The organism is Schinkia azotoformans, assembly GCF_035811335.1.
Lineage (GTDB): Bacteria > Bacillota > Bacilli > Bacillales > Bacillaceae_J > Schinkia > Schinkia azotoformans.
In genome coordinates, this window is sequence record NZ_JARSMD010000029.1 from 1 (window position 1) to 57,671 (window position 57,671).

Below are 57,671 nucleotides of genomic sequence, written 5' to 3' on the forward strand. Positions count from 1 at the left end.
AATGAATAGTAAATGGAATAATGCATTCTTCCTAAGTATTAAACTAATTCCTTCTTACTGGCTCTATCTAAACAAAGCATATGGATATACCAAGGAACAATATTTGACCGACATGACTAGAAAAGCCAAAAGGAATTTAAAGAACAAAATTAGTCGAACAAAAGCAAAAGGCGAGGAATACTACACTCCTCACCGACTCCAAAAGATGCAAAATGCTTGGAATGCATCCTCTTGATAAACATTATAACATATGGGTAAGCCGTATGCCTTAATAGGGCACGTACGGTTTGATAAGGGGGAAGCCTTGAAAGAGGTTTCCCTACTTTATGCTATTGTGATAGCATGCCTTTCCGCAGGTGTTGACGTTGTTGGGGAGAAAAAAATAAAAATATCATTTCTTTTGAATCTGATATAATAAATTCATCCTAAGTTGAAAATTTTGTAGAGGTAACGACAGTGAAACTTAAAATAACCACAACACTAATTCTTTTTATCATTATCGGTTTAATATTCACATCATATATTACTCCAAGTAAATCAACTGAAAATGTAGCAAAGCATGGGATTCTAAATCTGCAAGAATACGATTTTGCTCAAAATGGTCCAGTTAGGCTCGACGGAGAGTGGGAATTTGTGCCTGGGAAGTTAGTTGATTCGAGTTATTTTTTAGAAAGAAAAGCTTCGGCCTATGTTCAAGTGCCTTCACTTTGGACAAAGTACCACATAGATAATCAGTCTGTTCCGAAATTTACAAATGCAACCTATCGGCTACTTGTCAAACTACCCGCAGATGAAAATTTACTAGGTATAAAAACATCTAATATTCGTATGTCAAATGCCCTTTATGTGAATGGAGAGAAAATTGGCGGAAGTGGAATGCCTGGAGAAAGCCCATCATATAGGCCAGCCAATACTCCGTATGTTTCCTTTTTTGAAAACACGAAAGGTTATATTGAAATTATAGTGCATGTCACCAATTATCATTACGCATATGGGGGAGGAATCATTAGCTCATTATATCTGGGAGATGAGCAAAACATTCTTGAACTGCGCCAGAATGCTTTGATGTATGATTGGGTCACGATTGCCGCCTTTTTTATGGTAGGTATTTATTTTTTAGGATTTTATTTGCATTTTCGCAGAGATAAGAGTTTGTTATATTTTTCACTTTTTTGTTTTTCTGTTGTTTTATATTCATTAACCCATGGGGAGAAGGTTTTACATAGCTTATTTCCAATGATCCCATATGAAATTTTTGTAAAATTGCAATGCTCTTCAAATTTAATTAGCTTATTTTTATTGGCTTATTTTCATACCATACTTCGTTCACATTCTAATAAAAAATTCGCACAAGTATTAGCCATCATAGGGATGATATGTAGTTTATTGGTTTTGTTACCAGTTCAAATTAATTCGCAATTCCAATCGCTTTATTCTCTGTATTTTTTAGCTGTGATTCTTTATGTTTTATATGTGCAGATCAAAGCGATTTTTGCCAAAACAACAGGTGCTTTCTACTTATTTATTGGCTCAGTTACACTTATCATGTATTTTATTGTTGGGACGTTAAATGTGATGGGGAATATTGCCCTTGATATTTTGCCTCCAATTTTACCGTTCACCTATCTCTTAATGCTATCTTTGTTTATGGCACACCGGTTTGCGGATACCTATCGGAAAAATGAGGAATTATCTGAACAGCTGCTTCAGGTAGATAAATTTAAGGATGAGTTTCTTGCGAAAACATCACATGAATTTAAGACTCCTCTTCATGGAATGATTGCAATCTTACAATCTATACTAAATCCAACTAATTCTAACCTTACAACCCAACAGCAGGAAAAAATTAACTTTGTTATAGATAAAGCGAAACGTCTTTCAAGCCTGGTGAATGATGTATTGGATTTAACAAAATTAAAAAGGAAAGAATTAAATTTAGAGATCAAACCTGTTGATTTGTACTCTACTATTTTTGTAGTAATGGAGGTATTTTCCTATATGCTGCAAAAAGATATTAAGATCATAAACTCAATATCACGAGATATTTCATTTGTTCAGGCGGATGAAAATCGTTTAAGGCAAATATTATATAATTTAATTGATAACGCGATTAAATACACTGACCAGGGCACGATAGAATTAGCGGCACAGGAAAGTAATGGTAAAATTATCATATCGATTAGAGACACAGGGAGAGGAATTGCCTCCGCGGATATTAACAAAGTCTTTCATGCTTTTGAGCAGGTGGGGGATTCAAATACAGAATACCAGAGTGTTGGGCTTGGTTTAAGTATTACAAAACAACTTGTAGAACTTCAAGGGGGGCAGATTTGGGTTAGATCCACTATAGGGGAAGGATCAACGTTCAGCTTTAGCCTGCCTGCTGTAGAAAGAAATATTGAAGCGGTTAGTACTATTGAAGAATGGCACTATAAAGGACTTGAGGGTATGCAAAAATTTACAGTTCCGTATATTATTGGTGATCCCGAAGGTAAAAAAATAATGATTGTAGATGATAATCATTCAAACCTAAGAGTCTTAATAGAGGCTCTTAATTCTGAAAATTATTATATTATCGCAGTTGACAATGGAAAAGATGCATTCACTCAATTAGAACAGCACCCTGATATCGATTTAATTCTCCTAGATATTATGATGCCTGGATTAAATGGGTTTGAAGTATGCAAAAAAATAAGGGAGAAGTATTCTTTGACTGAATTACCGGTGTTAATGCTAACAGCAGCTATTTTGGCAGAAGACATGGTTGCTGGATTTCAAGCTGGCGCCAATGATTTTTTACACAAACCAATTGAATTAAATGAGCTAAAAACGAGAATGAAAAACTTAATTTTAATGAAGGATACAGCTTTGGCAGCAACAGCGATAGAAATGGCCTATTTGCAAGCACAAATTAAACCACATTTTATCTATAATGTTTTAAATTCTATTTTGTCATTGAGTTATTTGGACATCCAGAAGGCAAGAGCATTAATAACAAATTTTGCCACTTTTTTGCGGGGGAGTTTTGTTTTTACCAACACAAAGAGTCTTATCCCCATCCACAATGAAATTTCATTGGTAAAATCTTACGTCGAAATTGAGAAGGCCAGATTTCCGGAAAAATTCGACTTTGTGATCGATAGGAACATTGATTTTGATTGTTTAATACCGCCACTATTGATACAGCCCCTTGTCGAAAATGCGATTAGGCATGGCATAGGTGGAAGAAGAAATGGTGGGCAAGTCTCCTTATATATTAGAAAAAACAAAGATACCGTTACGATAAAGGTGACAGATAACGGTATAGGAATAGGCCAAGAAAAAATAAATCAAATCCTTACCCAAAAGCAAAATGAAAACAGTGGAGTAGGTTTATTAAATATTGTAAATAGAATTAAGAAATATAGCGGTGCAACTTTTTCAATTGAAAGTGAAGAACATAAAGGAACCACTGTTATGGTTATTATTCCTTATATGACAGCGACTGAAAAGGAAGATGTAAATGTTAAGAGTACTCATAATAGATGACGAAATATTAGCGATTACATTATTAGAAAAATTTATTGAAGAAATAGACGGTGTCCAAATCATTGGGAAGTATACTTGGTTTGAAGAAGGCTTAGAAAGTTTTAAGGATCTGAAACCTGACGTTGTTTTTTTAGATATTGAAATGCCAAGTCTAAATGGTATAGAGATTGCTGAACGAATTGCAATAATTGACGACTCGATCGATATTGTATTTGTTACGGCCTATGATCATTATGCCCTTGAAGCTTTTCGTGTTCATGCAGTTGACTATTTATTAAAACCAACAGATAAAGAAAGATTAAAGAGAACCTTGCATAAAATAATGAAAAGAAGAAAAATTGATTTACCTGAATTACAGGAAAACCCGACATTACATGCACAGCTCATTGGGAATTTTATATTATATGATAACAATGGACAAGTAATTAAATGGAGGACAAAGAAGGTAAAGGAATTATGTGCTTATTTATTACATCATGGGAATCCAATTCATCGAATGCAAATTATTGAAGACTTATGGCCGGATGTTCCGCTTGAAAAGGCTGGTGCACTATTACACACCACGGTCTATCAATTGCGGAAAATATTAAAATCTCATGCCTATAAGAATCCAATTTCATTTGTGGATGAACGGTATTCCATGAACATTAATATTTTGAATGATCTGGAATCCCTTATTCAAATCATTGAGAAAAAATCATTCGATGATAGAACTCTTTTGGATATTTTAGAAGTTGTTAAAAAAGGGTTTCTTGGATATGAGGATTATCAATGGTCATTTGCTCGAAAGCAGCAAATAGATCAAGAATGTAAGCAATTTTTAGAACATTATGTAAATAAGTATAATGAAGAGAAGATTAAGCCTAAACAATGGGGTGATGCTCTAGAAGCTCTTATTGAACTTGAACCTTTTGTGGAAAAGTATTATCAAGAATTAATCAAATTTTTTATAAATGATAATGAGATAAAAAAAGCTGTAGGCTTATATAAAGATTTGCAGGAGATACTGTGGAGTGAGTTAGGGGAAATACCGAATAACGAAACAAAAAGACTCGTTCAAAAATACTTGAAATAATTATTTGGATAAATCCGATCTAGGTAGTAGGTTGGATTTTTTTGTTTTTTTAATCTAAAAGTTCAGAAAATGTTCAGTAATAAGATGTATTATATTATTTAAACTGCAAAATGGATTGATTGAAAAGGAGAAATGAGAGTGAGAAAGAATAAGTTTGCTAGTTTGTTTATGATTATTGTAATGATAGTTATTTCGATCAATTTTCCTATGAATGCAAGTGCTGCATCACCTGCTTGGCAGAATAAAGCAAGTATGAATGTGGCACGCCAACTCTTAGCTTCCGCCCCGTTAGATGATCATAGGATCTTCATTACTGGCGGAAATGATGGTATGAATCATCACGCTTCTACTACGATTTATAACCTAACTACAAATACATGGAGCGCGGCAGCCAGTATGAATAAGGCACGCTTTTCCCATGCGGCTGTTAGGCTATCAGACGGAAAGATTTTAGTGATAGGGGGTAACTCTTTCGATGTCGGTGTCTTAAACTCAACCGAGACTTATAATCCTGAAACCAACACATGGGTGCAAAGTGCAGCAATGTCTGTACATCGGGCTAGTCATGCAGCTGTTACCTTGCCAAGCGGTAAGGTTATCGTGGCCGGAGGTGGGAATGATGATGGCGATTTGAACTCAACCGAGATTTATGATCCAATAACTAACACTTGGTCATCCGGTCCGGACATGGGAGCAACCAGAAAGGAACATAGCGCCGTGTTATTGGATGACGGGAGAGTGATGGTGATCGGCGGAATGGTAAATGGGGGCATGTCTAAAAGTACCGAGATCTATGATCCTGCTCTCAATAGTTGGTCAGCAGGGCCTAGTTTGCCTACATTTAGATATGTCATGGCTGCGGCTACAGCGGAGGATGGAAGAGTTTATGTAACAGGCGGATTTGACCCTAACTATATGCCACTTACTTCTGTAGCTGTTTATGATTCGGAAACGAATAGTTGGACTTTGGACAGCTCATCCACGAAAAACGGTCGACTTGGCCATACATCCTCAGCTTTCCTAAATGGAAAGACCATACTTATTGCAGGTGGTGCAGGAAATTATGGTCCTATGAATAGTACAGAAGTGCTCGAACCGAGTCTACGTACCTATCGACCTCAGGCAAGTATACCTGGAGGTGATGTACCAAAGGGAACGATGCTCACTTTGGCTTCAAAGTCGCAGGGGGCCATTATTTACTACACAACGGATGGGAGTATACCGACGACAAGCAGCACTGTTTATAGTGGACCAATCCAGATTAACCAAACAATGACTGTGAAAGCAATCGCGAAAAAGGAAGGTTGGATCGAAAGCCGCGTATGGAGTGAAAGCTACACGGCTACGGCTGCACCACCAAGTATTGACACCCAACCGACGGACCAAACGATGACAGCTTGGGAAAATGCAACTTTCACAGTAGTGGCAACTGGAGATGCACCGTTAAGCTATCAGTGGAAAAAGAATGGAAATGACCTAATAGACGGTGGTAATATTAGCGGAGCAACGACTGCAACGTTGAACATCAGAAATGTACAAGCAGAGGATGCTGGAGGCTATACAGTGGTGGTGACTAATGAGGCAGGAAATACAACATCGAATATAGCTACGCTAACGGTCAATCCTGTTGCGTATCTATTTGGAGATGGCAACGGTGATGGTCTGATTACACCTGCGGATGCATTAATAGTATATCAAGATATAGCCGGAAAAAGTCAATTAACACCTATGCAACAGGCTGCATTAGATGTAAATCTAGATGGTATAGTAGATGATAAAGATGCTCAGTTAATAATAAAAAAATATATAGGCTATATTGTATCTTTACCAGTAACCCAGTAAGCAAGTAGGGAAAACCGAAAATATATGTTTGATAGAATATGAGGCCAGCAGAAATGCTGGCTTTTTACAGGAGAATTGTTCAGAATTTGTTCAGAAGATAGTTATATAGTATAGAAGTAGTGTGGTTAGGAGAGGAAGAATGGGAAAATTAGCATTTTGTACGGTTATTACTCAAAATTATGTACCGCAAGCAATGACTTTGTATAAATCCTTAATAAAGCACAATCATGTTGCACCGTTTTATGCACTTATTATTGATGGAGAACGTTCAAATCCATTTTATGCGCAAATGCCGTTTACATGTTTATTTTTAGATGAACTTAATATAAATAATATAGAACATATGGTTATTTACTACAATGCTTTTGAGATGTGCAATGCAGTGCGGCCATCCTTAATAAAACATTTAATGACCCAATATCCTGAACAAAAGGTAATTTACTTAGATGCTGACATATTTGTGACAGGATCTTTTGAAAAAGTGGAGCAATTACTTGATGAGTGTTTGTTTAGTTTTACACCTCATATTACAGAACCTCTCCCTTTAGATGGAGGTCAGCCGGATGATTTACAGTTTCTTCAAGTTGGTCTTTATAATAGTGGGTTTTGGATGTTTAGGCATCATGAACGATCATTATCCATGCTAGGCTGGTTAATTAGTCGTTTTGAAATCTATTGTTTTGACAATTTAGAAAGACGAATGTTTTGTGATCAGAAGCTGCTACCAATGCTTATTCAGCTCAATTTAGCTGATTTCAAAAGCTTGAATGATCCAGAATTTAATATTGCTCATTGGAATTTATTTCAAAGGGACGTTTCATACTACCAAAATCGTTACTGGGTAAATGATATTCCAGTGGTCTTTTTTCATTTGAGCGGTTTTGACCCTAAAGTTCCTAATCAATTAACACATCATCTTCATAGAATGACAGATGAAAAGTTGGAATTGATGCAGCCGTTATTTCAACAATATATTCAACTACTGAATGAACATGCTTATTATAAAAATGACGCTCCATATAAGTATGCTTATGACCAAAGGACAGAACTTGAATTAACAAGTTTTCGCCGTCGTTACTATTTCGATCACCACTCATTTGATGGGGTAGAGAAAATAGAAAGGTTAAACAAAATAAAAAGTATTATTAAAGGCATTTTGAAAAGATAATTTGAATTTAGGAGAAACAGTACATTATGGAAAAAATATTATTAATTTCTCCTGTTATTCCGGATGCTAATGGTGGCGGCCGAGAAAAAAGGGCACATCAATGGGTACATAAACTTTCTAAACAATATGAAGTTAGTATTTTAATAATAAAAGAAAAAGAACTAGAGATTGAGGAAAAAGAATTATTATTAAATGGTGCGAATAATATCAATTTCGTAAAAATCCCATCTCGTTCTAAATTTATGTTGGTAAACCAGGATATTAAAAAGCTGTTAGCATTAAAGTTTGGCTGCTTTCCACTTTTTAGAGAAACTAAGAATCAGCTTGAAGAAATATATCGAGAGCAGCAATTCGATTTGATTTTATGTTTTCGCTTATATTTAAAGGAATACGCATTATTCTTAAAAAAAATAATGAATACAAAAACAATCCACCTTGATATAGATGATATCGAATCAACTACTCGTTTAAAAATTGCTAAGCTATTTTTTAAAAAATCCCAATATAAAAAAGCAATCATTCATTTCATTTCAAGTCTTTTTTTCAAAGTAGAGGAAATACGTCTTGAGACATACACTAAGCATGTATACATCTGTTCCAATGAGGACCAAAGAGTTTTGTCTAAGCAATTCCCTTCCCTCATTGTCGAAAAGCTGCCCAATCGATTATATGGAGTTCCTAATATTTTGGAAACCCCTAAGAATCCATTTCAACTATTATTTGTGGGTACACTCAGTTATTTTCCAAACGAAGAAGCTGTTTTATGGTTTATTGACAAAGTTCTCCCGAGATTAAGAAAATTGGATTCTCGGTGGGTGTTGCATGTTGTTGGTTATGGTGCGAGTGAAAGATTAAAAAAGGCTTTACTAAAACAAAAGGGTGTTATTTTTTATGGATATATAAGTTCGTTAGAAACGGTCTATAACGAGGCTGCTATTGTGATTTCACCACTGCATGCTGGTGGTGGAACAAAGCTAAAGGTTATAGAAGCAATGTGGTATGGACGGCCGATAGTTGCAACAAATGAATCTGTTCATGGGCTTGGTTTAACACCATATGTTCACTTTCTTCCAGCCGAAACAGCTGATGAATTTATCTTAGCATGCCACCAATTAACCCAAGAACCCATTCTAGTAAAAAAACTAGTTAACGCTTCCTTATCAATGATGAATGAAGAATACACATATGTTTAACAGTTTCATATTAGGTTTGCAAAGGTTGTGAGACTTCTGGAGATTTTAGCAAAATTAAAGGTTCTTTTTGATCATAAGGATAAAAAGAAATTTGGCTTATTACTTTTTTTAATGATAATTGCAGGTGTACTTGAAACCATTGGAATTGGATTTATAGTTCCTTTCATCGGAGCAGTAACAACACCTGAAATTATTACAGAAAATGTAATATTAAATTATTTATATAGGGTGCTGCAACTTACTTCAACTACCTCATTTATTATTGTATTTGCCATTGTTTTAGCGATTGTTTATTTACTAAAGAATATTTATCTTATTTTATTTTATTCGTTCCAATATAAGCTTTTATATGACAATCAAGTGAAGATGTCTCGTCATTTATTTGAGACATATTTAAAGAAGCCTTATTCATTTCAGCTACAAACAAATTCTTCTGAAATGCTAAGAAATATAAATATTGATGTTGAACGGTTATTCAACGGTGTTCTCACTCCAGTTTTTTTATTAATTTCTGAATCTATTATTTCGTGTGGAATTATTTGTTTACTATTATTCATTGCTCCACTGCCAACATTATCCTTGGCTATACTTTTAACTATAAGTATAACTCTTTTTTTAAGAGTATTTAGAAAGAAAATGGAGCTAAAAGGAAGAGTAGTTCAGCAAGCAACCGGACAGATGATTAAATGGATTAACCAAGGTTTAGGTGCAATCAAAGATGTAAAGGTAAATGGCAAAGAGCGATATTTTCTTGATCAATTCACTCTTCATAGTACTTTATTCGTGAAAGAGTCCAGGTATATTCGGGTTCTAAATCATATCCCGAGAATGTTTATTGAAACGATAGTGGTTGTCATTATTTTGTTAGTAATCGTAATGTTGCTCCTCATGAATGGGCAGAATATGTATGCACTTTTAACTACAATGGCGTTATTTGCGATGGCAGCATTCCGCCTAATGCCATCTGCTAATAAAATAGTGGGAGCTCTCTCTTCGATTCGTTATCATTATTCCGCTTTAGAAGCCATCTATCAAGATTTGAACAGTACAGTTGAAAGGTGTTTAACTGGAGATTCAACAGAAATAAACTCATTTCATGAAAAATGGTTTTCTCAAGAAATAAACTTAGAAAATATTTCTTTTTCTTACATTCAAACTGGTATTCCTTGTATTAATGGAATTTCTTTGACCATTCCTGTTGGTCAGTCCATTGCTATCATTGGAAAATCAGGTTCCGGTAAAACGACTCTCGTTGATTTGATGCTAGGTCTGTACCAGCCTGATCAAGGAAATATATATATCGACGGGAAAAGTCTCAAGGATGTACTTCCAATTTGGAAAAGGAAGGTTGGTTATATTCCACAAACTATTTATCTATCAGATGATACAATTTTACGAAATGTAGCATTCGGAATAGAGGATCGATTCATTGATCGCGAACAAGTATGGAAGGTTCTCGAGGTTGCGCAATTAAAAGAATTTGTTCAACAGTTACCTGATCAGCTTGAGACTAGTATTGGTGAGCAAGGTGTACGACTTTCTGGTGGACAACGGCAGCGTATTGGGATAGCGCGTGCCCTGTACCATAACCCTGAAATACTTTTTATGGATGAGGCTACTTCTGCATTGGATAACGAAACTGAAAAAGAAATAATAACAGCAGTTGATCAATTAAAAGGTGAAAAAACATTAATAATCATAGCTCATCGTCTTACGACAATAGAAAATTGTGATATCGTCATCGAAATTGAAGAAGGAAGGGTAAAAAAGGTATCAAGAAGGAAAATGACGGAGAATGTAATATGAAAATCCCCATTTATTTTAATGCTAGATTTTTAACACAAGCTGTAACTGGAGTACAAAGATATGCAGAGGAGTTCGTGTATGCACTCGATTCATTAATTGAAAATAAAGTTATAAACACAGAAGAGTATCAACTTATTATGCTTTCGCCAAAAAATATTAAAAGAGAAATAAACGTAAAGCATATTCAGCTTCAAATTGTAGGGAAGCTTTCAGGTCATCTATGGGAACAGCTTGAACTTCCGTTTTATTCTGCTAAAGGACTGCTGGTTAATTTGTGCAATACAGGACCAGTTCTAAATTGGAGACAAGTTGTTGCTATACATGATCTAGCAATTAAACGGCATCCTGAAGCATTCTCAAGCTTATTCCGTATTTGGTATTTGGTATTATTTAATATTTTGACGAGAAGTTCGAAGCTAGTCATTACAAACTCTAATTTTTCAAAACAAGAACTTATGGAGGTTTTTCCACTAAGACAGGAAAAAGTGAAAGTAAGTTATTTAGGGTGTGAACATGTATTAAGAGTAAATAGTAATGAGGATATTATCAGTAAGTTAAATCTAGATAACAAACAATATATTTTGTCTGTAAGTACGCTTAATCCATTGAAGAATTTTCAATTAACGATCTCGGCATTAGATGTTCTAAAGGACCAAAATGTTTACTTGGTTATAGCCGGTGGCGTAAATGACAATATCTTTGAACCTGCCAAGTTAGAAATCAATCGTAACATTATTTATGCAGGATATGTTGATGAACCAGAATTAAGGGCCCTTTATGAAAAGGCAATCTGCTTTGTCTATCCTTCCATTTATGAAGGTTTTGGTCTGCCGCCACTCGAAGCGATGAGCTTGGGATGTCCAGTTATTACATCTACAGCTGCATCGTTACCAGAAATATGTGGAGATAGTGCTCTCTATTGTGACCCGAGTGATTACTATAGCTTAGCCGATCAAATTAAGAGAGTAATGAGCGACGAGAAGTTGAGAAATACCTTAATTGATAAGGGGAAAGAGCGGGCTAGGGCTTTTCGTTGGCAGGCTTGTGTGAAACAAATTTTTGATGCAGTTAAGAAGGTGCTAGATGATGAGAATCGCAATCGTTCATGATTGGTTAACAATTAATTCTGGGTCTGAACGTGTTTTAGAACAATTACTAATGATGTTTCCTCAAGCTGATATCTATACGGTAGTCGATTTCATGGAAGAAAAAGAAAGAGGCTTCTTAGCAGGACATTCCATTTACACAACTTTTTTACAAGACCTTCCGTTTGCAAAAAAGTCTTATAGAAATTATTTGCCATTGATGCCAATCGCAGTAGAACAATTGGATTTGTCAACTTATGATCTCGTTTTGTCTAGTTCTCATGCAGTTGCAAAAGGTGTTATTACTGGACCAGACCAGCTGCATATTTCATATATTCATTCGCCCATTCGATATGCATGGGATCTCCAACATCAATATTTAATACAGTCTGGACTTCACAAAGGAATAAAAGGAATCTTCACAAAATGGCTGCTTCATTATATAAGAATGTGGGATGTACGAACAGCAAACGGAGTAGATCATTTTGTTGCCAATTCAGAATATATAAGCAGGAGAATTAACAAGGTATATAATCGTACATCAGATGTTATTTATCCGCCGGTGTCTATCGAAAAATGTGAATTCAATCCTAAGAAAGAAGATTTCTATTTAACGGTTTCCCGATTTGTTCCTTATAAGAGGATGGACTTAATTGTAGAAGCGTTTACCGAAATGAATGAAAAGAAACTAATCGTAATTGGAGATGGACCTACTTATAAGAAAGTAAGGGAGAAAGCCGGGGGAAATGTTGAGTTTTTAGGCTATCAGCCGAATAGCATTGTACAAACTTATATGCAACGGGCGAAGGCGTTTGTCTTTGCTGCAGAAGAGGATTTTGGGATTACTCTTGTGGAGGCGCAAGCTTGTGGAACACCCGTTATTGCATTTGGAAAAGGTGGAGCCCTAGAGACAGTTAATGGGATCAATGCCGAAAGAATAACGGGGCTTTTTTATTATAAACAGACAAAAGAAGCCCTAATTGAGGCTGTACGACAGTTTGAGGGGATTTATAGGACCTTCAACCCCTATTTGATACGTGAACATGTGTCAAGGTTTTCAGCAGAAAGATTTCGGTCGGAAATGAAACAATTTATCGAACAAAAATTAGTAGAGTTTAATAAATAGTAGAGGAGAGACCACTTTATGCAGGTAGTCTTACTTTCTGGAGGTTCAGGGAAACGCTTATGGCCCTTGTCCAATGAGACTCGTTCTAAACAATTTTTAAAGGTGCTCCAAGATTCAGAAGGAAAAAATATTTCAATGGTGCAAAGGGTGTGGGGGCAGTTAATTAATGTAGGTCTTGCTTCTCAAACGATTATTGCCACAAGTAAATCGCAGGTTGATATCTTACAAAATCAATTGTCGGTAGGACCTAATTCATTAGTTATTGAACCTTCACGCCGAGATACATTTGCCGCAATCGCTCTTGCGTCTACCTATTTATATTCAGTGAAAGGAATCTGTCCAGATGAGGTAGTCATAGTTCTACCCGTTGATGCGTTTGTAGAAAATAGTTTTTTTGAGAGAATGAAAGAATTGGAAGACATTATACTGCATTCAAATGCTAACTTGGCATTATTGGGAGTAAAGCCGACCTACTCTTCAACCAAATACGGATATATTATTCCTGAAAAAGTTTTTCATAATGATTCTGCGATTCCTTTTCTAGCTTCTGAATTTATAGAGAAACCAAATGAGTCTACTGCAGAAAGATTAATTGAGAAAGGTGCATTATGGAATTGTGGTGTCTTTGCTTTTAAGTTAAGTTATCTTCAATCTATTTTACAAGAAAACAATTTACCTATTCATTACAATGAACTATTAAAACAATATAATGAAATACCTTGTACTAGTTTTGATTATGCAGTGGTGGAAAAAGAGAATAAAATTGCCACTCTTCCGTACGAAGAAGATTGGAAGGACATTGGCACCTGGAATACCTTAACAGAGGAAATGAATTCAAAGATTATTGGCAAAGGAAATGTATCCCAGGATTCAGTTAATACCCATTTAATAAATGAGTTGGATATTCCAATAGCTATATTAGGTATAACGGATGCAATAGTAGCAGCGAGTCCAGATGGGATCTTAGTTTCAAGTAAAGCAAAAAGTTCAAATATTAAATCAATGACAGAGTGCTTTGATGATCGTCCAATGTATGAAGAACGGCGTTGGGGATGGTATAAGGTGCTAGATTATGTCAAGTTTGATGATGGAAATGAAGTTATAACGAAACGGCTTTGTATTGCGAAGGGAAAAAATATTAGCTATCAGATTCACTTGAAACGGAGTGAGGTTTGGACTGTTGTAAAAGGAACAGGAGAATTCATCAAAGATGACGAGCTTATGATCGTAGGGAATGGCGATGTATTAGTAATCCCAATTGGGACTAAACACGGAATAAAAGCCATTACGGATTTAGAAATTATTGAGGTTCAGTCTGGATCTGAATTAAGCGAGGACGATATTGTTCGTTACTGCGAAACATGGGATGAGATTAAAGCTCACTATAATGAGTTGCACGAAGTTTCATATGTTCGAGTAGAATAAGAGTTGGTTTCTAATGACAGGTGATTCATATGATAAGAGGAAATGAAAAATTTATAATAAAAATATTCAATTGTTGTGATTTTATTGCCATTCAAATTGCTTTTCTTTGTACATGGTGGCTAAAATTTATGGCTTTTAATGTTGGCGATAGAGGTCACATTTCGTTTGAAATATATCTATTTTGGAGTATTGTCTACGGTATTTTCTCTGTTTTTGTTTCTTATTTCATGACGCTTTATTCATCGCAAAGTAGAAGGTTATCCTTTTTAAAAGAATTTTCTACAATCTTTAAAGTACATTTTGTAAGTATTGTTTGTCTACAAAGCTTTTTGTTTGTTTTTAGGGTTATTGATTTTTCACGAAGCTTTCTCTTCCTTTATTTTATAAATATTATTCTAGTCGTTACATTGTATCGTTTTTTACTTAAGTTAACATTGAAGTATTTTCGTGCAAGAGGGTACAATAAGCGGTTTATATTAATTATTGGAGCAGGAGAGCTAGCGATAAAATATTATCATCAAGTTAGGAATCATCCGCAAATAGGTTTAGAGGTAATAGGCTTTCTTGATGACTTCAAGCAGGAACATGAAAAGGATCATAGAGGTATGACTGAAATAATAGGAAAAATCAATGACCTTTCTCTGATCTTAGAGGAGCGGATCGTTGATGAAGTTGTCGTTGCCCTTCCATTACATGCATATGAGAAATATGAGTATATTGTTCAGATTTGTGAAAAAAATGGAGTGAGGTTATTCATTATTCCAGGCTTACATACGATATTTCCGGCTCGTCCCCATGTTGAAATGCTCGGAGATATTCCACTTGTTACCATTCGGGATATCCCGTTAGACGAATTAAGGAATAGTATTCTGAAACGATTATTCGATATATTATTTTCAATATTCGCAATAGTAGGGACATTCCCCCTCATGGCTATCATTGCAGTCATTATTAAATTAACCTCAAGGGGTCCACTAATTTTTAAACAAGAGCGGATAGGGAAGAATCGTCGTCCTTTTATGATGTATAAGTTCCGGTCAATGAAACAACAGACCTCGGAAGCATCAAATACAGAATGGACAACTAAGGATGATCCACGTAAGACAAAATTTGGAGCGTTTTTACGAAAGACGAGCCTAGACGAGCTCCCTCAATTTTTTAATGTACTAAAAGGAGATATGAGCATTGTTGGACCTAGGCCGGAACGACCGTATTTTGTTGAACAATTTAAGGAACAAATACCAAAGTATATGGTGAAGCACCATGTCCGACCTGGTATTACAGGTTGGGCCCAAGTCAATGGCCTACGTGGAGATACCTCTATTAGCAAGCGAATTATCTATGATATTTTTTACATTGAAAATTGGACGTTTGTATTTGATTTGAAGATCATTATTAAAACCTTTATAAATGGATTAATAAGTAAAAATGCCTATTAATCTATTAAAATTATTCCTAGGTGGGTTCATGTGTCTGAAAAAATATTTTTATCGATCATTGTTGCAACTATTGGTAGGGAAGTTGAGTTAGAAAATTTCTTGAATTCCGTTGAAAAAATAGATGATAAAGACGCTATAGAAGTAATTATTGTAGATCAAAACGAAGATATGCGACTAGTGCCGATTGTCAATCGGTTTCAAAACCAGCTGAATATAAAGCATCTTAAATATAACGAAAAGCATGCCAATAAAGCAAGAAATTATGGAGCTAGCTGTGCCTTAGGGGAATGGTTTGGATTTGCAGATGATGATTGTGCCTATCATCTACACACTATTTCGGAGTTAAAAAAAACAATTAGTGAACAGCAGCCCCAAATTATATTAGGCGCTGTTGTTGATATAGAGGGGCAATTATTTGGGAGGTCGGCCAAAAAACAGGCGACTCTTACAAAATGGACAATTCTTGGCAAGGTATTTGAAACGAATATGTATATTGAAAAAGACATATTTAATCAAATTGGGGGTTTTAGTAATAAATTTGGGCCTGGTTCCCCCTATTTCTCTGAAGAAGGCTTAGAACTAATACTAAGAGCTGGATTATCTGGATTTAGCCGCAAGAAGGTAAAAATCTATTATAACGAGGTAATTGCTGTTACCCATCCACGTTCCAATGGAAATAGGAATATCATTTCAGAAAAAATATATCACTATTCAATTGGAACAGGAGCAGTTTTAGCTAAATACTTGAGTATCTGGTCACTAATCATGTTGATTGGATTTGCAATTGTACACATAAAGAAACGTATCTTATATAAAGGTTTCGAAAAGGAATTAGCGGTAATTAGGTTTAGAGGAATTATGATGGGCTTTACGACTTATTTAAAGAGGAAGAGAAAGTTATGAGTTTTTCGATTAAATACATTGGATTTGATGAATCGACTGGATACGGAGTGTCTGCAGCTAATTTTGTAAAAGCACTTCAAAAGGAAAATATTGATGTCACTTTTTTGAAAATTATTCCAGGTAATGTTGAACATGGTGGCAATTATGGAAATGGACTGCCACAGAATGATAAAAACTATCAACTGGTGATTATTCATCTAGTACCTGAATATTATCCATATTCGTTTAAGCATGAAAAAGCTAATGATGCCAATTGCAAAGTATGGGGATATACAACATGGGAGACAGATAAAATCCCCGGTCATTGGCCTGAACTCCTTAATCAAATGGATGGTATTTTTGTTCCAAGTCATTGGAATAAAAATATTTTTCGGAAATGTGGAGTGAAAACTAGGATTGAAGTTCTTCCGCATATCTCTGAATTTGAAGGGAATTGCTCAACAAACATTTCAAACAAGGAGCTTCAATCTGTTCTAGATGAAGTAGGTAATCGTTTTCTGTTTTACAGCATTGGGGTTTGGAGTGAAAGGAAAGCCCCATGGTTATTATTACAGGCTTTTACAGAGGAATTTACAGAAAAGGATCATGTGGCTCTAATTTTAAAGACTGGTAAGGAAGATTGGGTGAATTATCGAAGGAGATGGCAACGATTATTTCGAAAAGAGGTAGGTTCTGCATCAGTAGCCTTTCAAAGGACTGTTCATTCCAATCAGCCACATGGAAATATTTATCATATCGACAATAAGTTAAACGAAGATGATATGGCTAATCTTCATAAAAGAGGAGATTGCTTTATTTCATTTACCCGCGGAGAAGGCTGGGGAATGGGTTCTTATGAAGCGGCTTGGTTCGGAAAAGCAGTCGCCATCACTCCATACGGTGGTGTAATTGATTATTTACCAAAGGAATATGCCTATTTGTTCGATTATCGTCTTATTCCTGTCAACTGTAACTATGGAAAGGCCTCCTATAGCGCTGACCAAAATTGGGCAGACGTAATACTGGAGGATGCCAAAAGGAAAATGCGCTATTTATTTGAAAATAGCCAGGAGCGTAAAAACAAAGGGGGATTATTAAGAGATTATATGATGCGAAATTACAATTCAACCCATATTGTCAAACAGTTTATGGAGGTATTTACAAATGGCTAAGGTGCCTAATATTTTTCATTTTGTATTTGGTTTGCGTCCCCAAAAGGAACCCTTTCATTTTGCGTATTACATGTGCTTAGTATCTTGTCTAGTAGTCAACAAACCTGAAAAAATATATTTCCATTACAAGCATTTGCCATATGGAAAATGGTGGGATCGAATCCGTCCTTATTTAAACTTAAATCAAATAGAAGAGGATTCTTTTATTGGCTCCTATCAATATAAAAATAAAGAGCTTGAAAAATATCGCTATGCCCATCTTTCTGATATTACAAGGTTGGAAATTCTTTTGGAATATGGTGGCGTTTATGCCGATATAGATACATTATTTGTAAATAAGCTTCCTGCTGAATTTTTTGATAAATCCTTCATAATGGGAAAGGAAAGAGTTAATTGGAGTGAAAAGTCTGCGGAAAAAGCAGGAGGATCATTATGTAATGCTTGGATTTTGTCAGAGAAAAATTCAAGCTTTGCGAGAAGATGGCTTGATCAGATTTATGAAGCGTTTGATGGATCATGGAGCAATCACTCCACTTTTTTGCCTTATTTTCTAAGCCAACAGTATCCAAATGAAATTCAAGTCGAACCGGAGCGATCATTTTTTCATTTTGACTGGAGCAAGCAAGGAATTACAAATATATTTCTAAAGCAACAAAAAGATTTATCGCAAATTTACAGCATTCATCTTTGGAGCCATTTATGGTGGGAGAAAGATAGAATCGATAATACTTATTTTCATAATGAAAGATTAACCCCAAATTATGTTGCTTTTGCAAAAACAACATACGCTGATATAGCTAAGCCATTTTTACCAGCTGATATTCAAATTGATAAAATGAAGTTTTATTTGGAAACCATAAAATGGTCTATTGAAAATAAAATGCTATTAGCAGGAAATTTAGGAAAGAGGCTTATTCAGAAAGTATAGGGAAGGGGGATTTTTTTCTTGAAATTGTTAGTAGATCCCGAAATATTTTTCTATGGCAGATGTGGCATGGTGCGTTATTATAGTATGCTGGCTCAGCAGCTTAGAGAGGCAGGAATAGAAGTGACCATTCCGCTTTACCTTTCTAATAGTGATTTTATTGATGGACGTTTTCAGAAACTCTATCATTGTATTTTTAATAGGTCAAGAAATTTTATAGTAAATAGAGTTAATAGACTATCAAAGAAATGGTATTACAAATGTATCGAAGAAAATGACTATGATGTTCTGATGATCACCTCTCCTGTTTTTGAAGACGTTTTTTTGGAGTATCTTCATTCGAACAAGCCGTTCATTATGGTTGTTCACGATACAATGAGATGTGTACTTGGTCCAGATGGTTTATATGATCCATCTGGTGCGAATGCTGATCGACTTGCTTATTTAGCTAGAAGAGCGACGAAAGTGATTTGTATTTCAAATAAAACGAAAGCAGATTTAATAAAACTTACACCTATCGATTCAGAAAAGTTAGTAGTGATTCATACTGGTAATCTATTAAATTCGTCAATGGAGGCTATTTCTCCAAAAGTATTACCAGAAAGGTATTTATTGTTTGTAGGAGATCGAACGGGGAGAAAAAATTTTCGGTTCTTTATCCGTGCGATTAGTGGTTGGTTAGAAAAACAAGAAAAGCTGGTTATGGTTTGTACGGGAAGTAGTACGAAATGGGAGCAGGATTTACTAAAAAGCCTACATATAGAGGATAAAGTATTGTACGTGGAAGCGCCTGATTCTATTTTAGTTTACTTATATAAAAATGCTGTTGCATTAGTATATCCTTCACTATATGAAGGCTTTGGTTTGCCGGTACTAGAGGCAATGTCCTTAGGATGTCCGGTAGTGACTTCAGAGATGGAGGCATTAATGGAGGTTGGCGGGGATGCAGTGATGTATATAGATCCCTATAGTGAAAGTTCTATTCTTAAAGGAGTTCAATCCATAGTTGAGAATCAGGAAACAGCATTGGCGTTGAAAAGTAAAGGTCTGAGTATGGCAGAACAATTCACTATTCAGCGAATGGTGCATTCATTTAAGCAAGAAATCTTAGCGTGTGTGGAGTGAGGAGCAATTGAGGAAATTTAATATTTCAAATCAATGGCGAAGTTTAATGGTTTATGTTCTCCTTATTTCAATGTTATTCATCTTAATAACAACTTATAGACATGGAGAAAAGCAGGATGCCGGGTATTATCAGGAAAGTGCCCAATACGAGTATGCTGTCAAGCTATTATCTGAAGAAAAAGGTGAAGAAGCGGTCAAGCTTCTCAGACAATTGGTAAATGGAAGACATGGAGATAGCTACGAAGTTATATGGAAATATGGGATGGCCTGCGCAATTACTGAAGACTATCCAATGGCGATAGAACAATTATTAAAGGCACAAGAAATAAGACCTGCGCTTATTACGAATGGCTTATACATGGTTCAATTCGGAGAGGTTTTAGCGCGAAACAAAGACTACCAAAATGCTGAGTTGTATTTACAAAAAGCACTTGAATTAAATCTTCCTGAGGAACTTCGTTCAGGAGCTGAGGAACTTTTAAAACAAATTCAAAAAATCAAAAAGCAATAGATAGGGAGAAAGCAGGAATTTACTGTGAATAATCACGTATTCAATCATGATATATTTCAACAGAATAGTAAATTAGATCGAATCATTATATTAATTTTATTATCTATCTTTATCATTGTACCGTTGATTGTACGACTTCATGTAATGGATTTTGCAAGCCCTTTGATTAGTCGTTCGATCTTAAATTCAGGTACTAAAGGTGATTTTTATTCCTATTATAAATTTCTTTATTTAATGGGAGCCACTTGTTTGATCAGCTTTTTATTTGTTTTTAGAATGGCCTTTTGGAGCTATCCGGTAAAGGAAAGCTACATTAATATTCCAGTGGCAATTTTATTCGTTATCATTGGACTTTCAGCGGCACTGGCTCCATATAAAACGCTTGCCTTATTTGGTGAATATAACCGCCTCGATGGAACATTAACCTATATCGCCTGTTTGACCTTGTTTTTTATTGCAGCCAATTTGAAATATTCTAATCAATATATCTATGCTTTTATTTATGCATTATATCCGTTTACGATATTGAATGGAATCATTGGCATTGTCACTTTTTATGGTATGGATTTGCTGCAAATCGATTTTATTCATGCGCTGATATTTCCTGCAGATTTAGGAGATGTCAAAATAACAGAAGGATCAAGCTTTCAATCTACCATTAACCATCCGAACTATATAAGCGGCATTTCTGCCGTGTTGATTATGACATTTCTAACACTGGCGATGTTTGAGCCTAAGCGAATTCGGGCATTTATTCATTTTTGTATGGCGGTCATTTCGACGATGCTGTTATTTACATCGATGTCGACAAGTGGTTTTTTAACGATTGTCGTTCTATTTCCACTTTTAATGTTGGTTCTTTATTTTCAGAAAAAGAAACGTCAAGGAATTCTAGCAGTTGGATCATTTCTAATTTGTTTAGTTGTATTGTTAGTAACCATGAGTTCGCATAATTATCGTGTATGGGACAATAGTGTTGGTTTTTTTGTTTCTACTAACCCATTTAATGGTGATTCAATTAGCCTTGCAACGATTGCTTATGCGGAAACAGCAGATGAGCAGGAGCAAGGAAAAAAGGTGGACATTCCTCCTTTACCGATATTGCCAGAGTCCGGTGCTGCGCCAGGTACAGGCCGGCTGTACATTTGGGAAAAAACGGTTGAACTAATTAAAGAAAGGCCGTTCTTAGGCTATGGTATCGACACACTTGCCTATCATTTTCCACAAAATGATGTCGGGATTATCTCTGGTCTGGAAAGTAGTGATATCGTAGTCGATAAACCACATAATTTGTATATTGGACTTGCCTTTGGCTCAGGAATGATTGCATTACTGGCGTTTCTTGCATTGTTAGTCATGCATTTATGGAAATATTGTAAAGTTTTATGGAGAGTTCAATTACAAGACCAGTCATCCATATTATTAATGACTTTATTTATGGGCTGGATGGCCTATATAATCCAAGCTCTGTTTAATGATTCTATTATTGGAACTTCCCCAATCTTTTTTATTTTATTTGGAGTAGGTGTTTCCTATATTCAACAATATATAGAGAAAAGTAATCAAGTTGACGAAGATTATGAATCTTTATTTACAACTGCAGAAACAAATGAAAATGACCAGTGCCATGCCTGAAATGGTTCTGGTCATTTTTGTTCAGAAATTGTTCAGTATCATTGTATATACTAAATTTACTATGAAAATTTTAGGCATTTTGTCTTAGATAGGAAGTAATATTGGGGGGCATGTAGACTACTAGATTTCTTTTATCATTTTTTATACTTTTCCCGATAATTAATACAGAAAGTAGGATAAATGGATGGTAAAGAAAAAATTTAAATCATATATTGCTGAAAAAAATAACACCAAAACCCTTCAGTTCGTCCAAGTGATTAATGAATTACATGGAAACTATCAATCTTTATCTGATGACCAATTGCGAACTGTATTTATTCAGTTAAGAGAGAAAAAAGTGCGTGATGAAAAGTTCCGTTGTTATTTATTTGCTTTAGTGAAAGAAGTGATTTGGCGAGTTTTCCAAATTGATTTACATAATGTTCAGCTGATGGCGGGCTGGGTGCTTGCGGATGGAAAGATTGCAGAAATGGCGACGGGAGAAGGTAAAACAATTATGTCTGTTCTTCCTGCTATTTGGTACAACGTATTAGGCAAAAAGGTTCATGTGATGACAGTGAATGAATATTTGGCAAAAAGAGATTATGAACAAATGGGAAAGGTGTTTCGGTTTTTAGGAATTACGGTTGGTTTGAATTTATCTGAAATGCAGCTTTTTGAGAAAAAACAAGCCTATATGCAGGATGTGACTTATGGTGTGTGCAATGAATTTGGCTTTGATTATTTGCGCGATCATATTGCTAAAGACAGGCTGCTAATGGTACAGCCTGCTCTCCAAGTTGCCATCGTTGATGAAGTGGACAGCATTTTAATTGATGAAGCAAAGACGCCACTGATCATTTCTGAAAAGCAAAAAGCTCCGCCGGATATCTATTCCGTTTGCTCGAAGCTTGTTGCGAAAATGGAGAAGGAAAAGGACTATGAACTGGATTTAAGGACAAACCAAGTGATTTTTACACCAGCGGCGATTAGGAAGCTGGAAGCTGTATTAATGATTAATAATTTATATGATGGTGAACATGCTCCAATCTTTCATTTTTTGCTGCAAAGCTTAAAAGCCCATGTATTTTTGAAAAAAGATGAGCATTACATTGTTGATGAAGATAAAATTCAGCTGATCGATCCATTTACAGGCCGGATTTTAGAAGGCAGACAATATAATGACGGACTGCATCAAGCGATTGAGGCGAAGGAAGGTCTGATCTTAAGTGAAGAAAATCGTGTGAAAGCAACGATAACGATTCAAAAGCTATTTAGTTTATACGAAACAGTTGTTGGCATGACGGGAACGATTCAGGTGGAGGAAGGAGAAATTCATGACTTGTATGGCATTGAAATAGCGGTCATTCCAACGCACAAGCCAGTCATCCGTGAAGATGTAGACGACCAAATCTTTGCAACGAAACTAGAAAAATATGAAGCAGTTTTAGCAGAAATAAAGGCAAGCCATAAATGTGGACAACCAGTGCTGGTCGGTACGACTTCAGTCGCCCAGTCTGAGCATATTGCAGACTTGCTTACGAAAGCAGGCCTTCCTCATCAACTCCTCAATGCCAAAACAGAAAAGGAAGAAGCAGCGATGATCGCCAGAGCAGGAGAAAAAGGTATGATTACGATTGCTACCAATATGGCCGGTCGGGGAACGGATATTGTTTTAGGTGAAGGTGTTGCTGATGTAGGCGGCTTGTATGTAATCGGTACAGAAAAGCATGAAAGCAGACGAATTGACCGTCAGCTCCGTGGACGAGCAGGCAGACAAGGCGACCCGGGAAAATCAAAGTTTTTCTTGTCATGGGAAGATGAATTGATGGTCCGCTTTGCCGGAGAGAGAACTGAAAAATGGAAAAAAAGTGTCAAAAACAATGATTTATTTGAAAAGATTCAAAAAGAAGTCGAAGAGCAAAACTTTGCGATTCGCACGATTGTCTTTTTACTGGATTCCGTGATTCATGATCAACGCAATCTTTTTTACAACCATCGCCGCCAAGTGCTTGTAGGTGAGGAGTGGCTGGAAACCGCGCAAAACCACATTGCTGCTTATTTAGAAAATACGCTGCCAACTAAGGATAATCCAAAGGTGGATGAGATTATCGGTGGAGAGTATGGGGATTATTATGAACAGTTCGAGTTGGTGCAAAAAGAAAAGGAACTTTGGCGTGAACGGGTTAAAAAGCTCTCACCGCTTCAACAAAGGCAGCTCCTCCAACTATATATAGGGCTGATTGATGAAGGCTGGGCTGTCCATTTAGATACAATCCACCATTTGAAACAAAGCCTGCACTCCCGTGTCTATGAACAGCGTGACCCGATACTGATTTTTCACGATGAAGCATGGAAGCTCTATAAAGCGATGGAGGAACAAGTAAGAGAAGCGTTGTTTCATAGCTTGAAAGAATTATGGGAGGAGGGGGACGATGAAACAAACATTATGGGACCGCTTGCGTACCAAGCTATTTAAAAATGATGAAAAAATAATGGAAGAGCCTGAGGAACCGCAGCCAGAAGAAATAACCCAAACGATTGAAATCATTACTTTACAGGAGCAACTGGGGATTTTCCAGCAGGTTGATCAATATATGAAAGAATACACACCCAAGTATGCCCTTGCTTCTCATGATTATGAAAAGGGCTTTGCCATGAAAAACGACGTCTTTGTCTCAACAGCGGGAGAAGACCCGATTTCAAGATGTAATCTAGAAGTGTTCTACCAACAAGCAGGGACAACAACCAAGGCTGTAACCTATCTCGTCAGCCTAATCAAATTTGGAGGTGATGAGTGGAAAGTATTTCAGGTGAAGTAGTCATTTCTAAATAATGAATTAATTATATGGGTAGATTTAGAAGAGGGGAGAATTATAGATGAACAATAAAAATATTAGCAAGTTCCCACTTAGTAAAAAAGGGCTGATGATGATCCTTGCCACAGCAGGGGCGATGCCGATTGCAATTTCAATGCCAAGTGATGCAAGTGCAGGAGCAATATTTTCTTCAGGGACTGGTACAGTAGCAGATCCTTACATCATTACAACAGCGGAGCAGCTGGATGCTGTTCGTAATTTTCAATCAGCACATTTTAAATTGGGAAATAATATAGATTTAAGTGGATATAGTGCAGGGGAAGGTTGGTTGCCGATTGATTTTTTTGAGGGCACACTCGATGGGGCTGGTCATAAAATTAAAAATCTTAAAATTTATCGACCTAATACCCAGTTTGTGGGTTTATTCGGGGAACTAGGCAATTCCAATTTGAAAAATATATATTTAGAGAATGTTGATATTAAGGGATGGCTACATGTGGGCGGACTTGCGGGATACTCGTCTGGAAGTGTGAGCCATTGTTTTATATCGGGTACGGTAGCTGGTAAGTATCAATTTGGCGGACTTGTTGGGACTAATGAGGGATTAATCACTTCAAGTTATTCTGCGGCGAACGTAGGTCTTAATTCCGATGCCAAAAACAATTTTGGTGGAATCGTAGGAATTAATATTGGAACAATTAGTAATAGTTATGCCATAGGAAGAGTGGGTGGTGCTGCCGCTGCCGATATTACAGGTGGTATTGTAGCAGTCAATAATGTTGGTACGGTAGTAGACAGTTATTACGATCAAACTACAACAGGCCAATCTGATACTGGGAAAGGTATAGGAAAAACTACGGTAGAGATGAAGCAACAGGCGACATATGTTGGCTGGGACTTTGCTAATACATGGACGATTCAGGAAGGAGTAGGTTATCCAACACTCCGTGTTTTTAACAACAATAGCGATCAACTGCCGGTTGCATCAAACGTAGAGCTTACTGGAACAGCAGAAGTAGGTTCAACCTTAACAGCCACTTATACGTATACTGATGCCGATGGAGATCTAGAGACGGACACGACTTTTGCATTCTACAGTTATGACTCCAATGGAATATATAATAAAACATTGGTTCAACCGGCATCTGCTGTTAATACTTATGTAATCAAAGCTGCTGATGCGGGCAAAGTAATTAAAGTAGAGGTTATTCCGAAAAATGAAAAAGGAACTGGAGCTGCTGTATCAAGTGCGGCAACTGGCATCATTAAAATGTTTACTGGCACTGGCACAGTTGATGACCCTTATCTGATTACTACGGCAGATCAGCTTAATGCCTTGAATTTAAGAGAGTATAGTGACAAGAATTTTAAATTAGTGAATGATATTGATTTAAGCAGTTATTCAAATTGGCAGCCAATTAGCAGTGGATTTAAAGGAACGCTTAATGGTAATGATAAGACCATTCGTAATTTAACAATTACTGAATCTAGGTATCAAAATACGGGCCTATTTATTACCTTGCAAGATGCAACAATAAAAAATCTCACAATAGATGGAGTAAACATAAATTTAGAAAACCGATTATTTCAATCCTATTCAGTAGGTACTCTAGCGGCATCCAGTTTCAGCTCAACAATAGAAAATGTTCATGTGACAAATGGAACAGTTTCGGGAAGTAGAACGGCGGGATTTTCAGGAAATGGATCGCTAGGTGGTTTACTAGGCTATGCTTATCAAACTACTATTACGAATGCAACTTCAGCAGTATCTGTGGTTGGTGATCTGAATAATAGTAGTTTTGATGACGGTACAGGGGGATTAATAGGTGTATTAGATTCTGGGACTGTTAATAAAGTGCATTTTACAGGCGGCGTAACGGGCCATTATAATGTTGGGGGTCTTTTTGGGAAAGTAGGGTTTTCTTCTAAAGTCAACAATGCCATTGCAAATGGAACAGTAAAGGGAGTATCTAACGTTGGCGGTTTAATTGGATGCATCAATGACGCATCGAGTACGCTTGGAAATTCTTATGCTAGTGGGGAAGTTACAGGTACTTATAATCCAGGAGGGATTGTTGGATATACAACGACCTATGGTGGCCCCGACTTAACTAAAAAGCGATTTAACAATCTTTATTGGAATCAATCAACTACCAAGCAAGCTAGAGGGATATTTGACCCTTTTGATCCAACTTCAGTTGAGTATGGAAAGAGTATTGATTCTCAAACATGGTTACAAGAACTAGAGCTTACAAGTGATGGATATTTTGCATTAGCTGACATTACTATTGGTACTGAAATACCATTTAATGCATATAAAGGGCAAGAATTTGAAGTGCCTGTTTCAATAAGCAATATTCCTTCAAACATATCTTCCTATGATATGATTTTGGATTTTGCAAAAGATAAATTCCAAGTAATAAGTATTTCTCCAATAAATTTAAATGCTTTTTCAAGCTTTGATAATCAAAAAGGGTTAATTAGTGTTGGCTGGCCAGATCTAACAAGCACGCTTAATCCATTAACTGGTGTGGAGAAACAACAGTTATTCACAATCAAATTTAAAGCGAAAAATGAAGCTTACTCTGGGGACATGCCTATTATACTTAGTGCGACACAATCATCACCAATAGTGCTAAAAAATGACAACAATAAGAGAGTATTAGCCAACGTAATAGCTGGTAAAATAGCAATTAGCGAAGCTCCTTCACTTTCATATTCTAGTACAACATTTGTCGAAGCAGCTGCGAATGATGGTTCAATCAGCACGACACCGATTACGATTACCTTAACGAACGATACGTTTACCGGTACAGATGGTGAGGATTTTGCAACAAACAATAAATTAGAAGTTGAAAATCTGCCAGAAGGATTATCTTTAAGTGCTATCCGCACGACTGCTAATCAACTTGCAGTGACTTTAACAGGAAAAGCTGCTAATCATGCCAATAGCAATGATATTAGTAACATCAAATTATCATTTAAGGATACAGCATTTACAAATGGAACTACATCTATTGTACAGAATACAACAATGGATAATTTAGCCATTGACTTTGCGGATGGAACAGCAGAAATCAAAATCGGTGAGGTAGCAGCATTTGTTGGTGAAGAAATAGAGGTGCCTGTAGCTATTACTAATGTATCATCAAATATTGCCGCATATGGTATGTTTATTGATTTCGATAAAGATGCATTAGAGGTTGTTGATGTAAGTCCTGCAATACAAGATGATATAGGTTTTGCTTACAATGCCATTAATGATGAAGGGGTATTAAAAACAGCTTGGGTTGACATGAGTGGTGGAGATAATCCGATTACAACAACCCAAGATTTATTCAAAATTAAGTTTAAAGTAAAAGCTGGTGCAACAACTGGGGAAAAAGCATTAAAAATAAGTGCTGTCACAGATGATATCTCTGTGCCACTTGAGTTTACTGATATTGAAGGAAATAATATCATCGGAACTGTAACAGAAGGAGCTGTATCCGTTCGGAAATTAAATTATTCGGCTACTAAATTTACGGAGGCAGAAGCCAATAATGGCTCATTTACAACACCGATTACGATTACATTAGAGAATGATACATTTGTTGATACAGATGGAGAAGATTTTACAGCGTATTTGGACTGGGATTCAACTAAACTACCTGCTGGACTTAGTATTAGTGCTGAACGAACAAGTGCAAATCAAATTGAAGTTAGTTTAATAGGGAATGCAACAAACCATCTAGATGTGAATGATGTTACGACTGCAGACAATTTAAGAATTACCCTTAAGGACCAAGCTTTTACAAAAGGAAATACGGCTGTTGTTAAGATGACAACAAGTGATCCACTTGAAATTGACTTCAGCAATCCGACAGCTAAGATTGCTATTGGTTCTATAACAGGGTTTGCAGGGGATGTAGTAGAAATTCCTGTTTCGATAAGCAGTATTACTTCTAATGTTAAATCTTTTAATCTAAATTTAGAGTATGATCAAAATGTGCTTGATTATGTGACTTTTACTAAAAAAACAACTGTTTCGAAATATAATATTGGCATTGAGAATGATGAAGAGAATGGTAAATTATCGATTACTGGGCTTGGGAACACTGCGCTTTCTACCCTTCAAGAGTTAATTGCCATTAAATTTAAGATAAAAGAGACAGCATCTTCAGGAGATACTTCAATAACATTGGATACAGACGAGGATTACACTTCCGAGTTTACAGATAGCTTCGGGGAAAATGTAATTGTTGATGTAACAGAAGGAACTGTAACTATCACAACTGCGCCATCCTTAAGCTATTCCGGTTCTAAGTTCTATGAATCGGATTTAAATGATGGTTCAATTAGTACGACACCAATTACGATTACATTGGCGAATGATACGTTTACCGGTGTAGATGGCGAAGATTTTGCAGCAACTACGTCTGGAAAATTGCAAGTAACCAATCTACCTGCAAATCTTCAATTGCATGCAATACGAACAAGTGCCAATCAACTTGAATTATCTTTAAGCGGGACAGCTACTAAACACGAAAATATTCATGATGTAAATAACCTAACAATTGCATTTTTAAATTCAGCTTTTACAAATGGAAAAGCATCTATTGTTAATAATGCAATTAAAAATGATTTGCAAATTGACTTTTTTGATCCGGCACCAATCTTAACGTATTACGGTGATACGTTTGTGGAGACGGAAGCAAATGATGGAACCATCCAAAGAAATGTAAAGGATTTCCAGAATCCGTTAAAGATTACTTTAAAATATGATACATTTACCGGAAACGATGGCGACAATTTTACTGATAAAGTATTGATCGAAGGGGTACCAGATGGTTTACAGGCGAAAGTCATTCGTGAGAGTAGTACTTCTTTATATGTTACCTTAGAAGGGGAAGCGGATAATCATTCTGATATCGATGATACAGACAATATAACAATTTCATTTTTAGATAATTCAGCATTTACAAGTGGAAATGCTGCCAAGGTTACAAATAGTTCAAAATCAGGCGTAAAAATTGATTTTGCTGATCCACGCACTTTAACGTATTCTAGTTTGATTTTTAAAGAATCCGAAAAGAACGACGGAACAATTAGTACAACGCCAATCACGATAACAATAGCAAATGATACATTTACAGGTAACTCGGATGAGGACTTTGTTGCAACGAATAAATTAAAGGTTACAAATTTACCGGATGGTTTAACTGCAAAAGCAATACGAACAAGTGGTACTGAGCTACAAGTGACGTTGGAAGGGGCAGTTGCAAATCATCTAAATGTAAATGATGTAAACAATTTAACCTTTACATTTGATAAAACGGCTTTTACAAAAGGAGATATTTCAGAGGTTGTCAATTCGACTAAAAATGACCTTCAAATCGACTTTGCAGATGTAAGTGGCTTAACGTATTTAAGCACTGTTTTTACAGAATCAGAAATAGATGATGGTTCCATAGCAACAACAGCGATTACAATTGAATTGAGCGACGATCAGTTTACTGGAAACGATGGCGATGATTTTGTAGCATTGGAAAAATTGGAAGTTTCTAATCTACCGGACGGTTTAACAGCAGTAGCACAACGAATAAGCAATACCGTTTTGGAAGTTAAGTTGACCGGAAAAGCTAGTAAACATTTGGAATATAACAATGTCGATGATTTGACTTTTACATTTAATAATGGAGCATTTGTAAGTGGAGATGCTACGAAAGTACAAAATGCAACAAAGGACGACTTGAAGATTGAATTTATAGGTATAGCAAGCTTAACGTATGTCCCTGCAACGTTTATGGAAGCAGACAGCAATGACGGTTCAATCAGTACAACGCCGATTACGATCACATTGGATCTTGATGAGTTTAATGGAACGACAGGTGAAGACTTTGTAGCGAGTGATAAAGTTAACGTATTAAATGTTCCAGCAGGATTAACACCTGTAGCTACACTTATTAATGAAAAGCAAATTAACTTGCAGCTGACAGGAAATGCCGATAATCATGGGCTAGGGAATAATGTTAACAACATAAAAGTTGAATTCTTAGATAATGCCTTTATAAACGCACCTGCTTCAGTGGTTCAATTTGCAACGAAAGATGATATTTCAATTGAGTATTTAAATAATGAGCCAAGTATTACCCTAATAGATTCGAACGAGGATCAAATTGTAAATGCTGATGGTAAAGTTATTTTGGCAGGTACAGCAACAGATGTTAATGCTGGTCAATTTTTATCGGGATCGATAGGGCAAGATATATTGAACGTAACTGCGACAATTGATGGCAAACAAAAAACAACTCCAGTAGATGCACTTGGTAATTGGGAGTTAGAGTGGGAAGGCAGTGAGCTGTCAGAAGGAACCTATACAAATATTGATATTGTTGTAAATGACGGCAGTTCAACTACAAATGATTCAGTATCAATTACCTATACGGGAACCATTTTAGTGGATAAAGTTGCGCCGAAAATTAATAAAATCCAAAAGTCAGTATCACAAGTAACGAACCAATATGTGGCAATTGCAGTAGATGCTAGCGATGATGTATCGGGTATAGCGGAGAAAAAGTTTGCGCTTGGTACTGATGTTGATTATGCACAGGCAACTACATTTGACGGATTATTATTTAACGTTGAGCTAAATGGAACATATACAGTATGGGTTCGTGATAAGGCAGGAAATACTATTTCCGAAACAGTTGTAGTAACGGAAATTGACCCAGTGGCGGTTACGAAAGCCGCGCTAGAGATTGGTTATGCGATAGGAGATAGCGTAAATGCAGTAACGCAAGATGTCACCCTAGCGTCAACAGGAGCGGATGGAACAACGATTACGTGGAACAGTGATACTCCAAGCGTGATTGCGAACAATGGAACGGTAACTCGTCCAGCGAACAGTGCGGGGGATGCGAGTGTCACGTTGACGGCAACGATCACCAAAGGTGGCGTAACCGAGACGAAAGTGTTTGTCGTAAAAGTATTGAAGCAATCGCAAACGGATGCGGAAGCCGTATCGAATGCAAAAGTAGTGCTAGAGATCGGCTATGCAACAGGGGATAGCATCAATGCTGTTACACAGTCCGTGATGTTGCCAACAATGGGAGCAGACGGAGCAACGATTACATGGAATAGTGATACACCAAGCGTAATTGGGAACGATGGAACGGTAACTCGCCCAGCAAACAGTGCAGGAGATGCAAGCGTGACGTTGACAGCCACGATCACCAAAGGCAATGAAACTACGACGAAAGTGTTTGTCGTGAAAGTATTGAAGCAATCGCAAACTGATGTAGAGGCGGTAACGAATGCAAAAGCCGCGCTAGAGATTGGTTATGCGACAGGAGATAGCGTAAATGCAGTAACGCAAGATGTCACCCTAGCGTCAACAGGTGTAGATGGAACAACGATTACGTGGAATAGTGATACACCAAGCGTAATTGGGAACGATGGAACGGTAACACGCCCAGCGAACAGTGCAGGAGATGCAAGCGTGACGTTGACAGCGACGATCACCAAAGGTACTGAAACTACGACGAAAGTGTTTGTCGTGAAAGTGTTAAAGCAATCACAAACGGATGCGGAAGCCGTATCGAATGCGAAAGCAGCACTGGAGATTGGTTATGCGACAGGGGATAGTGTAAATGCAGTAACGCAAGATGTCACCCTAGCGTCAACAGGTGTAGACGGAGCAACGATTACGTGGAATAGTGATACTCCAAGCGTAATTGGGAACGATGGAACGGTATCACGCCCAGCGAACAGTGCGGGGGATGCAAGTGTCACGTTGACAGCGACGATCACCAAAGGTACTGAAACCACTAGCAAAGTGTTTGTCGTGAAAGTGTTAAAGCAATCGCAAACGGATGCGGAAGCCGTAACGAATGCAAAAGCCGCGCTGGAGATTGGTTATTCGACAGGAGATAGCGTAAATGCAGTAACGCAAGATGTCACCCTAGCGTCAACAGGTGTAGACGGAGCAACGATTACGTGGAATAGTGATACTCCAAGCGTAATTGGGAACGATGGAACGGTATCACGCCCAGCGAACAGTGCAGGAGATGCAAGCGTGACGTTGACAGCCACGATCACCAAAGGCGGCGTAACTGAGACGAAAGTGTTTGTCGTAAAAGTATTGAAGCAATCGCAAACCGATGTAGAAGCGGTAACAAATGCAAAAGCCGCGCTAGAGATTGGCTACGGAACAGGAGATAGCATCAATGCAGTTACACAGTCTGTGATCTTGCCAACAACAGGAGCAGATGGCACAACGATCACATGGGCAAGTGACGCCACAAATGTGATAGGAGTAGATGGAACGGTATCACGTCCAGCGAACAGTGCGGGGGATGTGAGCGTGACGTTAACAGCCACGATCACCAAAGGCGGCGTAACTGAGACGAAAGTGTTTGTCGTAAAAGTATTGAAGCAATCGCAAATCGATGTAGAAGCCGTATCGAATGCGAAAGCAGCGCTGGAGATTGGCTATGCAACAGGGGATAGCATCAATGCTGTTACACAGTCCGTGATGTTGCCAATAATGGGAGCAGACGGCACAACGATTACGTGGAATAGTGATACTCCAAGCGTAATTGCGAACGACGGAACGGTAACACGCCCAGCGAATAGTGCGGGAGATGCGAGCGTGACGTTAACAGCCACGATCACCAAAGGCACAGAAACCACAAACAAAGTGTTTGTCGTGAAAGTATTGAAGCAATCGCAAACCGATGCAGAAGCTGTTACGAATGCAAAAGCAGCCCTAGAGATAGGCTACGGAACAGGAGATAGCATTAATGCCGTTACACAGTCTGTGACCTTGCCAACAACAGGAGCAGACGGCACAACCATCACATGGGCAAGTGATGCCACAAATGTGATAGGTCTAGATGGAACGGTTATACGCCCGACGAACGGTGCGGGAGATGCGAGCGTGACATTAACAGCAACGATTACAAAAGGTGGAGTAAGCACAACCAAAGTATTTGTACTGAAAGTTTTAAAATTACATGACATAGATGCACCACAGATTTCATACACACCGCCAACAACATGGACTAATAGACCTCTACTTGTGACACCAATAATAACAGATTCAGGTAGTGGTATTGCTAGTACAAAATGGGCGGTAGATGAGAACGATGTGAATTATTTCTTATCGAATGGTACGAGCTTCTCTGATTCTTTTGAGGTCGCTATGAATGGTACTTATACGGTTTATGCACAAGATGTAGCAGGCAACCAATCTGTATACACCTTTACTGTTGGTAATATTGATACAACCCTGCCAACTCTTGATGTAAGTGTAGATAATACAGCTACAAATGATAAGGTGTTGATTGCAGTAGACGGTTCCGATCAAGATTCTGGTGTCGAAATTATCAAATGGCTTGAAGGAACAAGAATTGCAGGTGACTTTAAAGATGTGGGTTCTCTTGTTGTAGATGGTAGTTTCGCTGTAACAGAGAATGGTAATTATACAGTCTACATTCGCGATGTTGCTGGCAATGAAGTTGTTGAAACGGTAGAAGTATCCTCCATTGATAATGAACTACCAGTGATTCTAGTTGATGTACCAACTGAATGGACAACTGGTGATGTCACTATATCGGCAACAGTTAGGGAGAAAGGTGGTTCCATTGCAACGACGAGATGGGCAGTTGGGGAACAAGATGCCAGCTATTTTAGCGATGGCAGTGGTTATGAATTAACACCGTTTGGGATAGATTCAACCTTTACGAGACAAATAGCAGAAACTACTGTAGGAGAATTGAACCCTGAAGAAACTTCGCAGCAGGATTCAATTGTTGATGTAGCAGACGATGCACTGTCAGGAGGAGCACCAGAAACTCCAACGGATGAACAATCAGAAGGGGGAGCACCAGAAACTCCAACGGATGAACAATCAGAAGGGGGAGCACCAGAAACTCCAACGGATGAACAATCAGAAGAGGGAGCACCAGAAACTCCAATGGATGATCAATCAGAAGAAGGGACACCGGAAGCTCCAGCAGATGAACAATCAGAAGAGAAAGTACCAGAAACTCCAGCGGATGAGCAAATAGGAGAGGAAAACGCACCACTGGCACCGGAAGCTGTGATTGAACCAGTACTGGAAATGGAAATTCCAGAGCTAGTCCCAATGCTACGGACTATGACAAGTGATGTCATTGAATTAAACTATCAATTTACTGTTTCAGAAAATAATACGTATACGATTTATACAAAAGATGATGCAGGAAATGAACGAATTGCCCATGTAACAGTTGGTAATATAGATAATACGGCACCTGTTGTAACTGCCACTGTAGTGGACCATGACGCCATCAACTTTGAGTCAACAATTGCCGTTGATATTGATGAAAATCAAAGTGGAATCAAAGAGAAAAAATGGGCAAAAGGAACTCTCCTTCCAAGTGATTTTGCGGCTTTGGGCACAGAGCTAGTTGGTACAACGTTTAATGTCCATGAAAACGGCACGTACACGGTGTATGTCAAAGATAACGCTGGTAATGAAAGTGTAGGATATGTAATAGTTGAAACGATTACTCTTCCATCTATCCAAATTGAGCTACTACCGTTATCTACAAATGATGGAACAAAGGTTTCTGTTTCAATTGGAAATACATCAAGTCAGATTGTTGAAAAGAAATGGCTCAAAGGGAATAAGACTAAATTTGATTTTGTAAATGATGGAAATGGCTTTACTGGAAACGACTTTATTATAAGTGAAGAAGGAATCTACACAGTTTATATTAAAGATGCGTCTGGCAATGAAGTTATCAAGACATTTGTTTATCAGACCAAGCCGTACCAAATTGAAGGATCTTTAAGTAATTCAGGTGGAATTAAAGCCGCTGCAACGATTTCCTTACAGGATGATACAAATCCAACTTCAGGTACAAAGTATGTTGTCTTCCAGCTCATGAAAGGAACAACCCCAGTAAGTGTCGTAGCTATTGAGAAAACATTACAAGCAACGGAGAACGTATCAGCCTACTTTAATGTAACTGGCTCTGGCTATACTGTCATTGTCAATGTATTGGATAAAGATATAACCAATCAAACAGATGTAGGAAGAAGTTTAGCAGATTCAAAGACTCTCACCATCCAAAATTAAGTATTTTCAGCTAGAGGAGGGCGGATTTTCCCCCCTCCTATATCAAGTAAATAATAAAGTAAGTGAAAGGGGAAATTTATGGTGAGAAAACTACCATTATTGTTCTTGACCATGCTTATCTGCATAATGGTGTTCAATCCAATATCAAATGTGCAAGCAGCAGCATTAAACGTTACAGACATCACGGATAAATATCGTGGAGATCAAGTCACGATTTCTGGTACAAGTCCTTTTACAGAAGTCATTGCAAAGGTATACGATCCGAACAATGTAATTCTTTATATTGAAGTATTATCTGTCCTTGATAATGGAAACTATTCAAAGACTTTTTCCTTATCGAATGATGCCATTTATGGGACCTATAAAGTGGTCGTAGGGCAGGAGACAAACGTTGTCAATGATACATTTAACGTTATCGCTAGACCTTCTGTTGGCGGTGGAGGTGGAGGCGGAGGTGCTCCATCACAAGGCACCCAGATAACGGTTCCGGTTCAAAGCGGCACAACGGGAACAACTGTTTCGCAAACCACTATCCAAAGAACCGCTGGTTCAAATGGAACAGTTAAAGATTCAGTGGTGATGACGGAACAAAGTGCTAAAGAAACGATAGCTGCACTAAAAAATCAAGGTGAGAAGACGGCACGGATTGTCATACCGGATGCTGAAGATAAAGTGTCGGAAGTAAATGTGTCCATTCCAAAAATAGCTTTAACAGCGATAAAGTCTGGAGGAATTGACTTAGAAATTAAAACAGAAAATGCAAAGCTCACAATTCCGAACACTACTTTAGAGAAATTTAACCAAGATCTCTATTTCCGAGTGGTTCCTATTAAAGGTCAGCAAGAAAAAGACCAAATAGCTGAAAGAGCTAAACAAGAACAAATCGTTCAAGATGTAGTGCAAGGAAGAGATATTCAAGTACTAGGCAGACCGGCAGAAATTGAGACGAACCTCCAAAGCCAACCAGTTACGATTACGATGCCAATTCGTGAAGAAGACTTACCGAAAGACAAAGAGAGTAGACAAAGAATCTTAGATGATCTTGTCATTTTCATTGAACATAGTGATGGTACAAAAGAGGTAATCAAAGGTACTTTTATTACAAATGAAGATGGTACATTAGGCATTGAATTTGGAATTGATAAATTTAGTACATTCACATTAGTGTACGTGGAAGGCTCAAAGGAGTATTTTGCACAACTGGAAAAGGATAAAAAGGTAGAGGGTACTGTTCATAAAGCCTATATCTCTGGGTATCCAGATGGCACTTTTAAACCGGCTAATAGTATCAGTCGGGCAGAAATGGCTTCTTTACTCTCACGTGTCTATGACGGTGAGCTAAAAGAAAATACTTCACCAACAAGTTATGTAGATATTCCAGCAGGGCATTGGGCAATGACTTCGATAGAAAAAGCCCAACTAACCGGACTTATGAGAGGCTATTCAGATCATACATTTGGTCCGAATAAATCAATAACAAGAGCAGAAATGGCTGCTATTGTCTCTAGATGGCTCAAACTAGAAGGAACAGGCTCATCTAGCGCCAAAGATATTCAAGGCCATTGGGCCGAGCAAGCAATCATGCTTGTTGATAAAGCTAATATCATGAATGGAATGCCAGATGGTACATTCCAACCTAATAAGCCGCTATCAAGAGCAGAAGCAGTTACGATTGTTAACAGAATCCTAAAACGAGGACCACTATATGGTGATGTTAAACCAACTTTTATAGATGTACCAACAACTCATTGGGCTTATAAAGAAATCGAAGAAGCATCCAAGGATCATAAGTACTCCATTGATGAAAGTGGAAAAGAAACCGTGTTAATAAAATAAAAGTTGAAAAAATATAACTCGCTTAATTCCTATTTCAAGGTTTTAAGTGAGTTTTTTTCTCTTGCTATAGCCATACGAACATTTCTTGTAATAGAATTTGTGGTCAATCTCTTATTTCCATTCCTGCGGTGGGAGTCTATCAAAGACTCCCCAACCTAATTTGCAGTATTTTGTATCTTGTCCTTAAAATAAGAGAGAGAAGCGGTATCGTTTTTCATTTTGTCGACAAACCCAAGTGCTTTCCCAGTACCGATCACTACAGATTCAAGTGGTGAAGGGGCAAGATTTACTGGTAAATGTATTTCTTCACTTAGCCATTCCTGGACTCCTTTTAAAAGGGCCCCACCGCCAGTTAAAGTAATTCCATAATCAACAATATCCCCACTTAATTCAGGTGGACACTCTTCTAAAGTTAAACGAATCGTAGCTAAAATTTGTTCCAAAGATTCTTTCATTGCATCATGAACTTCTTTAGATGATAGTGTAATTGTATTCGGAAGCCCTGTGACCAAGTATCTGCCGCGGGCATTACAATTTATTTCATCATGATTTTTCGTTGCAAAACCAATCTCTATTTTAATTTGTTCAGCTGTTTGTTGACCAATAAGTAAATTATATTTTTTGCGAATATACTGGGTGATATCTTCATCAAATTTGTCCCCGCCAATTTTAAGCGTATGGCAAGCAACAACACCACCGTAGGAAATGATCGCAACTTCTGTTGTGCCACCACCGATATCAACAATCATACTTGCAATGGGTTCATCAACCTTTAGCTCGGAGCCAATTGCAGCTGATATTGTGTTTTCAATAATATGAACCTGCTTTGCACCGCAATTTTTAACGGCATCGATCATGGCACGCTTTTCTACTGGGGTTGATTTTGTTGGTGCTGCAATTACGACATTTGGTTTTCTAAATGATGATAAGCTGCTCCCATTTGTTACTTTTTTCATTAGTATTTTAAGTATTTGAGCTGTCCGATTGTAATCAGAAATAACGCCATTTTTAATAGGGTTTATTACCTCTACATTTTTGGGAGTTTTTCCAACCATATTTTTGGCTTCATTACCTATTGCCACAACTTCATTTGTTTCAACATTAATGGCGATAACAGAAGGTTCCTGAAAGATGATCCCTTTTCCTTTTTGGTGCAATAAAATATTTGTTGATCCTAAATCGATCCCAATTCCAATATTATGAGTAAAAAACATATAGTTCATCCATTCTGTGTCAAATTCATTCTTTGCTAATTAAATAATTCTACGTTAAAACATGTTTTTTGGGGGTAGCAGTATAAATTACTCGAAGTTTGAGGAAAATACATTTTGTGACTTCACTAGGAAAGGATGTATTTTTATGGAACAAACATTATATGAAAAAGTTGGCGGGGAAGCAGCAATAGGAAAGGTTGTCGACTATTTTTATGATGAGTTGGTGCTGAAGGATCCTACTGTAAACCACTTTTTTGAGGATACCGATATGGATAAACAACGCGAACATCAAACCAAGTTTATTAGCTTTGCATTGGGAGGTCCTAATCAATATTCCGGCCAATCCATGGCGAAAGCGCATGAAGGAATGAATTTGCAACCCAATCATTTTGATGCGATTGTAAAGCATTTGCATGACTCGCTTGCACATTTTGGAGTAGAGGAGAGGGATATTGACCAAGCTTTAACTAGAGTAGAGGCCCTTAGGGATGATATTTTATATCAATAGAAATTTAATATAAAAAATAGAAGGGGCTGTCCCAAAAGTCAGTGGAAGCTGATTTTTTGGAGCCCCTTATTCAAATTCTTTTTAGTTAAATATCTTTCGCATAATTTTCATTAGGAATTTTATTTAACGCAACATAAAGACTTAATGGGCTTGTGCCGCTATTTTTAAATGCCATTTTTTCATCACTGCCGCAATGGACCACATCGTTAGCTGTAACAGCAATTTCTTTTCCATCGATAATGAATGTGCCATCGCCATCGAGTACAAGCAGGTATACTTCTGTGCCAGGGTGTGTATGCTCAGGGAGCTGTTGACCAGGCATAAAATTTAATATGAATACAGTGCTGCCACCTTTATTATAAATGATTCTTTTCGTGAATTTTTCATCACTATATTCTTTGTATGTTTGAAGGGATTGTTTTTCCATAATTAATCAGTCTCCTTATTGTTTTGATAATAATAGTTTCTCATAAAACCCTCGAAAAGAATTTGACTGAAATCAAAATTCCCAAGGATCCTAAATTCGTATTCTAAATACTTATATATCAGAAGATGATGAATGGGTTAGCTCCAGATCCGAAGGTATTTCTTTTTCATTACGTTCCTGTACAATGATGACAGCGGCAATGACCATCAGAATGCCTAAATACTGCCATACTTCGAGCCTTTCGTTAAAGACGAGAAAGCCGGAAAGTGCAGCTATAACCGGTTCAATTGTCGCGATAATCGATGCTCGGCTTGATTCAACTGCGCTAAGTCCTTTTGTATATAATGTAAAAGCGAATACGGTTGAGACAATACCAAGACCGATTATGCACAGTACCGCCTTTATATTTAAAATCAGAGGAATTACTGAGCTCAATCCGCTGAAGGGAGCAATCGCAACGGCTCCAAATATAAATGTAAAAATTGTAACCGTTATTGAGTCATACTTCATCAGTGCGAATTTACCGAAAATGCTATACAGGGCGTAAAAAAGCCCTGCTCCTATGCCGAGAATCAATCCATAAGTTGAAATTGAATCACTGGTACTTGGAAACACGCCGATAACAAAAGCGCAGCCGATAAACGTTACGAATAAAGCCGATAGCTTTCTAGCAGTTAATGGCTCCTTAAAAAATAACCTCGATAAAATAGTGACAAAGGCTGGTGCAGTGTAGAGTAAAATCGCAGCAATCGCAATCGTTGTTTCCTGAAGTGCATTAAATAAACACCAATTAAAAAACACCAAACTTACGATACCGGTTCCGATAAAATATTTACTATCGGATAGTTTAATTTTAAGGAGGTGCCGATTCGTAAAATAAACATAAAGAAAAAGAACAAAGGCAGCCGTAATTAATCTAATCGCAACAACCTGTGTTGGATTAAAGCCTAATTCATAAAGGTAAGAAATAAAAATCCCGATAATTCCCCAACAAAATGCCGCAGTTGCAATATATAAGTAAGCTAATCTTCTACTCATGCTTTATGTCCCCTAAAATTTCTAATATTTTACTTAATCATAGCAACTGCGGAATAAAAGTAAAATGGTTTATTCAAACCCATTCGTAATATTTTTGCCGTAGAAAATTTCATCCATTTCGATTTTCAGTTTTCTTTCAATCGTAAGCTGCTCTTGTGATGACAATTTTTCTTTTGTATATCCGAACAAATAATTGTCCAAATCGAATTGTTTAAGCTTACATTTGGTATGGAAAATATGTTCTTGGTAGATGTTAACATCGATCATTTGATATAAAGCTTGCACTTCATCGGGGATGTAATTTTGAATCGAGTTTATTTCATGGTCAATAAATAATTTGTGACCAGAAATATCTCTAGTAAACCCACGAACACGATAATCAATAGTCATAACATCGGTTTCAAACGAATGGATTAAATAGTTTAAGGCTTTAAGTGGTGAAATTTCACCACAGGTTGATACATCGACATCTGCTCGAAACGTGCTGATTCCTTCATCAGGGTGAGATTCAGGATATGTATGAACGGTTATATGACTTTTATCCATTTGGGCAACGATAGATCCTGGAATTGGTCCGGGAGATTCCTCAAACGCCTCTTCCGCCGACTCATCAACAGGCCCCTCCGAAATTAATACGGTAACACTGGCACCTTGTGGTACGTAATCTTGTTTGGCAACATTTAATATATTTGCTCCGATTATTTCGGTAACATTAGTCAAAATTTTGGTAAGTCTGTCTGCATTGTATTGTTCATCGATATAATTTATATAAGCCTCACGCTCTTCCTTTGTTTTTGTATAGCAAATATCAAACATGTTAAAGCTTAAGGATTTAGTAAGATTATTAAAACCGTGTAATTCTACTACTTGCTTTGGTGTAAGCCTCATTCCATAATCTCCTTTTTCCTTCTATGTTCTTAATATAGGTTTGTATAATTACATCAATAATATACTTAATTAAAAAGGACAATTCCTGAATAAATTATATTTTTTATATACAGACCTTCATTAATATTTTATAATGTGATAAAATTATTATTTTTTACATGTTTTTCACTGTTTTTCCTGTATAAAACCTAAAAAATACTTCCGAGGAGACATCTGATGTTTAGAAATACCAAGACCCAGTATCGGACTACTATTTTAATCCTAATTGGCTTACTTTTAACTTTTTCTTGTATATATATCATCCCAGTGTTTGATTCGCTGCCTTTATCAATGCGTTTTATTCTTGAACTTGGTATCATTTCTGTTGCGATTTTGATTGCATTTCTAAAGCAAAAAGAAGCGCAAATAGCATTATATGAAAGTGAAATTAAACTCGAGGCTGTTATTGAAAAGGTAAACTATCTTGCCTATCACGACGAGTTAACCGGTTTATATAATAGGAACTATCTTTTGAAATGCCTTGAAGAAAATATGAAAAAAACAGAGAATACAGGCGAAAGTTATGCCCTCGTTTCTGTTAATTTAAATCGTTTTAAAAACGTAAATGATTCATTAGGAAACGAAATGGGAGATCTGTTTTTAAAAACGATCGCTGAGCGATTAAAGGAATTTAGTAATAATGATGTAATACTGGCCAGAGTGGTTGCGGATGAATTTATGTTTTTCATGCCGGGTAAAAAGAATCTTGAGGAACTCATTCATATCGCAAATACAATCCATAAACGGATAGAAGAGCCGATGATTGCAAAAGGATTTAAATTTCATATTACGTCTTCAATGGGTATTTCCTTATTTAATGAAAATATTGAAGAGACAAACCAATTAATAAAGCAAGCCCAACTGGCTATGCATGAGGCTAAGAAAAACGGACAGGCAGTGTTGGTCTACCACCCAGATATGAATAAAGAATTGCTCGAGAATCTTTTTTTAGAAAATGATTTACGTCAGGCTCTTGACCGTAAGGAATTGGTTTTACATTATCAGCCGCAAGTCAACATAGAGACAGGTGAAATCATCGGGGTGGAGGCGTTAATTCGCTGGAATCATCACAATAAAGGAATGATTCAGCCGGGCAGATTTATACCTTTAGCGGAGGAAACGGGCTTAATTATACCGATCGGGAATTGGGTTATGATAGAAGCCTGTAGTCAATTGAAAAAATGGAATGAAATGGGAATTACGAACTTAAGACTATCTGTAAATCTTTCATTGCGTCAATTGTATCAAGAAGATTTAGTAGAAACTGTAGCACGAACTTTGCAAATATCAAAAATTAAACCTGAGAACTTAGAGCTTGAGATAACGGAAAGTATGGCTGGAAATACGGATAGAGTGATATCGATATTACAGAGCCTTAAAAAATTAGGAGTTCGTATTTCTGTAGATGATTTTGGAACAGGTTATAGCTCTTTAAGTTATCTTTATTCATTCCCAATTGACCAATTAAAAATAGACCGCTCCTTTATTACGAATTTATTTACTGAGGAAAATAATAAAGTAATTGTAAGCACTATTATTTCAATGGGAAAAAATTTAGGGCTGGAGTTGATTGCTGAAGGTGTTGAAACATCTGAGCAAATCGAATTCCTTCGCCCTTATAAATGTGTCGGGGTGCAAGGATTCCTTATTAGTCGGCCACTACCTGCTAATGAATTTGAAAACCTTCTTTTAGAAAAAACAACATTTTTAGAAAGATACTCGGGTTAATTAAAAAAGTCAGCAAAAAGCTGATTTTTTTTGATACTATAGGATTATTGTTCAATTATGGAAATTCACGGCAGAGATAAGGTGATTTCAAAATGCAGGCTGAAGCAATTGCATCTAAGAGTAAAGCATTAGGAATTTTTTTGGTCCTTTCAAGCGCTTTGCTATGGGGTTTATCAGGAACGGTTGCCCAATATCTGTTTCAAGTGAAAGGTTTTTCGCCAGAATGGCTTGTGACTGTACGCTTAATCGTTTCAGGTCTAATTCTCTTGGTTATTTCTTTTGCAAAAAATAAAAGGACTGTCTTTAAAATATGGGAATCAAAGAATGACCGTATGTCTTTAATAATGTTCTCAATTTTAGGCATGCTTAGCGTCCAATACACATACTTTGTAGCGATTGATGCTTCCAATGCAGCAACTGCAACCTTTTTACAATACCTGGCTCCAGCCATGATTGCTGTATATTTTGTTTTTTTAAATAAAAAGCTTCCGAATGGGAAGGAATTGCTTGCTTTAGCGTTTGCGCTGGTAGGAACATTCTTATTGGTCACTAAAGGTACAGTCGATTCGTTATCAATTTCAAAAGAAGCATTGTTTTGGGGAATTGCCTCGGCTTTTGCATTAGCCTATTATACGATAAAGCCAAAAAGCCTGTTAGATCATTGGGATTCTCCAACCATTATTGGTTGGGCTATGGTGATTGGTGGATTGGGAATCAGTATAGTCCATCCTCCTTGGCAGTTTGTTGGTACGTGGTCAATAGGAAGTTTATTTTTTGTTTTGTTTATCTTTTTATTTGGGACCTTGATTCCGTATTATTGTTATCTTGAAAGTTTAAAATATATTAGCCCATCTGAAACAAGTATGCTGGCATCAATTGAACCATTATCAGCGGCTATCGTCTCCGTTATTTGGTTAAAAACGACATTTGTTATGATGGAATGGATTGGTGCATTGTTTATTCTTGGCACGATTTTAATATTGTCAAATGATAAGAAACCAATATAAAAAAGGAGTGAATGTCAAATTTTTCGCTCCTTTTTTATTTTTTTGCAACTAATTTGTGGGAAATATACAATGAAAGCCCTTCATTATTGTTACTATGTAACATTGTGGAAGTTTAGCTTTAAAAGTTAAAATTTAATTAAAGTACATGATAAGTAACTTTAGATGAATAATATAATCGTGTAATTACGAAAAAAGGGGAGATTTTATGTATACACCATACAAACATGAGCCACTTACAGATTTTTCAATTGAAAAAAATCGTAAGGATTTTGAAGCAGCGTTAGAAAAAGTAAACGGTTTAATGGGCAAGGATTATGACCTAGTAATTGATGGTGAAAGAATCTCAACAGAACAAAAAATTGTATCTATTAATCCTGCTAATAAAGAAGAAGTTGTAGGACGTGTTTCTAAAGCTAATAAGGACTTAGCTGAAAAGGCAATGGAAGCAGCTTCGGAAAGCTTTAAAACATGGAGAAATTGGGATCCGGAAGCTAGAGCGGGTATTCTATTCCGTGCAGCTGCGATTACTCGTCGTCGCAAACATGAGTTCTCGGCCCTTTTAGTAAAAGAAGCGGGTAAGCCATGGAAGGAAGCAGATGCAGATACAGCTGAAGCAATTGACTTCATGGAATATTATGCACGACAAATGATTGAATTAGCAAAAGGTAAGCCGGTACAAAGCCGCGAGGGTGAGCGGAACCAATATGTTTATCAGCCGTCAGGAGTTGCTGTTGTTATTCCGCCTTGGAACTTCGCATTTGCAATTATGGCAGGTACAACTGTAGCTCCAATCGTAACCGGCAACACTGTGCTTCTAAAGCCTGCAAGTGCGACTCCGGTTGTTGCTGCTTGGTTTGTCGACGTTTTAGAGCAAGCTGGTCTTCCAAAAGGAGTAGTAAACTTTATTCCTGGTAGCGGTGCGGAAGTAGGAGACTACTTAGTTGATCATCCAAAAACTGCTTTAATTACATTCACTGGTTCACGTGATGTCGGTCTTCGCATTTTTGGACGTGCGGCTGTAGTTCAACCAGGACAAAAGCATCTTAAGCGTGTGATTGCTGAAATGGGCGGTAAAGATACTGTAGTTGTTGATAAAGATGCTGATCTTGAATTAGCAGCACAGTCAATCTTTGCATCAGCGTTTGGTTTTGCAGGTCAAAAATGTTCTGCAGGTTCAAGAGCGGTTGTACATGAAGATGTATATGATCAAGTATTAAATCGAGTAGTTGAGATTACAAAAGCAGCGGTTACTGGAAACCCTGAATCTTATGAAACGTATATGGGACCAGTTATTGATCAAGCTTCATTTAATAAAATTATGGAATACATTGAAATCGGTAAACAAGAAGGACGTATCGTAGCTGGTGGTAATGGTGATAATTCAAAAGGATACTTCATTGAACCAACAATCATTGCAGACCTTGATCCAAATGGAAGAATCCAACAAGAAGAAATCTTTGGTCCTGTTGTAGGATTTTCTAAGTTCAAGACTTTTGATGAAGGGCTTGAAATTGCCAACAATACGGAGTACGGATTAACAGGTGCCCTAATTTCTAATAATCGCGAGCACATTGAGCGTGCAAAACGTGAATTCCACGTTGGTAACTTATACTTTAACCGTAACTGTACAGGAGCTATCGTAGGTTACCAGCCATTTGGTGGATTTAATATGTCTGGAACAGATTCAAAAGCAGGTGGCCCGGACTATTTAGCACTTCACATGCAGGCGAAGACAATCAGTGAAATGTTGTAAAAAGATATAGTAAAAAAGTAATTTAGCGATGTTAATAATATGTTAAAATAATATTTTATGTGGTGAGGCTTAAAAGGTTTATTTTGAATTCCTAAATTCTTTTTGGTCTCACCACCTTTTTATTATAATTTTTAACAACATCTATCGGTTTTAATTTCCGAAAATTCTAAATAAAAGAACTATAAAAACTTCGTTAAAAAAATGTTCACAAATCATTAAAATTTGTGTAATATAAAGATAGTTCAGAAAACCTACAGAATACTACAAATTGCTACGTAAATTAGCGAAATGTAGAAAAAAGAGGAGGTATAAAAAACCATGGGTAACATTCAATTACTAATCTCTGTAAGCGTATACATGATCGGCATGCTTTGGATCGGCTACTACGCTTATAAACGCACTTCTAATTTATCAGACTATATGCTTGGTGGGCGTGGTCTTGGTCCGATGGTAACAGCTCTTAGTGCAGGAGCATCAGACATGAGTGGTTGGCTTTTAATGGGTCTACCTGGTGCAATGTATGCAACAGGATTAAGCGCTTCTTGGATTGCGATTGGTCTAACTTTAGGTGCTTGGGCTAACTGGCTTTGGGTAGCTCCAAGATTAAGAAGTTATACTGAAATTGCCAATAATTCCATCACGATTCCTGGTTATTTAGAAAACCGTTTTGAAGATAAATCAAGATTGCTCCGTTTAATTTCTGGATTTGTAATTATGATCTTTTTTACCTTTTACGTATCAGCGGGCATGGTTTCAGGTGGAGTACTATTCGAGAGTACTTTTGGAATGAGTTATCATACCGGCTTAATTATCATCACAGCCGTTGTTGTTGCCTATACACTGTTTGGTGGTTTCTTAGCTGTAAGTTTAACTGATGCCGTTCAAGGATTAATAATGGTACTAGCGTTAATTCTTGTACCTGCTGTAACAATTATCGAAGTTGGCGGATTTGGCACATCATTCTCTGAGATTCGTTCAATTGATCCAGCACTTTTGAATATTTTTACCGGAACTAGTTTCTTAGGAATTGTGTCACTATTTGCATGGGGTCTCGGTTATTTTGGACAACCTCACATTATTGTTCGTTTTATGGCGATTACCCATGTTTCGGAAATTAAAAAAGCACGCCGCATCGGTATGAACTGGATGGTTTTCTCTGTAGGCGGTGCAATGTTCACAGGTTTAATTGGTCTTTCTTATTATTCAATAAATGGAATGAAACTAGACGATCCAGAAACGATTTTCATTATGCTAGGAAATATTTTATTCCATCCAATCATTACAGGTTTCTTAATTTCAGCAATTCTTGCAGCCATTATGAGTACAATTTCTTCACAACTACTTGTAACATCAAGTTCTTTAACAGAAGATTTGTATAAAACATTTTTCCGACGCTCAGCATCAGATAAAGAATTGGTATCAATCGGTCGGCTATCAGTATTATTAGTTTCTGTTATTGCTTTATTTCTTGCTTGGCAAAAGAATGATACAATCCTTAACCTTGTTGGTTATGCATGGGCAGGATTTGGTTCTTCGTTTGGACCTGTCATTTTGTTAAGCTTATATTGGAAGCGTATGACAAGATGGGGAGCTCTTGCAGGAATGATCGTTGGGGCAGTGACAGTAATCGTTTGGTCAAACGCTGGGTTATCAGACTTACTCTATGAAATGATCCCTGGTTTTGCGTTAAGTTTATTAGCGGTATATGTTGTCAGCTTAATGACCGCAAAACCTACAGGCTTAGTTGAGGAACATTTTGAACAACTTGAAAAGGCAGTTAAAGAGCCTAAATAAAAATAGATTGAAGAGCATTTTTCGGAGATAAGAATCATTTCTTATCTCTTTTTTTATATGGTTTGTGATATGATGAAGTTAGTCTAAGTTTGACTAATTTTGTTTTGTGCATGAAGGAGGCTGGAAAATGCAGGGCTACTTAGAAAAGGCACTATCACTTACTGAAATCCATAAAATCATTGAGTATGTCAGCCATACACTAAAGAGACCAGTAATTTTAGAGGATGATCAGTTTTTTCTGCTATCCTATAGCTCCTATTATATAAATGACTTCGATCAGGCTAACCAACAAACAATTTTATCAAAAAAATGTCCAGTTCCCATTCTAGAAAAGTTTATTGAAACGGGCATTATTGAGCAGTTGAAATCTATTATCATACCGTTTCGCGTTAAAAAGATTGAGGAAATCGGTTTAAACCATCGGGTCGTGACAAGCACGAAATATAAAAATGAAATCATGGGGTATATGTGGGTTCAGGAGATTGATGGGCCTCTTACCGAAGAAGAAATTGAATTTCTACATGAGGTTTCTTCCCATATTGGGAAGATTCTCTACAAAAGAAATCAAGTCAGACGTGAAAAAGATGAAAAAAAAGTACTGTTCTTTCATCAATTATTGAAGGAACAATCAAAAAATGAAAAACAGATAAGACAAGAAGCAGAATTACTTAATATAAGGATTCCTCAATTACTTAAAACTATTATCTTTATGCTAAAGGATCATGATGAGGAGCAATTTGAATCTTTAAAAGATACTGTTCAATCCTACCTAAAAGTAACGGATTGTATGACTGAAATTGTAATTGAGTCTAATAAGATTATCGTTATTTTGGGTGAAAGATCACAGAAAGATAGAATAGATGAGCAGGGGATTGAGTTAGTTAATAGAGTTATCAAAAGCTTGGAACAGCAGAATTCCTTAATAATATTTGCGGGAATCGGTGCGGCTTATGGCCAATTAACGCTTTTACGGAAAAGTTTTCTAGAATCATCAGAAGTCATTAAGGCAGCCGTTTTTCTTGGAACACGGGAACATCTTTCTTTTGAATATGAGAACCTCGGAGTTTATCGGTATATTCAAGCACTTGCAGAGCATAATAAGGAAGTTCATTATGTGAACCCAAAATTAGAAAAATTAAAACAAAAAGATAATGAGAATCAAACCGAACTTTTAAAAACGCTGGAGGTCTATTTAAAGAATAATTGCAAATCAAAGCCAACAGCAGAGCAATTGTTTATTCATCCCAATACACTTAATTATCGCTTAAAGCAAATCGGAGAATATACTAATATCGATTTTTCCGATTTTAATTTAAATTGTCAGTTATTTATCGATTTATTATTGATGAAAAGTGAAGGTAATAAATAAAAATGTCAGGAACTATTTCCTGACATTTTTTGGTGTGTTTTTAGTTGGAAATTGAAAAATAAAAAGGTTTCAAGTAAAATTATGGGGCGACTAGCAAATAATGAAGGTACGGAGGAAAGGGGGGAGTGATTAGGTTTTGCTTAATAAATTTGAAATAAGAACATGTATTATAGTAATTGTTGCATTATTCGCGTTTGTACTGACAAGAGTGTTGCACATTACGATTTCATCGATATATGATCCTTCATATTATTTAATTTCACATACTATGTTTGAGCTTTTTAGTATTTTTGTTTCATATTCAATCTTTTTCCATGGATGGCTAACATTCCAACATACACATTCCTCCCAGAAATTGAATTTAAGTTTAATCTTTTTTGCGGTAGGCTCAATAGATTTACTACATACATTATCTTATAAAGGAATGCCTTTTTTTCAATCCGATAATACTCTTCAAGTTGCAACATGGTTTTGGATAACAGGAAGATTAATTGAAAGTATTGGAATGGGCTATTATATAGTAAAACAAAAAGATGAAGAAATAACAGAAAAATGGAAAAACACAAAAATAGGAATAACAATTCTACTTGTCCTACTATTAATCTTCTCGATTTTGAAGTATGAAGGGCACTTTCCAGTGTTGGTTAAAGAAGGAGCTGGCGTAACTAATACTAAGATAATAATAGAATATATAATTAGTATGATTCACTTTACGACTTTAGTTATTATATTTAGACAATATTTGGTGAATAGAAACCGTAATGATTTAACCACTTTTACTGGCATTATTTTTATATTAATTGCTGAACTAGTATTTACACTTTATCGAAATGTATATGATATCGATAACTTGTTGGGACATATATTTAAAGTGTTAGGCTATTTTTATTTATTTAGGGGAATCTTTTTCCCGCAGTTTAGAGCAATTTTCGAAGACAAAGAGAAGGCTGAACTAGAGCGGCAATTCGCAGAAGAGAAATTAAAAGAGCAAGAAAGTAAAGTAACTTCAAGTATATTATTGGCGCAGGAAGAAGAACGTATGAGAGTTTCACAACATTTGCATGATGGGGTGGGACAATCTTTATACAATATCCTCGCTTCTCTAAAAGTATTAAAACAATTAGGTGTGGATGATAGAATCGTTCATCAACTAAAACATTTAGAGGAATTAACGAGCCAATCGATGGATGAAGTAAAATCAATTGCGTTCCAACTGCGACCGAACTCGCTTGATAATCTCGGTCTATTCTCGGCTATCCGTATACATATTCAAAGATATGAGTCAAAGTTTGGGATAAGAGTAGAATTAGAGTTTAGCGGCAAAAAGCAAAGATATTCACCAGAGATCGAAACCGAGCTTTATCGCATTTTTCAAGAGGCGTTAAATAATGCAGCTAAATATGCTGAAACAGAAAAGATCATCGTTCGAATCATAAATAATATAAATAGCGTTGAACTTCAAATTATTGATGAAGGGAAAGGGTTTAATATTCATGAATATAATGATTCCAAGTGGCAGAAAGGGATTGGATTATATAGCATGAAAGAGAGAGCCAGTCTATTAAAAGGAACGCTGGAAATTGAATCAATTGAAAATGTAGGGACAAAAATTAAAGTAGTGATTCCGATATAGGAAAAAGCCCACTTTTTGCGGAAAGTTGGCTTTTTCTTTAAATATTAATGAGGTAGATAAGCAAGTTGGAAGAAGAATAAGACAGCGAATAAATAAACCAATGGATGAACTTCACTCCATTTACCTTTAACAATTTTCATTAACGGATAGGAAATAAAGCCTAACGCTATTCCTGTCGCAATACTTGAAGTTAATGGCATGCTTAAAATAATTAAGAATGCAGGAAACGCTTCGTCAATTTCATTCCATTTAATGTTAGCAACGCTGCCTATCATTAAACTACCTACAATGATAAGCGCAGGAGCAGTAATGGCTGATAGACCTGAAACGGCACCAACTAATGGACCGAAAAAGGCTGCAATAATAAATAGGATCGCTACGGTTACGGATGTTAGACCAGTTCTACCACCAGCCGCAACACCTGATGATGACTCAATATAGGCACTTGTTGGACTAGTTCCAAACACAGCCCCTGCGGTTGTAGCGATGGAGTCGGCTAATAAAGCTTGTCTAGCCCTTGGCAGTGTATTTCCTTTCATTAAACCGGCCTGCTCGGCAACACCAACCATCGTTCCTGTTGTATCGAAAATCGTAACAAGCAAAAATGAAAAGACTACTGCATAAAGGCCATAATGGATTACATCGAGAAAGGCGTCAATAGGATTCACTATGATGAGCCCTTCAGGTAGAGATGGCATCGATACAAATCCTTGATCAAAAGAAAGATGTCCTGAAAAATAGGCAATGATCCCAGTAGCGATCATTCCGATAAACAGTGCTCCATTCACATTTAATGCTAATAAGATTAAAGTAATTGCTAAACCAATAAGCGCTAAAATTGCTGATGGAGAATGAAGATCACCAAGTGCAACTAAATTTGAAGGGTGATCTGCAATTATACCTGTCATTCTTAGGCCGATAAAAGCAATGAATAGACCTATTCCGGCTGTGATCCCGTGCTTTAAATTTTCCGGTATAGCTTCGATTAATTTTTGTCGGAAAGGTGTTAAAGAAAGAATGATGAAAAGTATACCTGCAACAAAAACGGCTGCAAAAGCAGTTTGATATGTAATTTCAGTATGTGCACCAACAACTGAGTAAGCAAAATAGGCGTTTAACCCCATACCGGGTGCGATTCCAATAGGATAGTTTGCTGCTAGTCCCATCCATAACGTACCGATGACGGTGGCAATGATCGTTGCCGCAAAAACTTGTTCAAAGGGAACACCTGCATCCGATAATATGATTGGGTTTACAACAACAACATAGACCATTGTTAAGAAAGTAGTAATCCCTGCTAGGATTTCCGTTTTTACATTTGTATGATTTTCTTTTAATTTAAACAATCGTAAAACCTCCAAGAGACGAACATTTTAGACGCACCTGTCTAATAATATTCGTTTTATGTAAGAAATTCAAGTGGTTTGTTTTACCGAAATAACATTTTTAATGGACCACGGGGTCAGCCGCGGGGTCGGGTTCTTCGTCCCGCTTTTTGTGCCACAGGGTCTGTGCCACGGGGTCGGGAACTGTGTCCCACTTTTTTCATTCATTAATATGGCCTAAAAAATAGAAATTAATTGGAAAATAATATATGATATTGGTTACGAACATTTTTTGTGTGAAACGGAGGACCAATTTTGGGAAACAAAAAGGCATTATTGCTTCTATTTATTATTATGTTTTTAGTAATGGTAGGCTTCGGGATCATTATCCCTGTGCTTCCATTTTTTGCAGAAGAGATCGGGGCTTCGCCAACCGAATTAGGCTGGTTAATGGCTGTTTATTCTCTGATGCAGCTATTATTTGCGCCGATGTGGGGCCGAATTTCAGACCGAATTGGGCGAAAACCAGTTTTATTAATTGGGATAGCAGGACTGGCTCTTTCTTTTTTCTTATTCGCCATTTCTACAGAGTTATGGATGCTTTTTGCAGCAAGAATAATAGGTGGAATTTTATCCTCTGCTAATATGCCAACATCAATGGCTTACGTTGCTGATATAACTACTCCCGAAGATCGTGGAAAGGGAATGGGGATTATTGGCGCAGCCGTGGGGCTTGGTTTTATATTTGGACCAGCTATTGGCGGGCTGTTTTCAAAAGTCAGTTTAAATACGCCCTTTTGGATTGCCGGCATTGTATCGTTAATTACATTTGTTTTTGTGTTATTTGTTTTAAAGGAATCATTGTCAAGAGAAGAAAGAGAACTTGCACGAAGAAGAAATGCAGCAACACCTTGGGGTACCGTTAAGGGGACTATGGGTATTCTTTATTTTCTCTCATTTTTTATTTCATTTTCATTAGCGGGACTAGAAGCAACATTTGCTTACTATGCAGCTGTACGTGCTGGGATTGATACAGTTAATCTAGGTTATATTTTCATGATAATGGGTTTTGCAGGAGCTGCCGTACAAGGTGGTTTAGTTGGGCGATTTATTAAAAAGTTTGGAGAAGGTAAGGTCATTCAGGCCGGGATTATCGTTTCCATCATTGGCTTTGGTTTAATTTTATTAATAAAAGATTTTTTTACAGCAGCACTCTTTTTAACTATTTTTGGTCTAGGAAATGGCGTCATTCGCCCAAGTGTATCATCTTTATTAACCAAAATTAATACAAGTGGGCATGGCAGTGTAACCGGAGTGCTTTCCTCCTTTGAATCATTGGGGCGCATTCTGGGTCCGCCACTCGCTGGGCTGCTATATGAAACTATGATTGATTTGCCGTATATTTCTGGTGCATTGATTTCCGTTGTTGCATTTGTATTGTACCGGATTTATGACGGAAAAGTGAAGGTAAGGGGCTCCCTATAGTGGGAGCTTTTTGTGTGGCCGTAATCTCTTCGATTAACTCGGTCTTATATAAACAGGTGTGCTGATCGGTATAATCCGCGCAAGCTTCTCGACATCATGATTGTACATCCTGATACAGCCATGCGAAACTGCCTTCCCAATTGAACTAAGCGTTTCCCCCGTTTAACTGTACGTTTCATAAAAAATCTCCTCACATCTTTATAGGTATGACATCCCATTTGTGCTAATGTATTCATTCATTGATTGATTGATATGTTAAAGGTATACCATCACACTTTTTGAAATATAACTGTTTAATATTTTTGTAAAATAAAATCATTGCACGGAAAGTTAATAATGTTGCTATAATAAAAAATAGCAATGAGAGGATGGAAGGAGGGTTAGCTTTATGAATACTTCAAAGTCACTTGATAAAATTTCAAGGAAATTTAACGAAGCGACAGTCCATGCCTTTGAATTATTAAATCAATCTATAAAAGTACGGACTTTTTTTGTTGGTAGAACAACAGAGGAGTCGTTTTCTATTCTGAAAGTTTTTAGTAAGAATGATGGCTGTACTTTAAGCGAGGGAAGAACTGTTCCGATACAGAAATCGTATTGAAATATTATATTTAGCCACGGCCGGGAGCCGTTAATCATTGAGGATACGTCGAAACATCCAATTGTTAAAAAGCTGGATGTTACTTATACAGCCAATATTGGCTCCTATTTAGGAGTACCTATTATTCTGGAAGACAATACAATGTTCGGAACTTTATGCGCGGTAGACCCTTCACCGCACAAGTTTGATAAAAACGATTTAGAGTTAATGCAGACGTTGGCCAACTTTATTGCAAATGCGATTGACTTAGGGCAAGCATATGAAATCATTTTGGCTGAAGAACAAAGGGTAAAAAGGGAACTTGAGTTGGCGAAAAAGGTTCAAACAAGTGTCCTGTCGGAACCTATTCAATTAGAAAAAATTAATATTCAGGCTTACTACCAATCCTCTGAATCATTATCAGGAGATATGTATAGCTGGTTTGAAATATCACCTAATAAATATGGGGTTATCTTGATCGATGTCATGGGTCACGGTGTATCTGCAGCGTTAATAAGCATGTCGATTCGTTCTTTGCTGAAAGGTTTAATTACAAGTATTTCTGAACCAATAGAGGTTATTAAAGAGCTGAATCATCATATTTTTTCTTTATTTAATTCAACCCATCAATCTACGTATGCGACTGCCATTTATATGGTGATTGATACGGAGTTAAAAACGATTGAATATGTGAATGCTGGCCATCCGTCTGGTTTATTATTTTTAGATCAGAAAACGATGAAAAGAATGGACGAAGGCAGTATCATATTGGGGATATTCCCCAATTTAAAGGTTGATAAACAATTAATTCATTATAATGAACCATCCACGATAATGTTGTACACAGATGGTCTGATTGAGTTAATCAATCCGGAAATAAATGAAGCTATAAATAGAATAGAGAATATAATTGTTAGTGAACCGGACAATCTCCAATTAATAGAGGAAATTAAAAAGAAGTTCGTCAATGGGAAAACGTTAAAGGATGATATTTGTTTGATTACGGTGAATGTAGAATAGTGGAAAAAAGACCCCTTTGGGTCTTTTTTTGTCTAGCTCCAGCGCCCAGCGACTCGTAAACTTCGCTAAACGGGCGCTTCCGCTTTTCCTAATGGCTTAAATAATTTACGATAGGGATTAATTCCTGAAATTCTTCATATGTAATGGTTGAATCCCAATATCCCGTAGCTTTTGCAACAATAATGACTATAGTAAATAATACTAGAAATGATGTTGGTACAGCCCATTTGTTTACCTTTTTGCCCGCTACCGTCATACTTAGGGTATCTTTAACAGGACAGGCTTCAATACACGATAAACAAGATGTACATTCCGGTGTTGTGACCGCTTTTAACTTGGCAACACTAATTCCTTGTGGGCAAACTCTCGTACATTGGTTGCAGTCAATACAAGTAGATTCATTTCTTTTAATCTTTGTAATTCGGAATAGCGAACCTAGGCCAATAAGCGCACCATAAGGGCATAAATAACGGCACCAAAAGTTTTGGATGAAAATTCCTAGCAGTGCAAGAACGAGCAATACTTTAATGGCGACAGCGCTGAGATCTAGGAAAAAAAGCATCATTTTAACATCAGCTACTTTGTTATAAGGAGAGTATAAAAAATCCTTAGAAGCCGGAATAGACATGTCAACAATGATTACTTTTAAAAATACAACTAACAGTAAGTATTTGATCGAATATAAGATCCATCTTAACCACTTGGGTGGGTTAATTTTCTTTTTCATTATTTTTCTACCGAATATTCCAAGAAACTCACTTACTGTTCCGACAGGGCACAGCCAGCCGCAGAACGCTTTTCGAAAAAGGAAACCAGATAAAATCAAAAAAGTGAAAAGAATTAATCCGGCCGGGTGGATAAAATCGAACTCACCCGTTGTGATCCAAACCTTTAAGGCTACTAATGAACCAATCGGCAAAAATCCTTCAACAGCCGGTGGCTTTTCAACATATGGAGTTGCACCTAGTGATTCAAAATGGGCATAAAATTGATAGAATTGCCAGCCCACAAATAAAAGGAAAAGGGAGAATCCTATTTGAACAGAATGCCGTGTCCACTGTATTGGTTTTCTTTTAATCTTTCTTTTTAGGGTAGAAGTATTAAGCATCTAAAACCCTCCATATGGCAAATTTTTTTTCATTGTAAGCCTAAGAATGGTGGTGAGGTGTGACGCACATCACAAAGACAATGAAAAAAGGCCCTAAAAAGGGGCCAGTTCACAAACTATTCATAAAATTTTATTGAAAATGTATGTTTTTCCTTATTAAATGCGAGCCGATCATTTGTGATCTCTTCATTATTAACAAATACTTTTGGCGGTTCTTTTAAAAGATGAATTACAAGTGTCCACTCGTTCCAGTTAGGTTTATATGAAGAATGCTCATTTTTAATTGATAGCTGAATATCGGACCCCGTTTGTTGACATGTTATTTTTTTAAGAAAATATTCACCTTTTTCATTTGCAAATGTTTCCCCATCGTCATCATATAACGTGTAAGTGATGTCTTCGTTTTCATTAGGGTAGAGATGAATTTCCATATTGGTTTCCGGTGCCATTGTTGAGTACTTGATCGCTCCATGAGCTATCATTGATCCTTTTTTTATAAAAATCGGCAGTATTTCCAGGTCAGCTTCAACAAGGATATAGGTTCCACCTTGAATAACTTTATCTGTCCAGTAATTGACCCAATCCCCTTCCGGTAAATAAACGACGCGGTGATATGTGTCAGGCTTCATAATAGGGGCAATGAGGGCATTCTCCCCGATTAAAAATTGATCTGAGAGATTGGTTGTCTTTGAGTCATTTGGATATTCTAAAAATAACGGACGCATCACAGGTATACCGGATTGGCTTGCTTCCATGAATAAAGTGTAAAGATGAGGAAGCCACTGATAACGAAGATGGATATATTTTTTTATAATTTTTTCATATTTTTCACCAAATGACCATGGCTCCTGCCTTACTGTATCGAGAGCATTATGATTTCGGAAAAAAGGTGTAAAAGTGCCAACCTGCATCCATCTCGTTAATAATTGCCCGTTCGAGTCATGGGCAAAGCCGCCAACATCAGGTCCGCAAAATGGGATCCCTGATACGCCAAGATTCATCAACATTGGCAACGACATTTCTAGATGCTCCCAAAAGCTCCGATTGTCACCTGTCCAAACAGCTGCATATCGTTGG

37 protein-coding genes and 2 pseudogenes (1 of these 39 running past the window's edge) are annotated in these 57,671 nt (G+C 36.9%); 31 read left to right on the forward strand and 8 right to left on the reverse strand.

What is annotated here, in order from left to right; genetic code table 11:
• From P9E47_RS18230 to P9E47_RS18330, 21 genes and pseudogenes are all read left to right on the forward strand, one after another.
• A pseudogene (locus P9E47_RS18230) lies at positions 1–235 on the forward strand (group II intron reverse transcriptase/maturase); the annotation flags it as partial.
• A 221-nt stretch (positions 236–456) separates the two neighbouring features.
• Positions 457–3,528, forward strand: a complete 3,072-nt coding sequence (locus P9E47_RS18235) for a hybrid sensor histidine kinase/response regulator (RefSeq protein WP_003332338.1) — start codon at positions 457–459, stop codon at positions 3,526–3,528.
• Positions 3,503–4,603, forward strand: a complete 1,101-nt coding sequence (locus tag P9E47_RS18240) for a response regulator (RefSeq protein WP_003332339.1) — start codon at positions 3,503–3,505, stop codon at positions 4,601–4,603. Before P9E47_RS18235 ends, P9E47_RS18240 begins: the two co-directional genes overlap by 26 nt.
• A 138-nt stretch (positions 4,604–4,741) precedes the next feature.
• Positions 4,742–6,445: a Kelch repeat-containing protein gene (locus tag P9E47_RS18245; protein ID WP_003332340.1), complete on the forward strand. Its 1,704-nt coding sequence runs from the start codon at positions 4,742–4,744 to the stop codon at positions 6,443–6,445.
• A 139-nt stretch (positions 6,446–6,584) separates the two neighbouring features.
• Positions 6,585–7,613, forward strand: a complete 1,029-nt coding sequence (locus P9E47_RS18250; RefSeq protein WP_326164276.1) for a glycosyltransferase — start codon at positions 6,585–6,587, stop codon at positions 7,611–7,613.
• A 26-nt stretch (positions 7,614–7,639) separates the two neighbouring features.
• Positions 7,640–8,806, forward strand: a complete 1,167-nt coding sequence (locus P9E47_RS18255; protein WP_003332342.1) for a glycosyltransferase — start codon at positions 7,640–7,642, stop codon at positions 8,804–8,806.
• A 27-nt stretch (positions 8,807–8,833) separates the two neighbouring features.
• Positions 8,834–10,612 carry an ABC transporter ATP-binding protein gene (locus P9E47_RS18260; RefSeq protein ID WP_003332343.1) on the forward strand — a complete coding sequence of 593 codons (1,779 nt, stop codon included), beginning with the start codon at positions 8,834–8,836 and terminating at the stop codon, positions 10,610–10,612.
• Positions 10,609–11,721, forward strand: coding sequence for a glycosyltransferase family 4 protein (locus P9E47_RS18265; RefSeq protein ID WP_003332344.1), 1,113 nt, complete (start codon positions 10,609–10,611; stop codon positions 11,719–11,721). The genes P9E47_RS18260 and P9E47_RS18265 overlap by 4 nt, the downstream gene beginning before the upstream one ends.
• A complete protein-coding gene (locus P9E47_RS18270; RefSeq protein WP_003332345.1) occupies positions 11,699–12,823 on the forward strand; it encodes a glycosyltransferase family 4 protein in 1,125 nt (374 codons plus the stop codon). The genes P9E47_RS18265 and P9E47_RS18270 overlap by 23 nt, the downstream gene beginning before the upstream one ends.
• Positions 12,824–12,841: 18 nt before the next feature.
• Positions 12,842–14,248, forward strand: a complete 1,407-nt coding sequence (locus P9E47_RS18275; RefSeq protein WP_003332346.1) for a sugar phosphate nucleotidyltransferase — start codon at positions 12,842–12,844, stop codon at positions 14,246–14,248.
• 29 nt (positions 14,249–14,277) lie between these two features.
• A complete protein-coding gene (locus P9E47_RS18280; protein ID WP_003332347.1) occupies positions 14,278–15,687 on the forward strand; it encodes an undecaprenyl-phosphate glucose phosphotransferase in 1,410 nt (469 codons plus the stop codon).
• A gap of 30 nt (positions 15,688–15,717) precedes the next feature.
• Positions 15,718–16,590, forward strand: coding sequence for a glycosyltransferase family 2 protein (locus P9E47_RS18285; protein ID WP_003332349.1), 873 nt, complete (start codon positions 15,718–15,720; stop codon positions 16,588–16,590).
• A complete protein-coding gene (locus P9E47_RS18290) occupies positions 16,587–17,741 on the forward strand; it encodes a glycosyltransferase family protein (RefSeq protein ID WP_326164278.1) in 1,155 nt (384 codons plus the stop codon). The genes P9E47_RS18285 and P9E47_RS18290 overlap by 4 nt, the downstream gene beginning before the upstream one ends.
• Entirely contained in the window at positions 17,734–18,669 is a 936-nt protein-coding gene (locus P9E47_RS18295) for a capsular polysaccharide synthesis protein (protein WP_003332351.1), read from the forward strand. Before P9E47_RS18290 ends, P9E47_RS18295 begins: the two co-directional genes overlap by 8 nt.
• An 18-nt stretch (positions 18,670–18,687) precedes the next feature.
• Positions 18,688–19,791 (forward strand): glycosyltransferase family 4 protein, encoded by a 1,104-nt coding sequence (locus P9E47_RS18300; protein ID WP_326164279.1) that lies wholly within the window; start codon positions 18,688–18,690, stop codon positions 19,789–19,791.
• Positions 19,792–19,798: 7 nt separating this feature from the next.
• Positions 19,799–20,302, forward strand: coding sequence for a hypothetical protein (locus P9E47_RS18305; protein WP_326164280.1), 504 nt, complete (start codon positions 19,799–19,801; stop codon positions 20,300–20,302).
• A 24-nt stretch (positions 20,303–20,326) separates the two neighbouring features.
• Positions 20,327–21,937, forward strand: a complete 1,611-nt coding sequence (locus tag P9E47_RS18310; RefSeq protein ID WP_326164282.1) for an O-antigen ligase family protein — start codon at positions 20,327–20,329, stop codon at positions 21,935–21,937.
• A gap of 184 nt (positions 21,938–22,121) precedes the next feature.
• A complete protein-coding gene (locus P9E47_RS18315; protein WP_326164284.1) occupies positions 22,122–24,395 on the forward strand; it encodes a preprotein translocase subunit SecA in 2,274 nt (757 codons plus the stop codon).
• A complete protein-coding gene (locus P9E47_RS18320; RefSeq protein ID WP_326164286.1) occupies positions 24,352–24,738 on the forward strand; it encodes a hypothetical protein in 387 nt (128 codons plus the stop codon). Before P9E47_RS18315 ends, P9E47_RS18320 begins: the two co-directional genes overlap by 44 nt.
• Before the next feature lie 58 nt (positions 24,739–24,796).
• Complete coding sequence (locus P9E47_RS18325; protein WP_326164288.1) at positions 24,797–35,842, forward strand: immunoglobulin-like domain-containing protein; 11,046 nt, start codon at positions 24,797–24,799, stop codon at positions 35,840–35,842.
• Between the two features lie 78 nt (positions 35,843–35,920).
• Positions 35,921–37,678, forward strand: a complete 1,758-nt coding sequence (locus P9E47_RS18330; protein WP_051015804.1) for an S-layer homology domain-containing protein — start codon at positions 35,921–35,923, stop codon at positions 37,676–37,678.
• Positions 37,679–37,833: 155 nt separating this feature from the next.
• Here the strand turns inward: P9E47_RS18330 and mreBH are convergent, their stop codons facing one another.
• Positions 37,834–38,892: a rod-share determining protein MreBH gene (mreBH, locus tag P9E47_RS18335; protein WP_003331505.1), complete on the reverse strand. Its 1,059-nt coding sequence runs from the start codon at positions 38,890–38,892 to the stop codon at positions 37,834–37,836.
• A 145-nt stretch (positions 38,893–39,037) separates the two neighbouring features.
• On the opposite strand from mreBH, the gene P9E47_RS18340 reads away from it, so the two are divergent.
• A complete protein-coding gene (locus P9E47_RS18340) occupies positions 39,038–39,400 on the forward strand; it encodes a group I truncated hemoglobin (RefSeq protein WP_003331504.1) in 363 nt (120 codons plus the stop codon).
• An 85-nt stretch (positions 39,401–39,485) separates the two neighbouring features.
• Here P9E47_RS18340 and P9E47_RS18345 read toward each other — a convergent pair whose 3' ends face one another.
• The 3 genes from P9E47_RS18345 to speD form a co-directional block, all read right to left on the reverse strand.
• On the reverse strand, positions 39,486–39,827 hold the full coding sequence (locus P9E47_RS18345; protein ID WP_003331503.1) for a cupin domain-containing protein: 342 nt from the start codon (positions 39,825–39,827) through the stop codon (positions 39,486–39,488).
• Between the two features lie 111 nt (positions 39,828–39,938).
• Positions 39,939–40,865: a DMT family transporter gene (locus tag P9E47_RS18350; protein WP_003331502.1), complete on the reverse strand. Its 927-nt coding sequence runs from the start codon at positions 40,863–40,865 to the stop codon at positions 39,939–39,941.
• A 69-nt stretch (positions 40,866–40,934) separates the two neighbouring features.
• The gene (gene speD, locus P9E47_RS18355; RefSeq protein ID WP_326164289.1) at positions 40,935–41,753 is read right to left on the reverse strand and encodes an adenosylmethionine decarboxylase; all 819 of its coding nucleotides are present in this window, start codon (positions 41,751–41,753) and stop codon (positions 40,935–40,937) included.
• Between the two features lie 216 nt (positions 41,754–41,969).
• On the opposite strand from speD, the gene P9E47_RS18360 reads away from it, so the two are divergent.
• The 6 genes from P9E47_RS18360 (at position 41,970) to P9E47_RS18385 (ending at position 51,076) form a co-directional block, all read left to right on the forward strand.
• Positions 41,970–43,520, forward strand: a complete 1,551-nt coding sequence (locus P9E47_RS18360; RefSeq protein WP_003331499.1) for a putative bifunctional diguanylate cyclase/phosphodiesterase — start codon at positions 41,970–41,972, stop codon at positions 43,518–43,520.
• Between the two features lie 92 nt (positions 43,521–43,612).
• The gene (locus P9E47_RS18365) at positions 43,613–44,527 is read left to right on the forward strand and encodes a DMT family transporter (protein ID WP_326164291.1); all 915 of its coding nucleotides are present in this window, start codon (positions 43,613–43,615) and stop codon (positions 44,525–44,527) included.
• Between the two features lie 205 nt (positions 44,528–44,732).
• Positions 44,733–46,280 (forward strand): L-glutamate gamma-semialdehyde dehydrogenase, encoded by a 1,548-nt coding sequence (gene pruA, locus P9E47_RS18370; protein WP_003331497.1) that lies wholly within the window; start codon positions 44,733–44,735, stop codon positions 46,278–46,280.
• 318 nt (positions 46,281–46,598) lie between these two features.
• A complete protein-coding gene (putP, locus tag P9E47_RS18375) occupies positions 46,599–48,074 on the forward strand; it encodes a sodium/proline symporter PutP (protein ID WP_003331496.1) in 1,476 nt (491 codons plus the stop codon).
• Between the two features lie 127 nt (positions 48,075–48,201).
• Positions 48,202–49,443: a PucR family transcriptional regulator gene (locus P9E47_RS18380; RefSeq protein WP_326164292.1), complete on the forward strand. Its 1,242-nt coding sequence runs from the start codon at positions 48,202–48,204 to the stop codon at positions 49,441–49,443.
• A gap of 136 nt (positions 49,444–49,579) precedes the next feature.
• Positions 49,580–51,076 carry a sensor histidine kinase gene (locus P9E47_RS18385; protein ID WP_326164294.1) on the forward strand — a complete coding sequence of 499 codons (1,497 nt, stop codon included), beginning with the start codon at positions 49,580–49,582 and terminating at the stop codon, positions 51,074–51,076.
• A gap of 44 nt (positions 51,077–51,120) precedes the next feature.
• On the opposite strand, the gene P9E47_RS18390 is transcribed toward P9E47_RS18385, so the two are convergent.
• The gene (locus P9E47_RS18390) at positions 51,121–52,422 is read right to left on the reverse strand and encodes an NCS2 family permease (protein WP_035193469.1); all 1,302 of its coding nucleotides are present in this window, start codon (positions 52,420–52,422) and stop codon (positions 51,121–51,123) included.
• Positions 52,423–52,716: 294 nt separating this feature from the next.
• Between P9E47_RS18390 and P9E47_RS18395 the strand changes: the two genes are divergently transcribed.
• A complete protein-coding gene (locus tag P9E47_RS18395; RefSeq protein ID WP_035193471.1) occupies positions 52,717–53,886 on the forward strand; it encodes a tetracycline resistance MFS efflux pump in 1,170 nt (389 codons plus the stop codon).
• A gap of 33 nt (positions 53,887–53,919) precedes the next feature.
• Here P9E47_RS18395 and P9E47_RS18400 read toward each other — a convergent pair.
• Positions 53,920–54,033: pseudogene (locus P9E47_RS18400) on the reverse strand (L,D-transpeptidase); the annotation flags it as partial.
• Positions 54,034–54,274: 241 nt separating this feature from the next.
• Between P9E47_RS18400 and P9E47_RS18405 the strand changes: the two are divergent.
• Together P9E47_RS18405 and P9E47_RS18410 are read left to right on the forward strand one after the other, a co-directional pair.
• Complete coding sequence (locus tag P9E47_RS18405) at positions 54,275–54,487, forward strand: hypothetical protein (RefSeq protein WP_003331491.1); 213 nt, start codon at positions 54,275–54,277, stop codon at positions 54,485–54,487.
• Between the two features lie 33 nt (positions 54,488–54,520).
• A complete protein-coding gene (locus P9E47_RS18410; protein WP_268869821.1) occupies positions 54,521–55,486 on the forward strand; it encodes a GAF domain-containing SpoIIE family protein phosphatase in 966 nt (321 codons plus the stop codon).
• Between the two features lie 88 nt (positions 55,487–55,574).
• Here the strand turns inward: P9E47_RS18410 and P9E47_RS18415 are convergent, their stop codons facing one another.
• Together P9E47_RS18415 and P9E47_RS18420 are read right to left on the reverse strand one after the other, a co-directional pair.
• Positions 55,575–56,594 carry a 4Fe-4S binding protein gene (locus P9E47_RS18415; protein WP_003331489.1) on the reverse strand — a complete coding sequence of 340 codons (1,020 nt, stop codon included), beginning with the start codon at positions 56,592–56,594 and terminating at the stop codon, positions 55,575–55,577.
• Between the two features lie 116 nt (positions 56,595–56,710).
• Positions 56,711–57,671, reverse strand: the end of a protein-coding gene (locus tag P9E47_RS18420) for a glycoside hydrolase family 31 protein (RefSeq protein ID WP_326164295.1). It continues 1,421 nt past the right edge of the window; only the last 961 of its 2,382 coding nucleotides appear in the window; its start codon lies beyond the right edge, outside the window; its stop codon occupies positions 56,711–56,713.

What these genes read in the sequence shown, in the direction of transcription:
- P9E47_RS18240 (WP_003332339.1), top strand. Translation starts at nt 3,503, where the DNA reads ATGTTAAGAGTACTCATAATAGATGACGAAATATTAGCGATTACATTA.
- P9E47_RS18250 (WP_326164276.1), top strand. Translation starts at nt 6,585, where the DNA reads ATGGGAAAATTAGCATTTTGTACGGTTATTACTCAAAATTATGTACCG.
- P9E47_RS18255 (WP_003332342.1), top strand. Translation starts at nt 7,640, where the DNA reads ATGGAAAAAATATTATTAATTTCTCCTGTTATTCCGGATGCTAATGGT.
- P9E47_RS18265 (WP_003332344.1), top strand. Translation starts at nt 10,609, where the DNA reads ATGAAAATCCCCATTTATTTTAATGCTAGATTTTTAACACAAGCTGTA.
- P9E47_RS18270 (WP_003332345.1), top strand. Translation starts at nt 11,699, where the DNA reads ATGAGAATCGCAATCGTTCATGATTGGTTAACAATTAATTCTGGGTCT.
- P9E47_RS18275 (WP_003332346.1), top strand. Translation starts at nt 12,842, where the DNA reads ATGCAGGTAGTCTTACTTTCTGGAGGTTCAGGGAAACGCTTATGGCCC.
- P9E47_RS18280 (WP_003332347.1), top strand. Translation starts at nt 14,278, where the DNA reads ATGATAAGAGGAAATGAAAAATTTATAATAAAAATATTCAATTGTTGT.
- P9E47_RS18290 (WP_326164278.1), top strand. Translation starts at nt 16,587, where the DNA reads ATGAGTTTTTCGATTAAATACATTGGATTTGATGAATCGACTGGATAC.
- P9E47_RS18295 (WP_003332351.1), top strand. Translation starts at nt 17,734, where the DNA reads ATGGCTAAGGTGCCTAATATTTTTCATTTTGTATTTGGTTTGCGTCCC.
- P9E47_RS18315 (WP_326164284.1), top strand. Translation starts at nt 22,122, where the DNA reads ATGGTAAAGAAAAAATTTAAATCATATATTGCTGAAAAAAATAACACC.
- P9E47_RS18320 (WP_326164286.1), top strand. Translation starts at nt 24,352, where the DNA reads ATGAAACAAACATTATGGGACCGCTTGCGTACCAAGCTATTTAAAAAT.
- P9E47_RS18325 (WP_326164288.1), top strand. Translation starts at nt 24,797, where the DNA reads ATGAACAATAAAAATATTAGCAAGTTCCCACTTAGTAAAAAAGGGCTG.
- P9E47_RS18330 (WP_051015804.1), top strand. Translation starts at nt 35,921, where the DNA reads ATGGTGAGAAAACTACCATTATTGTTCTTGACCATGCTTATCTGCATA.
- mreBH (WP_003331505.1), bottom strand. Translation starts at nt 38,892, where the DNA reads ATGTTTTTTACTCATAATATTGGAATTGGGATCGATTTAGGATCAACA.
- P9E47_RS18340 (WP_003331504.1), top strand. Translation starts at nt 39,038, where the DNA reads ATGGAACAAACATTATATGAAAAAGTTGGCGGGGAAGCAGCAATAGGA.
- P9E47_RS18345 (WP_003331503.1), bottom strand. Translation starts at nt 39,827, where the DNA reads ATGGAAAAACAATCCCTTCAAACATACAAAGAATATAGTGATGAAAAA.
- P9E47_RS18350 (WP_003331502.1), bottom strand. Translation starts at nt 40,865, where the DNA reads ATGAGTAGAAGATTAGCTTACTTATATATTGCAACTGCGGCATTTTGT.
- speD (WP_326164289.1), bottom strand. Translation starts at nt 41,753, where the DNA reads ATGAGGCTTACACCAAAGCAAGTAGTAGAATTACACGGTTTTAATAAT.
- P9E47_RS18360 (WP_003331499.1), top strand. Translation starts at nt 41,970, where the DNA reads ATGTTTAGAAATACCAAGACCCAGTATCGGACTACTATTTTAATCCTA.
- P9E47_RS18365 (WP_326164291.1), top strand. Translation starts at nt 43,613, where the DNA reads ATGCAGGCTGAAGCAATTGCATCTAAGAGTAAAGCATTAGGAATTTTT.
- pruA (WP_003331497.1), top strand. Translation starts at nt 44,733, where the DNA reads ATGTATACACCATACAAACATGAGCCACTTACAGATTTTTCAATTGAA.
- putP (WP_003331496.1), top strand. Translation starts at nt 46,599, where the DNA reads ATGGGTAACATTCAATTACTAATCTCTGTAAGCGTATACATGATCGGC.
- P9E47_RS18380 (WP_326164292.1), top strand. Translation starts at nt 48,202, where the DNA reads ATGCAGGGCTACTTAGAAAAGGCACTATCACTTACTGAAATCCATAAA.
- P9E47_RS18405 (WP_003331491.1), top strand. Translation starts at nt 54,275, where the DNA reads ATGAATACTTCAAAGTCACTTGATAAAATTTCAAGGAAATTTAACGAA.
- P9E47_RS18415 (WP_003331489.1), bottom strand. Translation starts at nt 56,594, where the DNA reads ATGCTTAATACTTCTACCCTAAAAAGAAAGATTAAAAGAAAACCAATA.